Origin of the sequence: Polaromonas sp. (assembly GCF_031411155.1) — a bacterium.
GTDB lineage: Bacteria > Pseudomonadota > Gammaproteobacteria > Burkholderiales > Burkholderiaceae_C > Polaromonas.
Window position 1 is genome coordinate 1 of sequence record NZ_JANOAL010000292.1, and the last position, 41,791, is coordinate 41,791.

The following is a 41,791-nucleotide window of genomic DNA, read 5'->3' on the forward strand; positions in this document are numbered from 1 at the left end:
GCGCCCGGTCGGTGAACTGGCGCATACGCGCATCGCGGCGCGAGGCATCAAAAAACACCTCCAGCACCGACTTGGGGGCGGTTTTCAGGCGAACGCCCACGGCATGAAAGCCGAATAGAACTTTGGGGGAAGAAGACATGCAGGGTTATCGCTGCTGGACCCTTGGGTCAGACTGCAGCCTGTCGGTGGTTAAGGTTGCTTTGCCAAAACGACAGGATTCAGCCAGTTGCAGGCAGTGCGGAATGCTCAAAAGCCAACAGTCGCCTGCCGACCGGTGAACCCGCGAAAACTCCCGGCCAGGCTTGTAGTCCCGACGTCTAGCAGGGTCTGGCGGTCTAGCCGGTCGTTCCTGGAATCTTGGTCAAGTGCCCGTTTTGACATGGGTAGCTGCTAATATTGAATCGTTCATGTCGACAACTCATACAAGCCTTTTTCTCCAACGCCGCTTTGCCTGGCTGCTTGGGCTTGTCTTGCTCCTGCCCATCGCGCAGACAGTTGCGACCTGGCATCTGCTTTCACACGTTCATTCGGTTGAAGCCGATAAAACGAATGGCGATCAGGTACATATGCATGATCGCTGCGGCCTCTGTCAGGTTGCAGAGGCGCTGACGGGCGGCGCAGTTCCCGTTAGGTCAGTCGTCTCACCCCGAATCGCAGTGCCACGAGTGGCACCGGGGATCGATTCCAGCCACGTCCGGCTTGCTCTTACGCAGCGGGCCTACGAAAGCCGCGCCCCTCCTTTCGCTCCGAACTGATCCTTGTATCCTTGCTTCCAAAGCGCGGACAACGCGGCTGGAAGCCGTTCAATGTCATAGTCCGGAGTGATAACTCATGAATAAGTTCATGCCAGTGAGCATCGCGCTCGCCCTGGCCGCGCCATTTTGCGCCGTGGCCGACACCCCCTCAAACACACCATCCGACATACAGGGGCTTCGGCAAGAAGTCGATGCCATGCGCGCCGCCTATGAGGCGCGGTTGCAGGCCCTTGAGCAGCGCCTCATGGCTGCCGAAAGAGTCGCCGAGCAAGCGCAAGCTTCGAGGAGCGCGGCTGCTAGCGAACCTGGCAGTATTTCATCCACGGCGCCACCGCCTGCATCGCAAGTCACAGCTGCGGCATCGTCAGCTGCTGGTGGCGCCAACGCTTTCAATCCCGCAATATCTCTCATCCTCTCCGGCGGCTATACCGGCACATCCCAGGACCCTGCCACCTACCGCATCACGGGTGTTCAATTGCCAACGGACAGCGCTGCGGGGCCCGGGTCGCGCGGCTTCAGTCTCGCTGAATCGGAACTCGGTCTGACAGCGAATATCGATCCCTGGCTGCGTGGCGTGGCCAACATCTCGCTGCACGCCGATGACACGGTGTCGGTTGAAGAGGCATTCATACAAACCACCTCATTGGGTCATGGTTTGTCATTGAAGGCCGGCCGCTTTTTTTCCGGTGTCGGCTACCTCAACCCACAGCACGCCCACACCTGGGATTTTGCAGACAACCCCTTAGCTTACCAGGCTTTCCTTGGCACGCAATACGGCGACGACGGCGTGCAACTCAACTGGCTTGCGCCCACCGATCAGTACCTTGAACTGGGTTTGGAGCTTGGCCGTGGACGCGGCTTTCCCGGCAGCAATACTGGACGAAACGGCGCAGGCATGACGGCGTTGATCGCACATACGGGTGGCGATATTGGCGATAGCCAAAACTGGCGTGCAGGTATTTCACGCTTGGCCACCAAGGCCAACAACCAGAGCCTGACGTCCATCGACGTGATGGGCAATATGGTCACCAACGCATTTAGCGGGAACACGAGCGTCTGGGTAGTAGACGGGGTCTGGAAATGGGCGCCAAACGGAAACGCGACCCAGACCAATTTCAAGTTGCAAGGCGAATATCTGCGCAGCAACCGCAGTGGCAGCCTCAGCTATGACGTGGGCAATGCAAATGTTCCCGGCGCTTATCGCGCAGTCCAGTCCGGCTGGTATTTGCAAGGCATTTATCAATTTATGCCGAGCTGGCGAGTCGGACTGCGCACCGAACGCTTGAACCCTGGCAGGCCAGACTTCGGAACTAATGCCGCGTCACTCGCCAATAGCGGTTACCAGCCTAGCAAGAATTCGCTCATGCTCGACTACAACCCCAGTGAATTCTCACGCGTGCGCCTGCAGTTTGCCCAGGACCGCTCACGACAGGGTCTTGCTGATAACCAGGTCTTCCTCCAGTACCAAATGAGCCTGGGCGCACACGGCGCCCATAGGTACTAGGTATTTACCCAACAAGGAGCATCCCATGATGAATCGAAAAACAGTATTTGCCATGCTGGCCGCACCACTGGTGCTGCTGACTATTCCCGCGCATGCGGCGCTGCGTGTCTTTGCCTGCGAGCCCGAGTGGGGGGCGCTGGCCCAGGAGCTCGGTGGCGATCTCGTCGAGGTATCGGTGGCTACCAGTGCGTTGCAGGACCCGCACCAGATTCAGGCCAAGCCTAGCCTCATTGCGCGGGCGCGCAACGCTGACCTTGTCGTCTGTACAGGTGCTGAACTGGAGATTGGTTGGCTGCCGGTGTTGCTGCAGCAGTCGGGTAACGCAAAGGTTCAGCCCGGACAGCCCGGCAACTTCGCGGCGGCTGATTTTGTACGAAAGCTCGACGTTCCGGGTCAACTGGATCGCTCGCAAGGCGACGTGCACGCTGCGGGAAACCCTCACATTCAGACCGACCCGCGCAATATCAGCCAGGTGGCGTCTGCTTTGGGCGCCCGGCTTCAGCAAGTGGATGCCGCCCATGCGCCGCAGTATGCGCAACGCCTGAAGGATTTTTCCGGACGCTGGCAACAGGCCACTGGTCGCTGGACTCTGCAGGCTGCACCGCTCAAGGGAGTGGCCGTCGTTTCACAACACAAGGCCTTTGCTTACCTGTACGAATGGCTGGGACTCAAGGAAGTTGCGGTGCTGGAACCCAAGCCAGGCGTCGAACCCACCGCTTCGCATTTACAGGCCGTGCTCGCATCATTGAAGAACTCACCGGCCCGTATGACGCTGTACTCGGCCTACCAGGACCCGAAACCTGCCGAGTGGCTGAGCAAGAATGCTGGCGTGCCCGCCGTGAAAATACCTTTCACCGTCGGCGGCACCGATGGCGCGAAAGACCTGTTCGGTTTATTCGATGACACGCTGTCCCGGCTACTGGCAACAGCGGCCAAGCCATGAACTGGAGCGCACTTGACTGGGGCATCCTCGGCCCGGCCTTTATTGCTGGACTACTGGTGCTCGCAACGCATGTGCCGCTGGGCACCCAGGTGCTGGACCGAGGCATCGTCTTCATCGACCTTGCAATAGCGCAGATCGCTGGTCTCGGCGTCATTGCTGCAGACACGCTGGGCATGCCGGAGGGAGGCATTGCCGTGCAGGTTGCAGCGGTGAGTGCCGCTTTGCTCGGCGCATTGTTGCTGACCTGGACCGAGCGGCGTGCTCCCAAGCAACAGGAAGCGCTGATTGGGGTGATGTTCATTCTCGCTGCCTGTGCCAGCATCTTGATGCTGGCGGGCAACCCGCACGGTGGCGAGCACCTGAAAGATCTGCTGGTCGGGCAAATTCTTTGGGTCAACACAACCCAATTGATGTGGCTTGGGGGTGTATCTGCTCTGCTGTTACTCGCACTGCGCCTGGGATGGGTCAAGAGGCTGGGGCGCTTCGGCTTCTACGCCATGTTCGCGCTGGCCGTGACGGCCTCGGTGCAGGTGGTGGGGGTTTACCTGGTGTTCTCCAGCCTTATCATTCCGGCGCTTGGCACGGGGCAGCTTCGCGGTCCGCGCCGTTACGTTATCGCCTGGGGAATAGGCGCAGTGGCTTACGCCCTTGGACTGGCCTTGTCCGCGCTGTTTGACCTTCCCTCGGGCGCCGTGATTGTGTGGACTTTAGCGGCGTGTGCCTTGGTAGCAGCAATAGTCGTGAGACCTGTCCAAAAGAGCAGAGGATAAGTGGGCTGCTATGACGGTTTCAGTTGTCAACTATGCGCCGCGGGCGTTTTTCGGTGAACGAATCCGACCCATCCGCGTGACCGCGCCATGGGCCAGGAAGCCGACCTGGCGCGCAAGTCCTGCACCCCGGTTTTTCGCCGCCACATTGGTTGCTATATTATTAGTAGCGCACTATGACCTATATAGCTGGGCTAGAGGCCAATATGACCAGAAATATTACTGATTTGCCCGGCCTCAATCGTGATCCGCCGCTTGCAGCGCGCGGCAATCGCCGGGTCGTGCGTCACCAGCACCAGCGTGGTGCCCAGTTCCTGGTTCAGGTCAAACATCAGCTGCATCACGGTTTCGCCGGTGGCGAAGTCCAGGCTGCCGGTGGGTTCGTCGGCCAGCAGCACGGCGGGCTCGACCACAAAGGCGCGGGCCAGCGCCACGCGCTGCTGTTCGCCGCCCGACAGCACTTTGGGATAATGGCCTAGCCGCTCGCCCAGGCCGACCCGCTTGAGCATGTCGGTGGCCAACGCCCTGGCGTTGCGCTTGTCGGCCAGTTCCAGCGGCAGCATGACGTTTTCCAGCGCGCTGAGGTTGCCCATGAGCTGAAAGCTCTGAAAGACGAAACCGACTTTTTGCGCGCGCAGCGCGGCGCGGTCGTCTTCGTCGATGGCAAACAGGTCCTGGCCGGCCAGCCGCACCGTGCCCTGGGTGGGGGTGTCGAGCCCGGCGATGATGGACAGCAGCGTGCTTTTGCCCGAGCCCGATGCCCCCACAATGGCCACGGTTTCACGCGGGGCCAGCGCAAAGTCAATATCGCGCAAAATGCTCAGGGTGCCGGTCGAGTCGCTGACCGACTTGAAAACATGCTCAACGGAAATAATTGAAGAGGCCAAGCCGCCCGCGGAAGTTGCAGAAGCGTCGCCAGCGGCGCCAACAAGAGGTTCAAACATGTCAGCCTTATCAGATAACGTGAAATCCATGACTGCCGACTTTAACAAGCTTGCCGCCGGCGCAAGCCGCCGCTGGCTAAAACCTTGGGGCGCGCTGCTTCTGCTGTCCATGGCGGTCGTTCTGGGCGTGCTCGTTGTACCCGGGCCGGCGGCGGCGCAAAAGCCGCCGGCCACGATTCTGGTGGTGGGCGATTCGCTGAGCGCCGAATACGGCCTGAAACGCGGCAGCGGCTGGGTCGCGCTGCTGGAAAAGCAGCTGGCCAGCGACCGCAAGACGGCCAAAGTCGTCAATGCCAGCGTCAGCGGCGACACCACCTCGGGCGGGCGCTCGCGGCTGGCGCCGCTGCTGGCGCAGCACAAGCCGGCCACGGTGGTGATCGAGCTGGGCGGCAACGATGCGCTGCGCGGCCTGCCGCTGGACATGACCGAAAAAAACCTGCTGGCCATGACCCAGGCCGCCAAACAGGCCGGCGCCCGGGTGCTGCTGGTCGGCATGCAGGTGCCGCCCAACTACGGCGGCGCCTATGCCGCGAGCTTTTCGGGCCTGTTCAGCAAGGTCGCCAAGACCGAAAAAGTGGCGCTGGTGCCGTTCTTGCTCAAGGGCATTGCCGATAGCGACGACTCGGCCGCCAACTTTCAGGCCGACCGCATCCACCCCAACGAGCAATCGCAGGCCAGAATGCTGGCCAATGTATTGCCCGAACTGAAGAAACTCATCCCGTGAGCCTTGAACGCATTTCCGCCGGGCAGGTGCTTGGCAGCCTTTCCAGTTTTTCCGACATCATCGACGCGCGCAGCGAGGGCGAGTACGCCGAAGACCACCTGCCCGGCGCCATCAACTGGCCCAGCCTGCATGACGACGAGCGCAAGCTGGTGGGCACCGAGTACAAGCAGATCAGCGCGTTCGAGGCCAAAAAGCGCGGCGCCGCGCTGGTCGCCAAGAACATCGCGGCGCACATAGAGCGCGAGGTGCTGGGCAAGCCGCGTGAATGGCAGCCGCTGATTTACTGCTGGCGCGGCGGCAAGCGCAGCGGCTCGCTGGCGCTGATCCTGGACCAGATCGGCTTTCGGGTTACCTTGGTCGATGGCGGCTACAAGGCCTTTCGGGCCGCGCTGGTGGCCGACCTGCCGCAGCTGGCGGCGCGCTTGCACTACCAGGTGGTGTGCGGCACCACCGGCTCGGGCAAGACGCGCTTGCTGCAGGCCCTGGCCCAGCAAGGCGCGCAGGTGCTGGACCTGGAAGCACTGGCGAATCACCGCAGTTCGGTGCTGGGCATGATTCCGGGCGTGCCGCAGCCGAGCCAGAAGGCCTTTGACAGCCTGATCTGGGCCAGGCTGCGCGGCTTTGACGCGGCGCGGCCCGTTTACATCGAAAGCGAAAGCAAAAAGGTCGGCAACGTGGCGGTGCCCGAAGGCCTGATTGCCGCGATGCGCGCCAGCCCCTGCCTGCAGCTGGACCTGCCCGAGGACGAACGGGTGGCGCTGCTGCTGGAAGACTACGATTTTTTCGTGAAAGACAGCGAATTTTTCTGCGACCGGCTGGGCGCCCTGACCGAGGCGCGCGGCAAGGAAACCGTGCACGACTGGCAGGCGCGCGTGCGCGGCGGCGACATTGCCTCGGTGGTGCGCGAGTTGCTCGTCAAGCATTACGACCCGGTGTACCTGCAGTCGATGCGGCGCAACTTCAGCCACTATGAAGCGGCGCGCGTGCTGGCACCGCGCGACCACAGCGTGGCCGCCATGACGGCGCTGGCGCAAACCCTGCTGACGGACTGAGCCAGCGCCGCCCATAATCCGGTTCAGCAGGCCAGCCCATGGTCTGACCAACCAAAAGACGAGGGAACCGGCGCATGAAAAAAACCTTTACCGCGCTGGCCGCGCTGCTGTTGCTGGCGCTGGCCTATTTCTGTTTCTGGCCGGTGCCGGTTGAGCCCGTCGTCTGGACGCCCCCGGTTGCGACGGGTTATGTCGGGCCGTTTGCGGTGAACCAGAAGCTGGCCGGCTTGCAGATGATCTCGCTGGGCGCCGACGAAGGCCCGGAGCATGTCGCCATCGGCCCCGACGGCAAGCTCTATGTGGCGGTGGCCAGCGGCAACATTTTACGCATGGCACCCGACGGCAGCGCCCGGGAAGTGTTCGTCAACACCGGCGGGCGGGTGCTGGGCTTTGACTTTGATGCCGCCGGCAACCTGGTGGCGGCCGACGCCCTGCTGGGCTTGCTGTCAATCGCGCCCGACCGGCGCATCAGCCTGCTGACCAGCAACGTCGACGGCGATCCGATTCGCTATGCCGATGCGGTGGTGGTGGCCAAGAATCCGGCGGCGGGCGGCAAAATCTATTTCAGCGACGCCTCCACCCGCTTTGGCGCCAAGCAATGGGGCGGCACGTTTGAGGCCAGCGTGCTCGATATTCTGGAGCAGTCGTCCAGCGGCCGGGTGCTTGAATACGACCCCGCCAGGCAAAGCACCCGCGTGGTGGCCAGGGGCCTGGCGTTTGCCAACGGTGTGGCCCTGAGCGCCGATGGGCAGCACCTGTTCGTCAGTGAAACCGGCAAGTACCGGGTCTGGAAAATCGCTGTTGGTGCCAAGCAGGTCGATGTCAGCCGGGACGGTTTTGACCCGGCCCAGGCGCGCGTGCTGCTGGACAACCTGCCCGGCTACCCCGACAACCTGATGGCCGCCCCCGGCGGCGGAAAAATCTGGCTGGGCCTGGTCAAGCCGCGCAATCCGACCATCGACAAGCTGGCCGGCAAGCCCTTCATGCGCAAGGTCACCTTGCGGCTGCCGCGCATGCTGTGGCCGATTCCCAAGGACTACGGCCATGTGCTGGCGTTTGACGAAGACGGCAAAATCCTCACCAACCTGCAGGACCCGAGCGGCGCCTACCCCGAAACCACAGGCGTCACCGAGACCGCCGACCGCCTCTACCTCCAGAGCCTGCACGCCAGGGCGCTGGGCTGGATGCTCAAGCCGCAGCAACCCTGAAAACATTAAACCCTGCGTCACCAGCACCGTTTGGGGCGTTGGCTGCGGCAGGGTTTGGGGGTTTGGTGTTATGTGTTAGCTATAAAATTGATAGCTGTATGCGCACGTCCTATATGGGCTATAGGCCTATTTCATTGATTATTTGAGCTGCAGCGCCGGTTCAGGGCGCGGGCTCGGCCGGCGGCGTGTCGGCCGGACCGCCTTCGGGCAGCTCATCGGTATCGGGTTCGTCGGGCTTGCCTTCGGCCTTGCGTTTGAGTTTTTCTTCTTTTTTACGCTTTTTGGCGAGCTCTTTCTGGCGTTTTTCGTAGGAATAATTAGGAGTTGCCACAGACTGCTTTCATGAAATTTAGCCCTTACTGTACTGCATTGCCTTGAGGCTTTGCGCAATGTCCGCCTGCAGGTCGGCTACCCCCTCCAGACCGACCGAAAAGCGCACCAGCCCCCCTTCGTGCGGCCACGGCGTGGTGCGCACGGCGGGCACGTCATAGGGCGCGCACAGGCTCATGGGCCCGGCCCAGCTGTAGCCCAGCTTGAAGCGCTTGAGGCGGTCGCAAAAGCCGTCAATCTGCGCCTGGGGGATGTCGGGCTGAAACACCGCGCTGAGCAGGCAGGCCGCGCCCGTGCAGTCGCGCTTCCAGGTGTCATGCCCCGGCGAGCCGGCCAGCGCGGGGTGCAGCACCGCCGCGATCTGCGGCTGGGTCTGCAGCCAGCCGGCCAGTTGCCGCGCCGCCGCGTCCTGGGCGGCATAGCGCAGCGCCATGGTGTTCAGGCCACGCAGCACCAGTTCCGCATCGTTGCCGCTCACGCCAAAGCCCACCCGCATGTGGCAAAAGTGCACCAGGTGATGCAGGACTTCGTCGCGGGTCACCACCGAACCCATCAGCACGTCGGCGCCGCCGCTGGGGTATTTGGTCAGCGCCTGCACGGCAATGTCGGCGCCCAGCGCAAAAGCATTGAACGCCAGGCCCGCGCCCCAGGTGTTGTCGAGCGCGCTGACGATGCCTTCGGGGTGGCGGGTTTTGTGCGCCCGGATGACGGCGACCAGCGCCGGCAGGTCGGGAAACTCCAGCGTGATGGAGCCCGGCGCTTCGAGCCAGACCAGCCGGGTTTTGGCGCTGAGCCGGGCCGCCAGATCGGCCGGCTGCATAGGGTCGTAAAACTGGTGGCTGATGCCCCAGGCGGCAAGTTCGCCATGGGCGAAGGCCTTGTTCGGGCCATAGGCGTTGTCGGGAATCAGCACCTCGTCGCCCGACTTGAGCAAGGCCATGCCCACCAGCACCACCGCCGCCAGGCCGCTGGGCACCAGCGTGCAGAACTTGCCGCCCTCGAGCGTGGCGATGCGCTCTTCGAGCGTGAAGGTGGTGGGCGTGCCGTGCAGCCCGTAGGTGTAGCCGGTCTTGTGCTTCCAGTCGCGGCTGCGCAGCGCCGCGACGCTGGGAAAGATGATGGTGGAAGCCTTGTGCACCGCCGGCGAAACGGCCTGGAAACCGGCCGGCGGCGTGTAAGGGTGGTGAATCAGCTGGGTGGAGATGTTGCTCATTAAGCTATGTTAACGGCCCCCTCAAAACGCGTTGAGGACGAGGTGCCGCGAGCCCCGTCTGACTTAAACCAAGCAGGGGCCGCGGAACCGGCTTCGCCGGGCCGCAGGCGCAGCGCCCCCTCGGGGGGCAGAGAGCTACGCGCAGCGAGCGACCGTGGGGGCTATATCTTCCACTTCGCCATGAGTTGCGCGGGCGTCAGCGCGTCGTAGCTTTCAAACGGCTGGTGAATCCAGGGGTTGGTCGGCAGCGTTTCGACCGAGTAGTCGGCCTGAAAACTGGATACGCCCTTGGTCCAGATCACGGCGCTGCGCAGCTCGGTAATCGGCTGGTAGTTGGTGCGCAGCTGGTGAATCACGGCCTTGAGGGTCACGCCGGAATCAGCCAGGTCGTCGACCAGCAGCACCTTGCCGGCGATTTCGCCCTTGGGCGTGGTGATGAAGCGGGCAATGTCCAGGTTGCCCTGGGTCTTGCCGGAATCGGCCCGGTAGGAGCTGGTGGACATGATGGCCAGCGGCTTGTCAAAAATGCGCGACAAAATATCGCCAGGCCGCATGCCGCCCCGCGCCAGGCACAAGATGGTGTCGAACTGCCAGTCCGACTGGTGAATCCTGATCGCCAGTTTTTCAATCAGGCTGTGGTATTCGTCATAGCTGACATAGAGATGCTTGCCGTCTTCGGTCAACATGAAATTGCTCCTGATTTAATAGCTGCCTAAGCACGTAACGCCAGGGCTAAAGGCCTGTTTGATTGAAAAAACCGCTGCTTCAGGCGATGTAGGGGTTGTGCACAAGAATGGTGTGGTCGCGGTCGGGGCTGGTGGAAATCATGGCGATCGGCACGCCCGTCACCGCTTCAATCCGGCGCAGATAGACCTGGGCGGCCGGCGGCAGCTTGTCGTACTCGGTCACGCCGACCGTGCTCTGGCTCCAGCCGGGCAGGGTTTCGTAAATCGGCTGGCAGCGGGCAATGTCGTCGGCGCCCATGGGCAAAATGTCGGTGATGTGGCCGTCCAGTTCGTAGCCGGTGCACAGCTTGAGCTCCTCGATGCCGTCCAGCACGTCGAGCTTGGTGATGCACAGGCCCGACAGCCCGTTGACCTGGGCCGAGCGCTTGAGCAGGGCCGCGTCAAACCAGCCGCAGCGGCGGCTGCGCCCGGTGGTCACGCCTTTTTCAGCGCCCACGTTGCTGAGGTGGTAGCCGACGGTGCCGGGGGTTTCCCAGTCGAGTTCGGTCGGGAACGGCCCGCCGCCCACGCGCGTGCAGTAGGCCTTGGTAATGCCCAGGATGTAGTGCAGCATGCCGGGGCCGACACCGGCGCCGGCGGCCGCGTTGCCGGCGACGCAGTTGCTGGAGGTGACATACGGGTAGGTGCCGTGATCGACGTCGAGCAAGGTGCCCTGCGCGCCTTCGAACAGCAGGTTGGCGCCGTCCCGGTGCGCGTCGTTCAACTCGCGCGACACGTCGGCCATCATGGGCTTGAGCAGTTCGGCGTGGCGCATGGCTTCGTCGTAGACCGTGTCAAAGTCAACCGCCGGCGCATTGAGGAAGCCGGTCAGCACAAAGTTGTGCAAGTCGAGCAGCTCGCGCAGCTTGGTGGCAAAGCGCTCGGGGTATTTGAGGTCTTGCACGCGCAGCGCGCGGCGGGCGATCTTGTCTTCGTAGGCCGGGCCGATGCCGCGGCCGGTGGTGCCGATTTTGGCGGTGCCGCCCTGTTCGCGGAAGGTCTCGCGGGCAATGTCGAGCGCCGCGTGGAAAGGCAGAATCAGCGGGCAGGCTTCGCTGATGCGCAGGCGCGAGCGCACCTCGACGCCGGCCTTTTCCAGGCCCTCGATTTCCTCGAACAGCTTGGCCGCCGACAGCACGACGCCGTTGCCGATGTAGCACTTGACGCCGGGGCGCATGATGCCGCTGGGGATCAGGTGCAAGGCGGTCTTGACGCCATTGATGACCAGCGTGTGGCCGGCATTGTGGCCGCCCTGAAAACGCACCACGCCCTGCGACATTTCGGTGAGCCAGTCGACCAGCTTGCCCTTGCCTTCATCGCCCCACTGGGTGCCCACGACCACGACGTTGCGGCCCGCGGTTGCGGTTGGTTTGTTTGTCATCTTCTGGTTTCTCGTTAAGGATTCGTTGGAAAAGCGGGTTCAAGGCCGGATTAAAACCGGATGCGTGCCGGCAGCTTCAGGCCGCTTTTTTCAGGGGCTGGACCACCCATTGGCCGGCGCTGTGGGCCAGCTCGCGGTCGCAGTTGAATTCATTGACCTCATGCTCATGCCCCGGCAGCACGCAGGCCACGGTCTCGCCGCCGGCGCGCAGGCGGGCAATGGCGGCGCCCAGGCCGGCGTCTTCGCCCCAGGGCGCCCGTATGGCGGCCCTCAGCGGCCGGGGCGGCAGCACGCTGACCAGCTCTTTGAGATCCAGGCTGAAGCCGACGGCGGGTCGGTTGCGGCCAAACACGGCGCCGACCTCGTCGTAACGGCCACCGCGCGCCAGCTCGGCGCCCTGCCCGTAAATGGCAAAACGGGTGCCGCTGTAGTAGGCGTAGCCGCGCAGGTCGGCCAGGTCAAAGCTGACCTTGACCTCGTCTTTTTGACCTTGCGTGTGGGATGCCAGCCACTTCAAATTTTGTAGCGCCTCACGCACGCCGGGCGTGGCCTGCAGGGCTTTCTCGGCCTCGATCAGCACTTTTTCATCGCCGTAGAGTTGCAGCAATGCTTTGAGCCCTTCGCGCGCCGCAGCGGAAATGCCGTCTTTCAGGCTGGCGCACAGGCTGTCCAGTTCGCTCGCATCCTTGGCCGCCAGCGCGGCATGGATCAGCGCCAGGGTTTTGGCGCTGATGGTGGCGCCCGCCAGCAGGCTGCTGACGATGCGGACATCGGCCATGTCCACGGCGAGTTCGGTGACGCCGGCGGCCTTCAGGCCTTCGAGCGCCAGCAACTGGGCTTCCAGGTCAGCCTCCAGCCCGGCGTGGCCGTAGATTTCGGCGCCAAACTGCAGCGGTTCGCGGGTGGCCAGCGGCCGGTCGGCGCGGGTGTGCAGCACCGGTCCGCAATAGCAGAGCCGGGCCACGCCCTGGCGGTTCAGCAAATGGGCATCGATGCGGGCGACCTGCGGCGTGGTGTCGGCGCGCAGGCCCAGCGTGCGGCCCGAGAGCTGGTCGACCAGCTTGAAGGTCTGCAGGTCCAGCGCTTCGCCGGTGCCGGTGAGCAGCGACTCCAGGTGCTCCAGCAGCGGCGGCATGACCAGTTCATAGCCATAGCTGCGGGCGGTGTCCAGAAACAGACGGCGCAGCTCTTCGATGTGACGCGCCTCGGAGGGCAGGACATCGGCAATTTGATCGGGCAATTGCCATGATGACGACCAGGCGGGCATTGTGACTTTTCGTGGGCTGTTAAAAACGAGATTTTACCGGGCTTGAGGCCGCTTTTTGCCGCGCCAGTGTCGAGGCGGGCGGGCGGCGCGCAAATTGAAGCGCCGGCCGGGGCATTGGCGGCACATTGGCCGGCGTGCAATTCAGGCCAGAAACAGCAGCAACAGCAGGCCGGCGGCCATGCTGCACAGCCCGAAAAACCGGATCTGGCCGTTGCCGAGCCTGAGGATTTGCTCAAACATGCCGCGCCAGCGATTGGGCGCGACCAGCGGCAACAGTCCTTCGATCACCAGCATCAGGGCCAGTGCCTGCCAGAGCGTGTTGCCGTCCACGCCGGTTTATTTTTTGCCGGGTGCCGCCGCGCCGCTGCCGGACGTGCCGGAGCCCGAGCTGCGCATGGCCTTGAAGAAGTCAGAGGACGGGTCGAGCACCATCACATCGCCCTTCTTTGCAAAGCTGGCCTTGTAAGCGTCCAGGCTGCGGTAGAACTGGGCAAACTGCGGGTCGCGGCCAAAGGCTTCGTTGTACATGCCGGCGGCTTGGGCATCGCCCTCGCCCTTGACCTTCTGGGCATCGCGGTAGGCATTGGCCACTGTCACTTCGCGCTGACGGTCTGCGTCAGCGCGGATTTTCTCGCCTTCGGCCGCGCCGGTCGAGCGTAGCTCGTTGGCCACGCGCTGGCGCTCGGCCACCATGCGCTTGTAGACCGAGTCGGTGATGGATTCCACATAGTCGACGCGGGTGATGCGCACATCGACCACCTCGACGCCCCAGGGTTTGGCGCCCTGCACCACCTGCTGCACCTCGCGCTTGACATCGGCCATCAGGGCTTCGCGCTTGAGCGACAGCAAGTCCTTGACCGTGCGTTTGTTGATTTCTTCCTGGAACGCATTGCGAACGACCCGGCTCAACTGGTTGGCACCGGCTTTTTCGTCCAGCCCGACATTGCGGATGTACTCGGTCGGCTGGGTCACGCGCCAGCGCACATACCAGTCAATCACCACGCGCTGTTTTTCAGCCGTCAGCATCGGTTCGGCATCGATGCTGTCCAGCACCAGCAGGCGCTTGTCGATGTACGACACATTCTGAAATGGCGGCGGCAGTTTGGCGTGCAGCCCCGGCACGGTAATCACGTCCTTGATCTGCCCCAGGGCATAGACCACGCCAAACTGGCGCTGATCGACCACGAACAGGGTCGAGCTGAGCAGCGCCAGCAACACCAGCAAGGAAGAAACGATAAATCCAACTCTATTCACTTTTTTCTTCCTTAGCGGGTTTCACGTTCGCGGGTGCGGGCGGCATCACGCGTGCGGGCATCCAGCGGCGCGCCGCTGCTGGCGGGTGCCATGGGCGTTACCGTTGATGCTGCGGCACCCGGTGCCAGCGTGGCATCGGCAGCGGCTGCGGCACCGCCTTGAGCGCTCAGCTGCATGATCTTGTCGAGCGGCAGGTACAGCAGGTTGGAGCCCTGGCGCGAGTCCACCAGCACCTTGGTGACGTTGGTGTAGACCTGTTGCATGGCGTCGGTGTACATGCGGTCACGGGTGACCTGCGGCGCTTTCTGGTACTCGGTCAGGACCGAGCGAAAGCGCTGGGCGTCACCGTCGGCCTGCGCCACGATGCGCGCCTTGTAGGCCTCGGACTCTTCCTTCAGGCGCGATGCCGAGCCGACGGCCCGCGGAATCACGTCGTTGGCATAGGCCTGGGCTTCGTTCTTGGCGCGCTCGCGTTCCTGGCCGGCCTTGAGCACGTCGTCAAATGCGGCCTGGACCTGCTCCGGTGGCCGCACACCGCTTTGCTGCAAATTGATGCCGACCACTTCAACGCCGACCTTGTAGCGGTCCAGAATGGTCTGCATCAGCACCCGCACGCGCGGCCCGATCTGGTCGCGCTCCTCGGCCAGGGCCGAATCCATCTTCATTTTGCCGACCACTTCACGCACCGCCGTTTCAGCCGCCTGCACCACGGCCGCGGCCGGGTCCTTGCTTTCAAACAGATAGGCGCGCGCATCGCTCAGGCGGTATTGCACCGCGAACTTGATTTCAACAATGTTTTCGTCTTCGGTCAGCATGGCCGAATCGCGCAGGCCGGTGGCCTTGATGATGGTGTCGCGCCCGACATCGACCGAACGGATCTGCGTCACCACCACGATCTCGTGGCGCTGTATCGGGTACGGCAAACGCCAGTTGAAACCCGCACCAACGGTGGAGTTGTATTTGCCAAACTGGGTGATGACGGCCTGCTGGCCCTCCTGCACGATGAAAAAGCCGGTGCCCAGCCAGATCAGAACCACCACACCGGCAATCAGGCCCATGCCTATGCCGGCACTTTTCATGTCGGGCTGAAAACCGCCGCCACTGCCGCCGTTGTTGCCGCCACCAAAGCCGCCAGCGTTGCGGCCGGCGTTGCCGCCGCCCTTGGCACCGCCGAACAGGCCACCGAGCTTGCGGTTGAAGTCACGCCAGAGTTCGTCCAGATCTGGCGGGCCCTGGTTAGGGCCCTGCCCCTGCGGCCGGCTGGGCGGCCGCTGCGGCTGCTTGTCACCCTGCGGCGCCTCCGGCTTGGCATCATCGGACGAGGGCTTGTTGTCGTCGTCACGCCCCCAGCGCGGATCATTGAGGTTAAACATGCCTTGGGCGCGTTGTTTCAGCCGACCTGGCCAGGTCGTCAACGTCTGCAGCACGGGGTTCAGATTCATGGGATCAAACTCGCTTTATTCTGTTACACCGACATTGTGCCTAATGAAATAGCCCGATCAGGCAAGGATGTCGATGGTCAGCAGACTTTCCTGCGTTGACACATCGGCTGCGTGGCTGGCCAGCAACTCGCGCAGCACGGGCAGGCCTTCACCGGTCTGGGCGCTCACAAAAACGCGCTCAACACTGCGGCTGGCGCCATCGAATGCATCCTTGAGTTCAAACCTGTCACGCAGTTGCAGGGGCAAGTTGCCGTTTTCAATGGCATCGAGCTTGTTAAAGACCAGAATCTGCGGCACGTCGGCTGCGCCAATCTCGGCCAGCACGCGCTGCACCTGCTCGATCTGTTCCAGATAGTCGGGGTTGGAGCCGTCCACCACATGCAGCAGCAGGTCGGCATCGGCGGCCTCCTGCAAGGTGGCGGCAAACGCGTCAATCAGGCCGTGCGGCAGGTCGCGGATAAAGCCCACCGTGTCCGACAACGACGCCGAACGCGCCGCATCACCGAGATACAGCTGCCGGGTGGTGGTGTCCAGCGTGGCAAACAGCTGGTCGGCCGTGTAGGCACGCGCCTTGACCAGCGCATTGAACAGGGTGGACTTGCCGGCATTGGTGTAGCCCACCAGCGAGATGCTGAAGGCATTGCGGCGGTCGCGCTGCTTGCGCTGGGTTTGCCGCTGCTTCTTGACCTTGACCAGCCGCTCCTTGGTCCGCTTGATGGCGTCGCCAATCATGCGCTTGTCGAGTTCGATCTGCTTTTCTCCGGGGCCGCCGCGCAGACCCGCACCGCCGGTTTGCCGCTCCAGGTGCGACCAGCGCCGCACCAGGCGGGTCGAGGTGTACTGCAGGCGCGCCAGTTCAACCTGCAGCTTGCCTTCGTGGCTGCGGGCGCGCTGGGCAAAAATCTCCAGAATCAGCAGCGTGCGGTCGTTGACCGGCATGTCCAGATGCCGCTCAAGGTTGCGTTGCTGCGCCGGACTCAGCGACTGGTCGAACAAAACCTCGGTGGCGCCGGTGTCCAGCGCCAGCATCTTGATTTCGTCGGCCTTGCCGCTGCCGATAAAAAGCGCGGCATCGGGCGCCTTGCGCCGGCAAGTGATGCGCGCGACCGGCTGCAGGCCCGCGGTTTGCGCAAGCAAACCCAGTTCCTGCAAATCCGCATCAAAATTTGGCAAACCCAGATCCACCCCGACAAGCAGGGTGAGCACTTGTCTGGTCACCGGAGCATCATAGGAACTCAGCTTGCCGGGCTTTCTTCAGAGTCGCTGGTGGCGAAATTCACAGCGCGGCCGGGAACGATGGTGGAAATCGCATGCTTGTAGACCATCTGGGTCACCGTATTGCGAAGCAGAACCACATATTGATCGAAAGACTCGATCTGGCCCTGCAATTTGATCCCGTTGACGAGATAAATGGAAACAGGCACATGCTCGCGACGCAAGGTGTTGAGAAATGGGTCCTGCAAGAGCTGACCTTTGTTATTGCTCACGATATTTTCCGTGTTCAAAAGTTAATGGAACCTGACCTTACCACAGCCTTTTCGCCCCGCCTGTAGTCTTAAGCCGATTCCTTGTCCGTGAAGGGGTTGTGGGAGCTTTTCAGCTGGATGCGCATGGGCGTGCCAACCAGGTCGAAGGCCTTGCGAAAGCGCCCTTCCAGGTAGCGCTTATAGGCCTCGGTGACATGCTCCAGCGAATTGCCGTGAATGATGATGATGGGCGGGTTCATGCCGCCCTGGTGGGCGTAGCGCATCTTGGGGCGGAACATGCCGGAACGCTGGGGCTGCTGAAACTGCACCGCTTCGAGCAGCAGGCGCGTCAGCACCGGGGTCGACATCTTGCGGTTGGCCGAGGCGTGGGCCTGCACAATCGACTTCCAGACCGGGGCCAGGCCCTGGCGCTTGATGGCCGATATCTGGTGGATGGAGGCAAACTTGAGGAACGGCAGGCGGGTTTCAATCGAGCGCTCGACCATTTCGCGCTGGTAGGCATCCACCGCATCCCACTTGTTGACGGCCAGCACCACGGCACGGCCGCTTTCCAGAATGTAGCCCGCAATGTGCGCATCCTGATCGGTCACGCCCTGCGTCGCATCGAGCAGCAGCAGCACGACGTTGGCGTTTTCTATGGCCTGCAGGGTCTTGACGACAGAGAACTTCTCGATGGCCTCGAAAACCTTGCCCTTGCGGCGCAAGCCGGCGGTGTCGATCAGCTCAAACTTCTGGCCGGCCCGCTCAAACGGCACCGAAATCGCGTCGCGCGTGGTGCCAGGCAGGTCAAACGCCACCAACCGCTCTTCGCCCAGCCAGGTATTGATCAGCGTCGATTTGCCCACATTGGGGCGACCCGCCACCGCCAGCCGGATGATGGAGGGGTCTTGCGGCTCGACCTCTTCGTCGGGGTCCGGCAGATTGAGCGGCTCCAGCGCCATATCGACCAGCAGGCGCATGCCCTGGCCATGCGCGGCCGCCACCGGCAGCACTTCACCCAGACCGAGTTCAAAAAACTCGGAGAACTGGACGCCCTCGGTCATGCCCTCGGCCTTGTTGGCGGTCAGCACGGTGGGTTTGCCCAGCTTGCGCAGGTATTTGGCGATGTCGTGGTCCTGGGCGCTGATGCCGGCCCGCGCATCGACCACAAAAATCACCACATCGGCTTCCGCGACCGCCTGCCGGGTCTGCTTGGCCATTTCCTTGTAAATGCCGCTGATGGCATCGGGCTCGAAACCGCCGGTGTCAATCACGATGTAGTCGTGGCTGCCCAGCGAACCGTTGCCGTAATGACGATCGCGCGTCAGGCCGGCAAAGTCGGCCACGATCGCGTCCCGCGTCTTGGTCAGGCGGTTAAAAATGGTTGACTTGCCCACGTTCGGGCGGCCAACCAGGGCAATGACAGGTTTCATTAATCAGTTTCTGGCAAGAGGCGGCTATTCGGGCTTGAAGCCAAAAATGCCGCCGTTGTGGGTCACCGCAACCAGCGTGTTGCCGGCCAGCACCGGGGCGGCGGCGATGGCGGAGCCGTCGGTCGGCAGGCGGTTGAGCAGGGAGCCGTCGTCACGCGACAACAGGTGGACAAAACCGGCGAAATCGCCAATCACGACGGACCGCCCGGCCACCAGCGGCGCGGTCAGGCTGCGGTAGCGCAGCCGGTCTGTGGTCCAGACGCGTTCGCCATCGCTGCGGCGCCACGCCAGTACCGTTCCGTCGGCTTCGCTGCCCAGCAGCAGGTTGTCATCCCCGTCTATGCCCTGCACGCCGTTGGCGGGTTTGGTCCAGAGCAGGCTGCCGCGCGCGGCATTGACGCAGCCAATGCTGGCCTGAAAAGCCCGGGCGCAGACGACGTCGCCCTGGCGGCTGACGCGCCCGACCAGATCGACCAGGCGCTCTATATCGTTGACGCCGCGCGGCGACGCCAGCGGCGCCTCCCAGCGAATGCTGCCGGTGCTCGGGTCAAGACCCGCAAGCCGGCCCGCCAGGCCCACCACCAGGGTGTCGCCAACGGCCAGCATCACGCCGGACTGGCGCAGCACCAGAGGCTCACTGGGGCGTTGCTGGACCCACAGTTTGCGGCCAGTCTGGCCGTCAAAGGCGTTGACAGACCGGTCGCCGGCCAACACGAATACCCGCCCGCCCGCCACAAACGGCGCGGTGAAGGTCTGGGCATTGACTTTTTGCCGCCAGAGCTCGCGGCCATCCTGCAGCGCAACAACTTCATTGGCCTTGGTGACAATGGCCGCCACCTTGCCGTCGCTGCCGACGCCGGCCGCGACCGGGGTGTTGAGGGCGACACGCCACACATCCCGGCCGGTCTGCGCATCGAGCAGGGCCACGGTGCCGTCGCCACTGGCCACGGCCACGCTGTTGCCCGAAACACTGACTTGCAGCGGGAAGTTCACCTCGCCAACGCGGGCGCTCCAGCTTTGGCGAGCCGATACCAGCGCGGTCACCGCCTGCAGTTCCGCGGGCTGCGGCCTGGTCGCACCGCCGCCAAAGCAACCGGACAGGGTTGCTATCAAAACAATAGCTACACCTGCACGCTTTACCTGGGCTAGAGGCTTAAATGATGGGTATTTCATTTATTTTTCACCTCACCGGCGGCTGCATCGCCGGCCGGCTTGCCCGGCGCGGCGACCGGGTCCACGCCCAGCGCATTGAGCTTGACCTCGACCAGGCGGCGGTAGTCAGCGCGTTCGTCGAGCCCCTGATAGGCCTTTTCGTATTCCGCTTTGGCTTCGGTCTTCTTGCCCTGGGCCGCCAGAATGTCGCCGCGCCGGTCAGCCGCCAGCGCCCCGAAATCCTTGGGGAAATCGCCCGCGAGTTGCTTCAGCGCTTCGTCATAGGATTTTTTCTCCAGCAACAGGCCGGCCATGCGGAGCCGGGCAATCGCCTTGTAGCCCTCATCGGAGGCCTTGTCGGCCACCCCGTTCAGCGCCGCGAGCGAGGCATCGACATTGCCTTTGTCGTAATAGGCACGGGCGGCCAGCAAACCGGCCTGCTGGGCGTAGGTGGTGCCGCCAAAACGCTCTTTCATGTCGGCCAGCGAGCGCTCGATCTTGGCCGCATCGCCCGACTGCACGGCACGCGTGATTTCGTCATACATGACGGAGGCCTGCGCCGCCTGGCTGCGCTGCCAGTACTGGTAGCCGTTCCAGGCCGCGATGGCGCCGAAAACGGCAATCAGGACCCAGGTGATCAGGTCGCCGTACTGCTGCCAGAAGTGCTTGAGCTCAGCAAGCTGTTCCTGTTCTTCCAGATCGAGGTGTTTTGCCATAAAAATTCTGTGGGTTCTGCCCGGTACCAGGGCGATTGCGGGGGGCGATTGACGTGGGGTGATTGTAGAGGGCGCAAAGCCCGCGCCGCGGGCTCAGCCGCGCAGCAGCTGCGCCCAGGCCGGCACGTCGTCCAGCCGCTGCAGGCTTTGGGCCGGCGCGGCTTCATCCTTGACGCCGCGCAGCGCTTTGACGGCGACGCAACCCTCGGCCAGCTCGGCTGCGCCGAAGATCAACGCAAAGCGGGCGCCACTGGCGTCGGCCTTTTTGAACTGCGACTTCATGCTGCCCATGCCGTCGGCGCTGGCGCTGGCATGCATCTGCACGCTCACGCCGGCCGCGCGCAGGGCCTGCAGCGCGCGCAGCACCAGCGGCAGCGCAGAAGCGTCGGGAACGACCGCGTAAGCGTCGGGCACGGGAGCGGCTATCACGTCGCCCTGCTCTTTCAGGAGTTCGAGCACCCGCTCCACCCCCAGCGCCCAGCCCACCGCCGGCGCTGGCTTGCCGCCAATCTGTTCAACCAGGTAGTCGTAGCGGCCGCCGGCGCAAATCGTGCCCTGGGCGCCGAGACGGTCGGTGACGAACTCGAACACCGTGAGGTTGTAGTAGTCGAGCCCGCGCACCAGGCGGGGGTTGAGCGACCAGGCAATGCCGTTGGCATCAAGAATCGCCTTCAGCCCGTCAAAATGCGCGAGCGACTGCGCGCCCAGAAAATCGATCAGCCGGGGCGCACTGTCAACCACGGCCTTCATGGCCGGGTTCTTGGTGTCCAGAATCCGCAGCGGGTTACTGTGCAGGCGTCGGCGCGCCTCATCGTCGAGCGCGTCGGCATGCTGCTCGAAATGGGCGATCAGCTGGGCCCGGTGCAGCGCGCGTTCGTCGGGCTGGCCCAGGCTGTTGATTTCGAGCCGCCAATCGCTCAGCCCAAGTTCTTTCCAGAGCGCGGCGGCCAGCAGAATCAGCTCGGCGTCGACCTCGGGGCCGGCAAAGCCGAGGGCTTCGGCACCGATCTGGTGAAACTGCCGGTAACGGCCACGCTGCGGCCGCTCGCGCCGGAACATTGGGCCCATGTAGTAAAGCCGCTTGCCGCCTTCGTACAGCAGGTTGTGCTCGGTCACCGCGCGCACCACGCTGGCGGTGTTCTCCGGCCGCATGGTCAGGTGGTCGTGGTCACCATGTTTGTCGGAGCGGTCTTCAAAGGAATACATTTCCTTTTCGACAATGTCGGTGACTTCGCCAATGCCGCGCACAAAGAGCTGGGTGTGCTCAAGAATCGGCGTGCGGATGTTGCGGTAGGCGTAGCGCAGCATCAGCGAGCGCACCTTCTCCTCCAGCCATTCCCAGCGCGCCGAATCGGGCGGCAAGATGTCGTTCATGCCTTTGACGGCAACAAGCTTTTCGGGTTTGGCCAAGGGCGATTTCTCCGCCCGGCCGGCAGTCGTTTTTTCAGACATGGGAGTCAGGCGGCCTCGTCGGCGGCTTGCGCGACGGTCTGGCTGCCAAAGCGTTTTTCAATGTAGTTTTCAACGATGACCTGGAACTCGCGCGCAATGTTTTCGCCGCGCAGGGTCAGCCTCTTCTCGCCATCAATAAACACCGGGGCGGCCGGCGCTTCGCCCGAGCCCGGCAGGCTGATGCCGATGTCGGCATGTTTGCTTTCACCCGGCCCATTGACGATGCAGCCCATGACGGCGACCTTGAGCTCTTCAACACCGGGGTACTGCTCGCGCCAGACCGGCATCTGGGCGCGCAGGAAATCATCGATCTGCTTGGCCAGTTCCTGAAAGGTGGTGCTGGTGGTGCGGCCGCAGCCGGGGCAGGCCGTGACGCTGGGCACGAAGTGGCGCAGGCCCAGTGCCTGCAAAATCTCGGAGGCAATCACGACTTCCTGGGTGCGCGCCTCGCCCGGCTGAGGTGTCAGCGAGACACGAATCGTGTCGCCAATGCCTTCCTGCAGCAGGATCGACAACGCGGTCGCCGAGGCCACCGTGCCCTTGGTGCCCATGCCGGCTTCGGTCAGCCCAAGGTGCAGCGCGTAATCGCTGCGTTTAGCCAGTTCACGGTAGACCGAGATCAGGTCCTGCACACCGCTGACCTTGCATGACAGGATGATCTGGTTGCGCCGCATGCCCATGCCCTCGGCAAGCCGGGCGGAATCGAGGGCCGAGGTAATCAGGGCCTCGTACATGACCTGCCTGGCATCCCAGGGCTCGCTGCGCGCACTGTTGTCGTCCATCAGGCTGGCCAGCAACTCCTGGTCCAGGCTGCCCCAGTTCACGCCAATGCGCACCGCCTTGTTCCAGCGCATGGCGGCGTCTATCATCTGGCCAAACTGCCGGTCGTGCTTGTCGCCCTTGCCGACATTGCCGGGGTTGATGCGGTACTTGGACAGTGCCTGGGCGCAGGCCGGGTAGTCCGTCAGCAGGCGGTGACCGTTGTAATGAAAGTCGCCAATCAGCGGCACGTCGATGCCCATGCGGTCCAGCTGGTCGCGCACATGCGGCACGGCCTCGGCCGCCTCGGGCGTGTTGACGGTGATGCGCACCATCTCGGAGCCGGCCAGCGCCAGTTCCTTGACCTGAATCGCGGTGCCGATGGCATCCACCGTGTCGGTGTTGGTCATGGACTGAATCCGCACCGGCGCGTCGCCGCCCACGGTCACGATGCGCGAGCCCCAAGCCACCTCGGCCTGGGCGGAATGCCGGGCTTTGGGAAAGGCCGACGGGATGGGAAGACAGGGCTGCACTATTTCACCTCGAATCGGGCTACGTTGTCGCGGGTCATGGCGCTCAGGTTCAGTACCTGCCCCCGCACCAGGACCTGTGTGGTGTCGGCCCGGCCGACAATGACGGTCAGGGGCAAGGCGCCGGTTGCAGCCGCGCGTTCGCCCGGCGCCAGGGTGCGGCGCAGCACCACCGCGCCCTTGGCATCGGTGACCTTGACCCAGGACTCGCTGGTGGCGCTGAAGGTGACGATGCCGCCCGCCTCCGCTGGCGCACCCGGGTTGGCCAGCGAGGCAGCCGCGCTAAGGGTGGCGCTTGCGGTGGCCACTGGAGCGGCGGCGGGCATGGGCGCCGCGCCCGAATTGGCCGCAGGCGTCAGCGACGACAACGACCCGGTTGAAATCAGGCCGCCGGCCAGAGGCTCGCCGGCCTGCGCTGCGGGCTGACCGGCGGTGTCTGGCCCGGCTACCCCGGCTGCCGGACTGCTGCCCATGCTTGACTGAAGTTGCACCGGGAGCTTGATGTCCGGCAAAAAAATCAGCACCAAGGCACCCAGCAGCAGCGCCAGACCGGCCAGCACCACAGGCCGTGAAAGCTGCCCGAACATGGACGGTCCCGGCCCATCCCTGGGCGAGCGAAACGGCGCATTGATGCTGGCGCTCCGGGTCGCCAGCTGCGGCGCCGCCGTCTGGGGCAGGCGTTCAAGCACCGGCCCCGCATCCACCTTCAGGGTGCGGCAGACGCTGGAGGCCAGGGCGCGCGCAAACACCAGGTCGGGCAGCAAGTCATACCGGTCCTGCTCCAGCGCTTCGAGTTTTTTGACCGGTACCTTGAGTGAAACCGCCAGCGCGGCAATGTGCAAACCGGCCGCTTCGCGGGCGCGGCGCAACAAGGTGCCGGCCGAGGGGCCCTGCTGGACCGGCTCGGGGTTGTGGCCAAAGCCCGCTGCATCCGCATGGCCAAAGGAATGTCCGGCCAGCGCCGGTGCCACATCACTCATTGAACGCACCTTTTTCGTAAGCGGCGGCCTGGACCGACTGCGCAAATCGTTTCTTCAGCTGATCGCCGAGTTGCTGAACCGCTTCACGGTTGTTCAGCTTTCGCTCGGTCTTGATGCCCAGCCAGAGCGTTTCGGCGTTGGCCAGATCGCTGTTGTTGAGGCGCCGAATGTAAAACTGCGCGCGCGTCAGGTCACCGCGCTCGTACAAGAGACTGGCCAGGTTGTAGCCCGTCACCGGGTTGCCCGCATCGAGCTCGTAGGACTGCATCAGGCTTTGTTCGGCCTCGGCCCGCATCCCGGCGCGCACCTGGCACACACCCTGGGTCATCAGGGTCTTGGCCTTGCCGCCGTAGGTGGGGTTGGCGCTTGCCTGCGCAAACAGCCGGAAAGATTCGCCGTAGCGCGCCTGCTGGCAAAGCAGCCAGCCGTAGTTGTGCGCCACGTCGGCGTCGCGCGAATTGAGCGTCAGCGCTCGGCGAAAACTGTCTTCGGCCAGCGGGATGTCGTTAAGCCGCATGTAAACCAGCCCGCGCATGTTGTAGGCATCGCCAAACGTCGGATCGATCACCAGCGCCTGCTTGATTTCATCGAGCGCGACATTGGTCTGCCCCTGTTCGTAATAGCCGGCCGCCAGTTCAAGGCGCAGCCGGGCACGCCGGCGCTGGTCGGGCTCGTCCGATTCGGTGACGATGTCGCTTCGATTGCTGGATGCGGGCAACGCGCCCGGCTGTCCGGCACAGCCCGACAGCAACACGGCGGCCCAGCAAACAGACATACCGATAGCATTGACAACAAGCCTCATATATCCATCTCCTTGGCCACCACCACCTTGATTCCGGCAAGCATACCCTGACGCTGCGCCGCCATGCGCTGGTCCACGCCAGTGCGGTCCTGCACATCGCCGGCCAGTTGCCCGCAGGCCGCGTCGATGTCGTCGCCACGGGTTTTGCGCACCGTGGTGACGATGCCGGCATCGAGCAGTATTTTGGCGAACGCCATCACCTGCGGCATGCTGGAGCGCTTCAAACCGGAGGCCGGAAATGGATTGAACGGGATCAGGTTGAATTTGCACGAAAGTCCTTGGGCTGCGTGTGTTTTCATCAGCGCCACCAGTTCGCGCGCATGCTCGGGCTGGTCATTGACGCCGTCCAGCATGCAGTATTCAAACGTGATGAAGTCACGCGGCGCCGCCGCCTGGTAACGGGTGCAGGCCTGCAGCAATTCGGCAATCGGGTATTTTTTGTTGAGCGGCACCAGGTTGTCGCGCAGCGCATCCTGCGGCGCATGCAGCGACACCGCCAGTGCCACTGGACAGTCTTTTGCCAGCCGGTCAATCATGGGTACCACGCCAGAGGTCGACACCGTAACCCGGCGGCGCGACAAGCCATAGCCATGGTCGTCCAGCATCACCCTCAGCGCCGGCAGCAGCTGCGAATAATTCTGCAGCGGCTCGCCCATGCCCATCATCACCACATTGGAAATGACGCGTTCCTGCTGGTTTTGCCGGCCCAGATGCTGGCGCAGAAAGTGTTCGGCAAACCACAGCTGGGAAATGATCTCGCCGGTGGTGAGGTTGCGGCTGAAGCCCTGGTGCCCGGTCGAGCAAAAGCGGCAGCCCACGGCACAGCCGGCCTGCGACGAAATGCACAGGGTTCCGCGATCGGTTTCGGGGATAAAAACGGTTTCGATGACATCGCCGGCGCCCACGTCAAACAGCCACTTGATGGTGCCGTCGGCAGACTCGTGGCGAGAGACCAGCTTGAGCCCGTGGACATGGGCCGCGCCGGCAAGTTTTTCGCGCAGCGACTTGGCCAGATCGGTCATCTGTTCAAAATCGGAAGCGCCTTTTTGGTGAATCCAGCGAAAAAGCTGGGTCGCACGAAAGCGCTTTTGGCCTAGCTGCTCGCAAAAGGCGGCAAGGCCTTCCAGATCGTAATCAAGAAGGTTGACCGTCATCGCGGCGAGCGACACGCCGGGCCGCCCCAGGCAAGCGACGACCCCGGCTGGGGGTAGCAAGACATGGGGCCAGGCATGGTTAGCGCGAGTAAACGTTCATTCCGGCAAAGAAGAACGCGATTTCCGCCTGGGCGGTTTCGGCGGCATCAGAACCGTGAACGGCGTTGGCATCAATGCTGTCCGCGAAGTCGGCACGAATGGTGCCTGCGGCAGCCTTCTTGGGATCGGTCGCGCCCATCAGGTCGCGGTTTTTCAGAATGGCGCCTTCGCCTTCCAGCGCCTGAATCATGACCGGGCCGGAAACCATGAAGGACACCAGGTCCTTGAAGAATGGACGCTCTTTGTGCACGGCGTAAAACGCTTCGGCTTCGCCTTGCGACAGGTGTGCCATTTTGGCGGCGATCACTTTCAGGCCGGCGGCTTCAAAGCGTGCATAAATCTGGCCGACCACATTTTTGGCCACTGCGTCGGGTTTGATGATGGAGAGGGTGCGTTCGATCGCCATGAGTTTTCCTTGACCTTGAATCTTTAACGTGGATTTTAAAAATTATTCAGCTACTGAATAAAGCCCATAATTTTAACCTGCGGGCCCCAGTGTTCTGTTCAATCCCGCAAAATGAAATACTTCGAGTAGGTTTAACGATTTCCACCGCGATTTCCACCGCCGCCGCCGCGATTGCCGCCGCCCCGGTTTCCACCGCCGCCGCTATTGCCCCCGCTGCGGCGCTGACCGCCACCGCCGCCCATACCCGAGCCTCCACCGCCCGAACGGCGCTGCCCCGGCCCTTGGGCCTGGCGCTGTCGGGTGAAGGTATCGGCGCCAATGTAGCCAAAAGAAGTTTTCATCGGGTCCGGCTGGCCGCCGGTGCCCTTGTCACCGCGGTCATTGCGGTCCCCGCGGTCATCGCGCCGCCGCTGGCCCGGCACGCCATTGCCAGGCGGCGGACCGTTGCGCGGACCGGCGCCAAAGTTGCCGCCCGGGTTGCGCCCGGCGCCGCCACGACGCCGGTTGCCACCGGGCGCGGCGTTCGTGCGGTTGAGCGGCGGCTGCAGCTCGTGCGGCTCCTGCTCGTCATCGGCTGGTGGCTGGCCCTCGGCCGGCCGGCCCATGTTGGCCGGCGGCCGGTTGCGGTTGCCGCGTGAGCGCTCATTGCGGCGCGGACCCTGGCGCTGCTCGCCACCGGTTTCACCTGCCGGGCCGGCCTGGCCGCCGGGCACGGCACGCGAATCAGCGCGGGATTCGGAGCGGCTCACCGCGTTGGTCAAGGCCCAGATATCACGCTCGTCGAGCTCGACAAAAGCGCCCCGCTTGAGTCCGCGCGGCAGCACCATGGCGCCGTAGCGAATGCGGATGAGCCGGCTCACCGCATGACCGACCGCCTCGAACATGCGCCTGACTTCGCGATTGCGCCCCTCGGAAATGGTGACCCGGTACCAGCAGTTGGCCCCTTCGCCGCCGCCGGCCTCGATGGAGCCGAACTGGGCCACGCCATCATCCAGCTGCACGCCCTCGAGAAGCCGTTTTTTTTCTTCATTGTTCAGCGCACCGAGCACCCGCACCGCGTATTCACGCTCAAGCCCAAAGCGTGGGTGCATTAACTTGTTGGCCAACTCGCCCGAGCTCGTCAGCAGCAACAAACCTTCGGTATTCAGGTCAAGCCGCCCCACCGACTGCCATTTGCCCTGAAACAACTTGGGCAGGCGGCGGAACACCGTTGGCCGGTTCTGCGGGTCATCATGGGTGACGACCTCGCCGACCGGCTTGTGGTACGCAATCACGCGCGGCGGCGGCGGGTCGATGCGCAGCCGGATCGGCTTGCCATTGACCTTGACGGTATCGCCAAACTGGATGCGCTGGCCAATGTGGGCGGGGTCGGCATTGACCGAAATACGTCCCTCCAGAATCAGCTGCTCCATTTCGAGCCGCGAACCGAGGCCGGCCTGCGCCAGCACCTTGTGCAGCTTGGGGGTTTCGGGCTGCGGCAGCAGCACCCGCTTGGACAATTCCACGCCGGCGTCCGCCTCATCGGCGTCGAACTGGCCGGTCACCACGTCTTCAAACCGGATGGTGGTCGCCGCAGGCGCGCGCGCAGCACGTCCGCCGGCCGGAAGGGGTTCGCCCTGAGAAGCCTCTTTCGCTATCAAATCAGGAGCATCCTGAGCGTGTTGCTCCCGGGCTGGAGCCTTGTTTGACTCATTTTCTGGCTCAATCGGGGTTCCGGAAACCGGATGATCATGTTGATTCATGTTTTTACATTCAAATGTGTGGAACCGCTGGCATCCGGTTCCAGGGAATCGGACGCGGCCATTTCACCTTCTTGCGACGCGGGATCATGCACGGCTTCATGCGGGTCCAGCGCCATTTCTGACTCCCCGGTCTCGGCATCGACCGTCCGCAAACCCTCGGCAGAGTCCGCCTCGGGTAGTAGCAGGGGCTCGGCACTGGCCAGCTCGATCTGTTCAACCATGGCGGCCTGGGCCGACGGGCTTTCCATGGCCGGTAGCTGATCCAGCGATTCGACGCCAAGGTCATCGAGAAACTGCCGGGTCGTGGCGAAAAGCGCGGGGCGGCCCACGGTTTCCTTGTGCCCGATCACCTCCACCCAGCCGCGATCCTCCAGTTGCTTGAGGATCATGCTGTTGATCGTGACGCCGCGTATGTCTTCCATGTCGCCGCGCGTGACCGGCTGGCGATAGGCAATGATGGCCAGCGTCTCCAGCGTGGCGCGGCTGTAGCGGGGCGGCTTTTCGGGATGAAGCCGGTCCAGGTATTCGCGCATCTGCGGCCGGCTCTGAAAGCGCCAGCCGGTCGCCACATGGACGAGTTCCACACCGCGTCCTGACCAGTCGTTTTGCAGGTCTTCCAGTACCAGCTTGAGGCTGTCGGCGGTCAATGCCCCGTTAAACAAAACGCCCATTTCGCGCAAAGGCAGCGGCTGCTGTGCGCAAATGAGTGCTGTTTCGAGGACGCGCTTCGCATCCGTCGTATTCATGGTTGGTCTTTTCGAAAAAAGGCGGGAAAAAGCAAAGGCGGGTAAAGCTCTTCAACGCAGCTTGTTACGCGGCTAGTACGCGTCATGCATCCATGCGCTGCCGCCTTGTCAAGGGGCGCCATGTTGCGGGTAGCTGAAAACTACGAACTTTGATTGTATATCAGGCCAAAACCCGCCAAAGCCGCCTGCAAATCCGGCGGTGGCAAGGTCCTGAATTCCATGGCTGCGCCGGTCACCGGGTGCGCAAACGCCAGCCTGCACGCATGCAAGGCCTGGCGCTGCAATCCCCCCGCCGCCGCGCCGCCATACAACGCATCGGACACCAGCGGATGCCCGAGCAGCGCCATGTGGACCCGGATCTGGTGCGTGCGCCCGGTATGCAGCCTGCACCTGACCAGGCAATGCTGCGCGGCGCTTTGCAACAGCGAGACCACCGTCAGGGCCTGCTTGCCGGAGTTTTTTTCGAGGTCAACCACCGCCATGCGCAGCCGGTTGCGGGGGTCGCGGCCAATCGCCGCATGGACTTCCCGATTCTTGGGACCCTGCCAGGCACCATGCGCCAGCGCAATGTATTCCCGGCTGACATGGCGCGCGGCAATCATCGCGACCAACTGGTCCATGGTTTGGCGCTGCCTCGCCACCACCATCAGCCCGCTGGTGTCCTTGTCGAGACGGTGCACGATGCCGGCGCGCGGCAAAAACGCGGCCTGCGGGTCATGCGCCAGCAGCCCATTGAGCAGAGTGCCGCTCCAGTTGCCGGGCGCTGGATGCACCACCAGCCCGGCCGGCTTGTTGATCACCATCAGCCAGGCGTCTTCAAACACGATGTCCAGCACCAGGGTCTCGGGCTTGAACGCCTGGCTTTGTGGCGTCGGCCGCAGCTCGATAACGAGTTCATCCCCCGCCTTGACTTTGGCGGAGGTTTTGGTCACGGCGCGGCCATTGAGCTGCACCAGCCCGGCTTCGATCAACTGCTGCAGGTAGCTGCGCGAGAACTCGGGCACGATGCCGGCCAATGCGCGGTCCAGGCGGCTGGCGTGGCATTCAACCGGCACGGCGACGCAACGCAGCTCCACCTCCGCGTTGGCCTCTCCCTCCTCCAGCGCATCGTCGGCAGGGGTATTGGCCGCAGTGGCGCCCGATATAATCAGTGGGTCAGTTTCAGAGTCAGTCATCAAGAAGGTTGAGTGCAATGTTTTCCACCAAATTATCGGTTGTTCCCAATGCATCGCCGCTTGCCGCAGCCATTTGCGCCCTGTCTTTGTTGATTGCGGGCTGCTCCAGCACCCCCACGGTAGATCGCACCGCAACATGGAGCCCCAACAAGATCTACGCGGAAGCCAAGGATGAGGCGAACTCCGGCGCCTACGACAAGGCTATTCCGCTGTTTGAAAAGCTTGAAGGCCGCGCTGCTGGCACACCGCTGGCGCAACAGGCCCAGATTGAAAAGGCTTATGCCCAGTACAAGGGTGGCGAGCAGGCCCAGGCGATTGCCACGCTGGACCGCTTCATCAAGCTGCACCCGGCCAGCCCGGCCATGGACTATGCGCTTTACCTCAAGGGCCTGGTCAACTTCAACGACAACCTGGGTCTGTTCGGCTTCATCTCGCGCCAGGACCTGGCCGAGCGCGACCAGAAGTCCGCCAAGGAATCGTTTGAGTCGTTCAAGGAGCTGGTGGCCCGTTTTCCGGAATCGCGTTACACGCCCGATGCACGCCTGCGCATGAACTACATCGTGAATTCGCTGGCCCAGTCGGAAGTGCATGTGGCCCGTTACTACTATTCACGCGGCGCCTACATCGCCGCCATCAATCGTGCGCAAAGCGCCATTGCCGACTACCGCGATGTGCCGGCGCTCGAGGAAGCCATCTACATTCTGTACAAGTCCTACGACGCGCTGGGCATGGCGGAATTGCGTGATGACACGCGCCGCATCATGGAAAAATCCTACCCCAACAGCGACTACCTGGCCAAGGGCTTCAAGTCTGTGGACAGCCCGTGGTACAAGTTCTGGTAAGTCCTGCGAGCCTGTCCATCAATTCCTGCTCTGAGTTCAAGCGCTGCATGGCAGGCAAGGCCCTGAGCAGCCTGCGGCCATAGCCCATGGACACCAGGCGGCTGTCGCACACCACCAGAACACCCTGGTCGGTTTCCCGGCGTATCAAGCGCCCCGCCCCCTGCTTCAGCGCGACCGCAGCCTCGGGCAGAAAATAGTCGTTGAACGCACTGCGCCCCTGCGATTCGATCATTTTTGACCGGGCCTCGGCCAGCGGGTCGTTCGGCGGCGGAAAAGGCAGCTTGTCGATGATGACCAGTTGCAGCGCGTCGCCAGGCACGTCAATGCCTTCCCAGAACGATGCGGAAGCCACCAGCACACAGCCCCTGCCGCCCTGGGTGTTGCCTTGCCTGAAGCGCTCAATCAACACCCGCTTGGGCATGGCGCCCTGCACCAGAACCTCGATGTCGCCTGCGTCCTCGAAACTCGCCCGCAACAGCTCGCCTATCAACCGCAAGGCCTTTAGCGTGGTGGTCAGCACCATGGTTCGCCCGCCCAGTTGCCGCGACCAGACGGCCGCAGACTCGGCCACGCGGGTCGTGTGCATCGGGTCGCCGGGCTTGGGGAAACTGGGCGGCACGTACAGCGCGGCCTGCCGCGCATAGTCGAACGGGCTGCCGACCCGCAACACCGTCGCGCTCTCCAGGCCGCAGGGCTGGGTAAACCAGCTCAGCTTGTCGTCGTCGCCCAGCGTGGCGGAGGTAAATATCCAGGTCTTTTTGGTCTCCGCGTTTTCCTCGCCTTGCCCGCCCTTCCCGCTGGCGCCGAGCATCTTGCTCTTGACCGCCTTGGCAATGTCCAGCGGCGACTCGACCAGCCGCAACTGTGCCCCCACATCGACCCAGCGCACGCAACCGGGCTCGCCAGACTGGCAAAAGCCGTCCGCCCGCGCCGCAAGTTCGGTCGCGCGTTCATGTAGCCGGGAAAAGTCGGGGGCAATTTCGGTGACCGTATCAAGTGCCGCGCAGGCCTGCTGGCAGGCTGCGTTAACGCCTTCCAGCGCCTGCCGCCACTCGTCGGGGTTCAGGCCTTCAGGCGCTTCTTCGGTCCAGCGCAGCTTGGTGCCCGGGTATTGCTTGCCCGCGCACAGGCGCAACTCCCGGGCCGCCAGTTCGGTCGCGCCGACCACCTCTTGCCAGTCCACCAGGCCGCGCGCCAGCTGCAGCCCGGCGGCCAGCATGTCGCGCGAAAAGTCGAGCAGCTGGCCAGTGGTCAGGTTTTTGCCCAGAAACTGCACGCCGGTTTCGTTGAGCTGGTGTGCTTCATCAAAAATCGCAATGCGCACGGATGGCAGCAGTTCCGCCACGCCCGACTCGCGAACCGCCAGATCGGCGAAGAAGAGGTGATGATTGACCACAACTACGTCGGCCGCCATCGCCTCCCGGCGGGCCAGGTTGACATGGCAGGCGCGAAACCGCGGGCATTGCGCGCCCAGGCAGTTCTCGCGGGTCGACGTCACCCAGGGGATCAGCGGTGAGCGCTCATCCAGCCCCGCAAGCTCGGCCAGATCGCCGGTACGCGTCGCCTGCGACCACTCTTCGACGCGACCCAGCGCGCGGGCCGAAACGCCATCGGGCAAATGCGTCTCCTGGCGCGCCATCTCCATGCGGTGCAGGCACAGGTAGCTGGCGCGTCCCTTGAGCAGCGCGGTGCGCACCGGCAAGCCAAGCGCCTCGACCAGCTTGGGCAAATCGCGGCCAAACAACTGGTCCTGCAGGGCTTTCGTCGCTGTCGACAGCAACACCCGTTCGCCACTGAGCAGCGCCGGAACGAGGTAGGAAAATGTCTTGCCAACGCCGGTGCTGGCTTCGACGACCAGCGGGTAGGCTCCCTCAATGGCGCGCGCCACCGCCAGCGCCATCTCGGTCTGGCCACTGCGCGGCACGAAATGCTCGGCCGCCCGCGACAGCACGCCACTTGGGGCAAACGCCTCTTCAACTTCAAGCGCAAGCGTCATCAGGCGGGCTCGGGCGGGTCCAGCGACTCTGCAAGCAATGAGATTTGATCGCGTAGCTGCAGGCGACGCTTTTTAAGCCGCCTGAGCCGCAACTCGTCCAGCGGCAAGGCGTGCGCAGCCAGATCAACCAGGGCGTTCAGATCCGCGTGCTCAATTTTGAGTTCGATCAGCCGCCGTTCCGGGGAATGTAAATTGAGGTCCAAGGTTTTTTTGTCCGTACGCGCTGCTTCATCTCATAATACGTCGATTGCGACCACAAATCGAGTCCTCGAGGCTTGAGAGACTACACAATGTCCAAAGGCTATCGAATCACCGCATCCACCGGCATCCACAAAGGTGACCGGGACTACCAGCAAGACCAGGTCAACCTGTTCGCCCATTCGCGCATTCCAGGCTGCATGCTGGGCATCGTCGCCGACGGCATGGGCGGGCGCAGCGGCGGCCGCAAGGCCTCGGACCAGGTCATGCTGACGGCCAAACAGCTTTTTGATCGCTACGCACCGGAAACCGATGACGCACCGTCAATGCTCAAACAGATCATTGAAGAAGCCCACATTGTCATCAAGCTGACCGCAATTTCTGCGGAACAGGAGCCGCACAGCACCATGGCGGCGTTTTTGATCAACCCGGGCGGTGAATGCCACTGGGTGCATACCGGCGACTCGCGGATTTACCATTACCAGGGCGGCAAGCTGATTCACCGCACGACGGACCACTCGTATGTGCAAACGCTGGTCGACAAGGGCGAGATTACCGAGGACGAGGCCAATGTTCACCCCCAGTCCAATATTTTGATGGGTTGCCTGGGCACCGAAGACTCGCCGCCCATGACGCAGCACTTCATTCCGCAACTGCGTCCAGACGATGTGCTGCTGGCTTGCAGCGATGGCGTCTGGCATTACTTCAGTGCCAGCGAAATGGGCTCTGCGCTGACCATGCTGTCCCCGCGCGAGGCGACCGAGTTCCTGATTCAAAAAGCCAGATCGCGGGCCCGAGGCGCCGGAGACAACCTGTCGCTGGTCGTCGTCAAGCTCGAACCTCTGGGCTAGCGCTTATTCCGGCAAGGGCAACGACTTGGCGGGCGGCTTCATCCGTTTGAGCCGCTCACTCTCGTGCTGGGCACGCCGTTGCTGGGCTTCTTTCTGGCGCGCGTTGAATTTTCTAGCCTCTTCGGCGTCACCCACCTGTGCGGCCTGCCGTGCCTGGGTTTTGGCCTGATGGCTTTTCAGTCGATCGGCGCTGGCCTGGCTGTTGGCCTTTTCGCGGGACTGCGCGGCTGCGCGATCTTCTTGTGCCTTCTTTTCCCGGTCCAGCCGCGTCTGGCTGTCCTGCAGGGCCTGCGACCGGCTGGCCGCCGCTTCCTGCTGCCGTTCGGGCAACGATTTTTCTTCGATTTTCCGGATTTGCTCCGCACCCTTGATTTTTCGCTCCTCATCATTGAGCGAAATCTCCTGCCGCCTGAGGTCTGCCATCGTCTCACGCCGCCGGACATTGACCTCGGCCAGGCAGTTGTTGACGAAAAAGCGCTTGTAGCAGGCGGCATCTTCGGCCAGAAAACCGGCTTCCAGCCTGGCCCGATCGGCACTGATCCGGTTACGCTCGGCCTCCATCGTGGCGGTTTGTGCTGCCGGGGCTACGGACTGGGCTCCGGCAAGCAGGCTCAGCGTGGTCAAAAAGAAAGCGGTGGTGATCTGTTTCATGTCAGCGTCGTGTCCACGTCCCTGCGTTCAAGGGCCAAAAATTCCATGGACTGCATTTCGTTCAGTCGCGAAACGGTGCGGACAAACTCATGCGCCAGCGGCCCCTCCGTGTACAACGCCTCGGGCGCGACGGCTGCCGACATGATGAGCTTGACGCGCCGGTCATACAGCACGTCAACCAGCCAGGTAAAGCGCCTGGCCTCCGAAGCCATGCGCACCGGCATGTGCGGCACCTCGCTCAGCAACACGGTATGGAACTGGGTGGCAATTTCCAGGTAATCGTTTTGCGAGCGCGGCCCGCCGCACAGCGTCTTGAAGTCAAACCACACCACGCTCCCGGCTTTTCGCCGGGCCTGGATCTGCCTGGACTCGATATGCAGCACCGGGTCTTCGTCTTGGGACTCGGCCAGCGACTCAAAAGTTTCCCTCATGTCGGCATCGGCCTGGGCACCCAGCGGCGTGAGGTAAAGCCTGGCATGCTCCAGGGTACGGCGCCGGTAGTCGGTGCCATTGTCGACACTGATCACTTCCAGATGGGCCTTGAGCAGCGCCATGGCCGGGAAAATCCGGTCGCGATGCAGGCCGTTGGGGTACAAATCGTCCGGATGAAAATTCGAGGTCGTGACAAAACCGACCCCGTTGTCAAACAGTGCCGCCAGTAGCCGGTGAAGAATCATGGCATCGGTGATGTCCGACACATGAAACTCGTCAAAGCAGATCAGCCGGTAGCGTTTGGCGATGCGCCGGCCCAGTTCATCGAGTGGATTCACGGTGCCCTGCAGGTCCTGCAGCTCCCGGTGCACCTCACGCATGAACTCGTGAAAATGCAGCCGGGTCTTGCGCCGCAGCGGCACGGCGTTGTAAAAGCAGTCCATCAAAAAACTCTTGCCACGCCCCACCCCACCGTGCATGTATACACCACGCGGAATGTCGGGCCGGTTGATCAGCTTCTTGAGGGCGTTGGAGCGCTGCTCCTTGAACGCCGCCCACTCGGTGGCGCAGCGTTCCAGCGCCTCCACGGCACGCAGCTGGGCCGGGTCACTGACGTAAGCCCGCGATGCAAGTTCTGCCTCGTAGGCAGCGCGCACTGACTGGGTCACCAACTGCGCCGGGCTCGTCAGAAGTTCAGGGTGCGCTTGTCCACTGCCAGCGCCGCCTCTTTGGTGGCTTCACTGAGCGACGGATGCGCATGGCAGATGCGCGCGATGTCTTCACTGCTGGCGCGGAACTCCATCGCCACCACGCATTCGGCAATCAGCTCACTGGCCATGGGCCCCACGATGTGGACGCCCAGAATCTCATCGGTGGCGGCATCGGCCAGCATTTTCACCATGCCGGTGGTGTCGCCCAGCGCCCGGGCGCGGCCATTGGCCATGAAGGGGAAGGTGCCGGCCTTGTAGGCGCGTCCAGCGGCCTTGAGCTGTTCCTCGGTCTGGCCAACCCAGGCGATCTCGGGGTTGGTGTAAATCACCCACGGAATGGTGTTGAAGTTGACATGGCCGTGTTGCCCCGCAATGCGTTCTGCCACCGCAACGCCCTCTTCCTCGGCCTTGTGCGCCAGCATCGGGCCGCGCACCACATCTCCCACCGCCCAGACATTCGGCAAATTGGTTTTGCAATCACCGTCCACCACAATCGCGCCGCGCTCGTCCAGCGCCAGGCCGACCGCCTCGGGCGCCAGCCCAATGGTGTTGGCGACGCGGCCGATCGAGACAATCAGCTTGTCAACCTCCAGTGCCTGCGCCGCGCCCTTGGCATCCACATAAGCGATGGACACGCCTTTTTTGCCGGACTTGATCTCTCCCACCGTCACGCCAAGTTCGATCTTCAACCCCTGTTTGACGAACGCTTTATGGGCTTCCTTGGCAATCTGCTGGTCCACCGCGCCCAGAAAGGTGGGCAGGCCTTCCAGCACCGTGACGTCCGCCCCAAGGCGGCGCCAGACCGAGCCCATCTCCAGGCCGATCACGCCCGAGCCAATCAGGCCCAGCTTTTTCGGCACCGCGCCAATGCGCAGCGCGCCATCGTTGGACAGGATGTTTTCCTCGTCAAACGGCGTGCCTGGCAGGGCGCGGGCGTTCGAGCCGGTGGCCACAATGATGTGCTTGCCCGATATGACTTCCTCGGCGGCACCGGCAACCTTGATCTCGTAGGCACCGTCCTTGGCCGCTGCAAAAGAGCCGCGCCCGTGGAAGAAAGTCACCTTGTTCTTCTTGAACAGGTAGACGATGCCGTCGTTGTTCTGCTTGACGACGCTGTCCTTGCGGGCCACCATTTTCGCCAGATCCAGACCCAGGCCCTTGACCTCGATGCCGTGCTCGGCAAAGTGGTGGCCGGCATGGTCAAAATATTCGGACGACTGCAGCAGCGCCTTGGAGGGAATGCAGCCGACGTTGGTGCAGGTGCCGCCCAGCGCCGGGCCGCCCTTGGCATTTTTCCACTCGTCGATGCAGGCGACGTTAAAACCCAGCTGGGCTGCGCGAATGGCCGCAATGTAGCCGCCAGGACCGCCACCGATGACGATCACGTCAAATTGTTTGGACATGCTCGGCTCCTTAGATGTCAAACAGCAGACGGGCCGGATCTTCCAGCGCTTCCTTCATGGCCACCAGGCCCAGCACGGCTTCGCGGCCGTCGATGATGCGGTGGTCGTAGCTCATGGCGAAGTAGTTCATGGGGCGAACCACCACGACACCGTTCTCAACCACGGCGCGGTCCTTGGTGGCGTGCACGCCCAAAATGGCCGACTGCGGCGGGTTGATGATGGGGGTGGACAGCATGGAGCCAAAAGTGCCGCCATTGCTGATCGAAAAGGTGCCGCCGGTCATCTCTTCAATGCCCAGCTTGCCGTCGCGGGCCTTGGCACCGTACTCGCCAATCTTCTTCTCGATGTCGGCAAAGCTCATCTGGTCGGCATTGCGCAAGATCGGCACCACCAGGCCGCGCGGTGAACCCACGGCGATACCGATGTCAAAGTAGCCGTGGTAAACAATGTCGTTGCCATCGACCGAGGCATTGAGCAGCGGAAATTTTTTCAGCGCATGCACGGCCGCCTTGACGAAAAAGCTCATGAAGCCCAGCTTGACGCCGTGCTCCTTTTCAAACTTCTCCTGCAGCCGCTTGCGCATGTCCATGACGGGCGCCATGTTGACTTCATTGAAGGTGGTCAAAATGGCATTGGTTGATTGCGACTGCAGCAGGCGCTCGGCAATACGGGCGCGCAGGCGGCTCATGGGCACGCGCTGCTCGGGGCGCTCACCGAGGTCCGCCGGCTTGGCGGAAGCCGCCACCTGAGGCAAGGATGCGGCCGGAGCCCCCGTCGGAATTGCAGCAGCTGCTACTGATTTGCTAGCACCTGCGGTGCCGGCGGCCAGCACATCGCCCTTGGTGACGCGGCCATCCTTGCCGGTGCCGGGCACCGAGCCGGCGGCCAGGTTGCCGTCGGCCATCAGCTTGGCGGCGGCGGGCATGGGCACGCCGGCCATGGCGCCACCTGCAGCCGGCGCGGGCGCCGGGGCGGTTGCCACTGCGGCCGGTGCCGGGGCGGCGGCCGCAGCCGCAGCCGGAGCCGATGCAGCACCGGCCTTGCCCTCGGTATCAATCCGGGCGATGACCTGGTCGGACACCACCGTGCCGCCGTCGGCCACGAGCAGTTCGGTCAGCACGCCGGCTGAGGGCGCGGGCACCTCCAGCACCACCTTGTCGGTTTCGATTTCGATCAGGATTTCGTCAACGGCGATGGCCTCACCGACCTTCTTTTTCCACTGCAGCATGGTGGCCTCGGCCACGGACTCGGACAACTGGGGGACTTTGACTTCTACGATAGCCATGTGATTCTTTCGTGTATGTTTTTGTGTTTATTGGCTTGGCCCGGACCTTACTTGGTCAGCACAAAACCCTTGAGCTTGGCAAACGCGCCATCGACCAGTGTTTTTTGCTGTTCCTGGTGCAGGTATGAATACCCCGCGGCCGGCGAAGCCGAGGCTGCACGGCCCGAGTAGCCGAGCTTCTGGCCTTCAAGCATGTTCTCGTGGATGTAATGCTGCACAAAGAACCAGGCGCCCTGGTTTTGCGGCTCGTCCTGGCACCACACGATGTCGGTGACATTCGGGTACTTTTTCAGTTCCGCCGAAAATGCCTTGTGCGGGAAGGGATAGAGCTGCTCGACACGCAAAATCACCACATCGTCAGCGCCTTTTTCTTCGCGCTTCTTGACCAGGTCGTAGTACACCTTGCCCGAGCAGGCAATGATGCGCTTGACCTTGTCGGCTTTTTTAGTGATCTCTTCCTTGGTCTCGGGAATGATGGTCTGGAAGCTGCCTTTGGTGAACTCGGACAGCGGCGAGGTCGCGTCCTTGTTGCGCAGCAGCGACTTGGGCGTCATGATGATCAGCGGCTTGCGCAGGTTGCGCACCATCTGACGGCGCAAAATGTGGAAGATCTGGCTGGCCGTGGTGGGCTGCACCACCTGCATGTTGGTGTCGGCCGACAGCTGCATGAAGCGCTCCAGGCGCGCCGAGCTGTGCTCGGGGCCCTGGCCTTCATAGCCGTGAGGCAGCATCAGGGTGATGCCATTGACACGGCCCCACTTCACTTCGCCGGAGGCAATGAACTGGTCGATCACGACCTGCGCGCCGTTGACAAAGTCGCCGAACTGGGCTTCCCAGATCACCAGCGTGTTGGGATCGTTGGAGGCATAGCCGTATTCGAAAGCCAGCACGGCTTCCTCGGACAGGATGGAATCGATCACCACAAACGGGGCCTGCTTTTCGGCCACGTTTTCCAGCGGCACGTAGGTTCCGGTATCCCATTTCTCACGGCTCTGGTCGTGAATCACGGCATGGCGGTGGGTGAAGGTACCGCGTCCGCAGTCTTCACCCGACAAACGTACCGGGTAGCCGCTGGCCACCAGCGAGGCAAACGCCATGTGCTCACCCATGCCCCAGTCCACGGGAATGTCACCCCGGCCCATGGCCGCACGGTCGTCATAGACTTTTTTCACCAGGTTGTGAGGCGTCACGCTGGCAGGAATCGAGGTGATTTTTTCAGCCAGACGCTTCCACTCGGCCATCGGGATGGCCGTGTCGCCCGCATCGGTCCATTTCCTGCCAAGGTAAGGGCTCCAGTCAACCGCATAGTTGCTTTTGAAGTTGGTCAGCACCGGGTCAAAGGTGCTCTTGCCGGCATCGAGTGCGGCGCGCGTGGCCTTGACCATGTCGTCGCCCAGCGTCTCGCCCATGCCCTGAGCCGACAGCTTGTCGGCGTAGAGTTTGCGGGTGCCGGGGTGCTGCGCAATCTTTTTGTACATCAGCGGCTGGGTCAGCGCAGGCGTGTCCTGCTCGTTGTGGCCCAGTTTGCGGAAGCAGATGATGTCAACCACGACATCCTTCTGGAACTCCATGCGGAACTCCAGCGCCAGCTGGGTCGCCAGCACCACGGCTTCCGGGTCGTCACCGTTGACGTGCAGCACAGGCGCTTCAATCATCTTGACGACGTCGGAGCAATACAGCGTGGAACGGCTGTCGCGCGGGTCGCTGGTGGTAAAGCCGATCTGGTTGTTGATCACGATGTGCACCGTGCCGCCCGTGGAATAACCGCGGGTTTGGGCCAGCGCCAGCGTTTCCATCACCACGCCCTGCCCTGCGAACGCGGCGTCACCGTGCACCAGCACCGGCAGCACCTGCTTGCCAAGCGGGTCATCGCGACGATCCATGCGGGCACGCACCGAGCCTTCCACCACCGGATTGACGATTTCAAGGTGCGACGGGTTGAAGGCCAGGCTCAGGTGCACCGGGCCACCGGGGGTGGTCACGTCGGAGCTGAAACCCTGGTGGTATTTCACGTCGCCGCTGGGCAGGTCTTCGGGGGCGGTGTGGTCAAACTCGGCAAACAGGTCGGCCGGCACCTTGCCCAGGGAGTTGACCAGCACGTTGAGGCGGCCACGGTGCGCCATGCCGATGACGATTTCCTGCACGCCCTTGATGCCTCCCTGCTGGATCAGCTCGTCCATGCTGGCGATAAAGCTTTCGCCGCCTTCCAGCGAGAAGCGCTTCTGGCCGACAAACTTGGTGTGCAAAAAGCGCTCAAGGCCTTCGGCCGCGCTCAGGCGGTCGAGGATGTGAAGTTTTTTCTCTTTGGTGAAATTGGGCTGGCTGCGAATCGATTCGAGCTTTTGCTGCCACCAGCGTTTCTGGATCTGGTCGGTGGCGTACATGTACTCGGCGCCAATCGTGCCGCAATAGGTCTCGCGCAGCGCGTTCATCAGCTCGCGCAGGCTCATGGTGTCTTTGCCGAAGAAGGTGTTGCTGGTGTTGAACACGGTTTCCTGGTCGGCATCGGTGAAGCCGTAGAACGACGGCTCCAGCTCGGGAATCTTGTCGCGTTCGGCGCGCTTGAGCGGGTCCAGGTCGGCCCAGCGGGCGCCGACGTTGCGGTAAGCGGCAATCAGCTGCTGGACGGCGGTGCGCTTGCGCCCCATTTCGGAGTCGGCGCCACTGGCCAGCACGACCCGGGTCTGGCCCTGTTTGGCGCGCTCGGCGAAGGCGTTGACGACCGGCAGGTGCGCCACGTCCCTCGCGTTGCTGCCATCCACGGCGGGCACATGCTGCAGCGCGTCGAAATAATCGCGCCAGGTGTCGGGCACGCTACCGGGGTTGGCAAGGTAGTTTTCGTACATCTCTTCGACATAGGGCGCATTGCCGCCGAAAAGATAGGTGTTGCCCTGGTAGGCTGCGTAGATTGACGCGGGTGTGTACGCTGCAGATGCAGGCGACTGTGCATTGGAACTCATATTCCGCTGACCTCCGTTTCCCTTGAGGAAACATTAGCTGGTTAAAGCTGGTTGATTAACCTTCCGCAACACGGCTGGACCGATTAGCGGATGCGACTGTGGCAGGAAGGGCCTTCAGAGACACAGTGGATTGTGCCACCGAACGGGCGAATCAGGAAATTGGCCGGCCATTCCCATTGCGAACGACCGTTCTTTTGATCTCCTGAAAGCGCGCCTCAGGCCAGCCCCGGATTGCCGGCCATGCCAACCAGCGCGGGCGTGTTGGGCTTGACCGGTTTGACCACTTTTTGCGCCCGCAGATAGCTTTCAACCACCTCCCAGACCGGCGGCCCGGCGTTCTTG

General features: G+C 63.1%; 38 protein-coding genes and 1 pseudogene. 8 read left to right on the forward strand and 31 right to left on the reverse strand.

The genetic code is table 11. The features are described from left to right. A pseudogene (locus tag RMO23_RS17100) lies at nucleotides 1-139 on the reverse strand (23S rRNA (guanosine(2251)-2'-O)-methyltransferase RlmB); the annotation flags it as partial. 692 nt (nucleotides 140-831) lie between these two features. On the opposite strand from RMO23_RS17100, the gene RMO23_RS17105 reads away from it, so the two are divergent. Genes RMO23_RS17105 through RMO23_RS17115 form a run of 3 tightly spaced genes read left to right on the forward strand, consistent with a single transcriptional unit; the run spans nucleotide 832 to nucleotide 3,972 of the window. Beyond that, entirely contained in the window at nucleotides 832-2,259 is a 1,428-nt protein-coding gene (locus RMO23_RS17105) for a hypothetical protein (protein ID WP_309683939.1), read from the forward strand. Nucleotides 2,260-2,284: 25 nt separating this feature from the next. Beyond that, entirely contained in the window at nucleotides 2,285-3,202 is a 918-nt protein-coding gene (locus tag RMO23_RS17110; RefSeq protein ID WP_309683940.1) for a metal ABC transporter solute-binding protein, Zn/Mn family, read from the forward strand. Further along, nucleotides 3,199-3,972, forward strand: a complete 774-nt coding sequence (locus tag RMO23_RS17115; RefSeq protein ID WP_309683941.1) for a metal ABC transporter permease — start codon at nucleotides 3,199-3,201, stop codon at nucleotides 3,970-3,972. The genes RMO23_RS17110 and RMO23_RS17115 overlap by 4 nt, the downstream gene beginning before the upstream one ends. A gap of 191 nt (nucleotides 3,973-4,163) precedes the next feature. Here the strand turns inward: RMO23_RS17115 and RMO23_RS17120 are convergent, their stop codons facing one another. Further along, nucleotides 4,164-4,913: an ABC transporter ATP-binding protein gene (locus RMO23_RS17120; RefSeq protein ID WP_309683942.1), complete on the reverse strand. Its 750-nt coding sequence runs from the start codon at nucleotides 4,911-4,913 to the stop codon at nucleotides 4,164-4,166. Between the two features lie 109 nt (nucleotides 4,914-5,022). Between RMO23_RS17120 and RMO23_RS17125 the strand changes: the two genes are divergently transcribed. From RMO23_RS17125 to RMO23_RS17135, 3 genes are all read left to right on the forward strand, one after another. After that, nucleotides 5,023-5,637 carry an arylesterase gene (locus tag RMO23_RS17125; protein WP_405041626.1) on the forward strand — a complete coding sequence of 205 codons (615 nt, stop codon included), beginning with the start codon at nucleotides 5,023-5,025 and terminating at the stop codon, nucleotides 5,635-5,637. Then, nucleotides 5,634-6,689, forward strand: coding sequence for a tRNA 2-selenouridine(34) synthase MnmH (gene mnmH / locus RMO23_RS17130; RefSeq protein ID WP_309683944.1), 1,056 nt, complete (start codon nucleotides 5,634-5,636; stop codon nucleotides 6,687-6,689). Before RMO23_RS17125 ends, mnmH begins: the two co-directional genes overlap by 4 nt. Before the next feature lie 74 nt (nucleotides 6,690-6,763). Next, nucleotides 6,764-7,897, forward strand: a complete 1,134-nt coding sequence (locus RMO23_RS17135) for an SMP-30/gluconolactonase/LRE family protein (protein ID WP_309683945.1) — start codon at nucleotides 6,764-6,766, stop codon at nucleotides 7,895-7,897. Nucleotides 7,898-8,057: 160 nt separating this feature from the next. Here RMO23_RS17135 and RMO23_RS17140 read toward each other — a convergent pair whose 3' ends face one another. From RMO23_RS17140 to RMO23_RS17245, 22 genes are all read right to left on the reverse strand, one after another. After that, complete coding sequence (locus tag RMO23_RS17140; RefSeq protein ID WP_309683946.1) at nucleotides 8,058-8,228, reverse strand: hypothetical protein; 171 nt, start codon at nucleotides 8,226-8,228, stop codon at nucleotides 8,058-8,060. A gap of 18 nt (nucleotides 8,229-8,246) precedes the next feature. Beyond that, on the reverse strand, nucleotides 8,247-9,440 hold the full coding sequence (locus RMO23_RS17145) for a PLP-dependent transferase (RefSeq protein ID WP_309683947.1): 1,194 nt from the start codon (nucleotides 9,438-9,440) through the stop codon (nucleotides 8,247-8,249). Between the two features lie 161 nt (nucleotides 9,441-9,601). Next, on the reverse strand, nucleotides 9,602-10,126 hold the full coding sequence (locus tag RMO23_RS17150) for a phosphoribosyltransferase family protein (protein ID WP_309683948.1): 525 nt from the start codon (nucleotides 10,124-10,126) through the stop codon (nucleotides 9,602-9,604). 79 nt (nucleotides 10,127-10,205) lie between these two features. Next, nucleotides 10,206-11,546: an adenylosuccinate synthase gene (locus RMO23_RS17155; protein ID WP_309683949.1), complete on the reverse strand. Its 1,341-nt coding sequence runs from the start codon at nucleotides 11,544-11,546 to the stop codon at nucleotides 10,206-10,208. A 76-nt stretch (nucleotides 11,547-11,622) separates the two neighbouring features. Beyond that, the gene (locus RMO23_RS17160) at nucleotides 11,623-12,813 is read right to left on the reverse strand and encodes an ATP phosphoribosyltransferase regulatory subunit (RefSeq protein ID WP_309683950.1); all 1,191 of its coding nucleotides are present in this window, start codon (nucleotides 12,811-12,813) and stop codon (nucleotides 11,623-11,625) included. 141 nt (nucleotides 12,814-12,954) lie between these two features. Then, on the reverse strand, nucleotides 12,955-13,143 hold the full coding sequence (locus RMO23_RS17165) for a DUF2065 domain-containing protein (protein WP_309683952.1): 189 nt from the start codon (nucleotides 13,141-13,143) through the stop codon (nucleotides 12,955-12,957). Between the two features lie 6 nt (nucleotides 13,144-13,149). After that, nucleotides 13,150-14,067, reverse strand: coding sequence for a protease modulator HflC (gene hflC, locus RMO23_RS17170; protein WP_309683953.1), 918 nt, complete (start codon nucleotides 14,065-14,067; stop codon nucleotides 13,150-13,152). An 11-nt stretch (nucleotides 14,068-14,078) separates the two neighbouring features. Continuing rightward, nucleotides 14,079-15,509, reverse strand: coding sequence for an FtsH protease activity modulator HflK (gene hflK / locus RMO23_RS17175; RefSeq protein WP_309683954.1), 1,431 nt, complete (start codon nucleotides 15,507-15,509; stop codon nucleotides 14,079-14,081). 57 nt (nucleotides 15,510-15,566) lie between these two features. Then, on the reverse strand, nucleotides 15,567-16,748 hold the full coding sequence (gene hflX / locus RMO23_RS17180; protein ID WP_405041627.1) for a GTPase HflX: 1,182 nt from the start codon (nucleotides 16,746-16,748) through the stop codon (nucleotides 15,567-15,569). Continuing rightward, on the reverse strand, nucleotides 16,745-17,014 hold the full coding sequence (gene hfq / locus RMO23_RS17185) for an RNA chaperone Hfq (protein ID WP_309683960.1): 270 nt from the start codon (nucleotides 17,012-17,014) through the stop codon (nucleotides 16,745-16,747). The genes hflX and hfq overlap by 4 nt, the downstream gene beginning before the upstream one ends. Before the next feature lie 50 nt (nucleotides 17,015-17,064). Beyond that, complete coding sequence (gene der / locus RMO23_RS17190; RefSeq protein WP_309683961.1) at nucleotides 17,065-18,408, reverse strand: ribosome biogenesis GTPase Der; 1,344 nt, start codon at nucleotides 18,406-18,408, stop codon at nucleotides 17,065-17,067. 24 nt (nucleotides 18,409-18,432) lie between these two features. Next, entirely contained in the window at nucleotides 18,433-19,581 is a 1,149-nt protein-coding gene (bamB, locus tag RMO23_RS17195; RefSeq protein ID WP_309683962.1) for an outer membrane protein assembly factor BamB, read from the reverse strand. Next, complete coding sequence (locus tag RMO23_RS17200; RefSeq protein WP_309683963.1) at nucleotides 19,578-20,276, reverse strand: tetratricopeptide repeat protein; 699 nt, start codon at nucleotides 20,274-20,276, stop codon at nucleotides 19,578-19,580. The genes bamB and RMO23_RS17200 overlap by 4 nt, the downstream gene beginning before the upstream one ends. 93 nt (nucleotides 20,277-20,369) lie before the next feature. Beyond that, nucleotides 20,370-21,737, reverse strand: coding sequence for a histidine--tRNA ligase (gene hisS / locus RMO23_RS17205; protein WP_405041628.1), 1,368 nt, complete (start codon nucleotides 21,735-21,737; stop codon nucleotides 20,370-20,372). Continuing rightward, nucleotides 21,734-23,020 (reverse strand): flavodoxin-dependent (E)-4-hydroxy-3-methylbut-2-enyl-diphosphate synthase, encoded by a 1,287-nt coding sequence (gene ispG / locus RMO23_RS17210; RefSeq protein ID WP_405041625.1) that lies wholly within the window; start codon nucleotides 23,018-23,020, stop codon nucleotides 21,734-21,736. The genes hisS and ispG overlap by 4 nt, the downstream gene beginning before the upstream one ends. Continuing rightward, nucleotides 23,020-23,997 carry a helix-turn-helix domain-containing protein gene (locus RMO23_RS17215; protein ID WP_309683967.1) on the reverse strand — a complete coding sequence of 326 codons (978 nt, stop codon included), beginning with the start codon at nucleotides 23,995-23,997 and terminating at the stop codon, nucleotides 23,020-23,022. Before RMO23_RS17215 ends, ispG begins: the two co-directional genes overlap by 1 nt. Next, complete coding sequence (gene pilW / locus RMO23_RS17220; RefSeq protein ID WP_309683969.1) at nucleotides 23,990-24,799, reverse strand: type IV pilus biogenesis/stability protein PilW; 810 nt, start codon at nucleotides 24,797-24,799, stop codon at nucleotides 23,990-23,992. Before pilW ends, RMO23_RS17215 begins: the two co-directional genes overlap by 8 nt. Next, nucleotides 24,796-25,953: a 23S rRNA (adenine(2503)-C(2))-methyltransferase RlmN gene (gene rlmN, locus RMO23_RS17225; protein WP_309683971.1), complete on the reverse strand. Its 1,158-nt coding sequence runs from the start codon at nucleotides 25,951-25,953 to the stop codon at nucleotides 24,796-24,798. Before rlmN ends, pilW begins: the two co-directional genes overlap by 4 nt. Nucleotides 25,954-26,032: 79 nt before the next feature. After that, the gene (gene ndk / locus RMO23_RS17230) at nucleotides 26,033-26,458 is read right to left on the reverse strand and encodes a nucleoside-diphosphate kinase (RefSeq protein ID WP_309683973.1); all 426 of its coding nucleotides are present in this window, start codon (nucleotides 26,456-26,458) and stop codon (nucleotides 26,033-26,035) included. Nucleotides 26,459-26,589: 131 nt separating this feature from the next. Next, entirely contained in the window at nucleotides 26,590-28,200 is a 1,611-nt protein-coding gene (locus RMO23_RS17235) for a pseudouridine synthase (protein ID WP_309683975.1), read from the reverse strand. Beyond that, complete coding sequence (gene scpB, locus RMO23_RS17240; RefSeq protein ID WP_309683977.1) at nucleotides 28,197-28,946, reverse strand: SMC-Scp complex subunit ScpB; 750 nt, start codon at nucleotides 28,944-28,946, stop codon at nucleotides 28,197-28,199. Before scpB ends, RMO23_RS17235 begins: the two co-directional genes overlap by 4 nt. 140 nt (nucleotides 28,947-29,086) lie before the next feature. Then, on the reverse strand, nucleotides 29,087-30,121 hold the full coding sequence (locus tag RMO23_RS17245; protein ID WP_309683979.1) for an RluA family pseudouridine synthase: 1,035 nt from the start codon (nucleotides 30,119-30,121) through the stop codon (nucleotides 29,087-29,089). Between the two features lie 17 nt (nucleotides 30,122-30,138). On the opposite strand from RMO23_RS17245, the gene RMO23_RS17250 reads away from it, so the two are divergent. Beyond that, nucleotides 30,139-30,963: an outer membrane protein assembly factor BamD gene (locus RMO23_RS17250; RefSeq protein ID WP_309683980.1), complete on the forward strand. Its 825-nt coding sequence runs from the start codon at nucleotides 30,139-30,141 to the stop codon at nucleotides 30,961-30,963. Here the strand turns inward: RMO23_RS17250 and RMO23_RS17255 are convergent. Continuing rightward, the gene (locus RMO23_RS17255) at nucleotides 30,926-32,959 is read right to left on the reverse strand and encodes an ATP-dependent DNA helicase (protein ID WP_309683982.1); all 2,034 of its coding nucleotides are present in this window, start codon (nucleotides 32,957-32,959) and stop codon (nucleotides 30,926-30,928) included. The two genes, RMO23_RS17250 and RMO23_RS17255, sit on opposite strands and share 38 nt — an antisense overlap. Further along, on the reverse strand, nucleotides 32,959-33,162 hold the full coding sequence (locus RMO23_RS17260; protein WP_309683984.1) for a DUF465 domain-containing protein: 204 nt from the start codon (nucleotides 33,160-33,162) through the stop codon (nucleotides 32,959-32,961). The genes RMO23_RS17255 and RMO23_RS17260 overlap by 1 nt, the downstream gene beginning before the upstream one ends. An 87-nt stretch (nucleotides 33,163-33,249) precedes the next feature. On the opposite strand from RMO23_RS17260, the gene RMO23_RS17265 reads away from it, so the two are divergent. Next, nucleotides 33,250-34,008: a protein phosphatase 2C domain-containing protein gene (locus RMO23_RS17265; protein ID WP_309683986.1), complete on the forward strand. Its 759-nt coding sequence runs from the start codon at nucleotides 33,250-33,252 to the stop codon at nucleotides 34,006-34,008. 3 nt (nucleotides 34,009-34,011) lie between these two features. Here RMO23_RS17265 and RMO23_RS17270 read toward each other — a convergent pair whose 3' ends face one another. From RMO23_RS17270 to RMO23_RS17290, 5 genes are read right to left on the reverse strand one after another with little or no spacing between them, the layout of a single operon-like run. Further along, nucleotides 34,012-34,659 (reverse strand): hypothetical protein, encoded by a 648-nt coding sequence (locus RMO23_RS17270; RefSeq protein WP_309683987.1) that lies wholly within the window; start codon nucleotides 34,657-34,659, stop codon nucleotides 34,012-34,014. Further along, complete coding sequence (zapE, locus tag RMO23_RS17275) at nucleotides 34,656-35,759, reverse strand: cell division protein ZapE (protein WP_309683989.1); 1,104 nt, start codon at nucleotides 35,757-35,759, stop codon at nucleotides 34,656-34,658. The genes RMO23_RS17270 and zapE overlap by 4 nt, the downstream gene beginning before the upstream one ends. Nucleotides 35,760-35,776: 17 nt before the next feature. Next, nucleotides 35,777-37,204 carry a dihydrolipoyl dehydrogenase gene (lpdA, locus tag RMO23_RS17280; RefSeq protein WP_309683991.1) on the reverse strand — a complete coding sequence of 476 codons (1,428 nt, stop codon included), beginning with the start codon at nucleotides 37,202-37,204 and terminating at the stop codon, nucleotides 35,777-35,779. 10 nt (nucleotides 37,205-37,214) lie between these two features. After that, nucleotides 37,215-38,489 (reverse strand): 2-oxoglutarate dehydrogenase complex dihydrolipoyllysine-residue succinyltransferase, encoded by a 1,275-nt coding sequence (odhB, locus tag RMO23_RS17285; RefSeq protein WP_309683992.1) that lies wholly within the window; start codon nucleotides 38,487-38,489, stop codon nucleotides 37,215-37,217. Between the two features lie 47 nt (nucleotides 38,490-38,536). Next, nucleotides 38,537-41,449 carry a 2-oxoglutarate dehydrogenase E1 component gene (locus RMO23_RS17290; protein ID WP_309683994.1) on the reverse strand — a complete coding sequence of 971 codons (2,913 nt, stop codon included), beginning with the start codon at nucleotides 41,447-41,449 and terminating at the stop codon, nucleotides 38,537-38,539. Nucleotides 41,450-41,791 lie beyond the last annotated feature (342 nt).

Bases quoted from the DNA above. Each gene is read 5' to 3' on its own strand.
- RMO23_RS17270 (WP_309683987.1), bottom strand. From the start codon at position 34,659: ATGAAACAGATCACCACCGCTTTCTTTTTGACCACGCTGAGCCTGCTT.
- RMO23_RS17255 (WP_309683982.1), bottom strand. From the start codon at position 32,959: ATGACGCTTGCGCTTGAAGTTGAAGAGGCGTTTGCCCCAAGTGGCGTG.
- RMO23_RS17160 (WP_309683950.1), bottom strand. From the start codon at position 12,813: ATGCCCGCCTGGTCGTCATCATGGCAATTGCCCGATCAAATTGCCGAT.
- bamB (WP_309683962.1), bottom strand. From the start codon at position 19,581: ATGAAATACCCATCATTTAAGCCTCTAGCCCAGGTAAAGCGTGCAGGT.
- RMO23_RS17120 (WP_309683942.1), bottom strand. From the start codon at position 4,913: ATGTTTGAACCTCTTGTTGGCGCCGCTGGCGACGCTTCTGCAACTTCC.
- scpB (WP_309683977.1), bottom strand. From the start codon at position 28,946: ATGAATACGACGGATGCGAAGCGCGTCCTCGAAACAGCACTCATTTGC.
- RMO23_RS17265 (WP_309683986.1), top strand. From the start codon at position 33,250: ATGTCCAAAGGCTATCGAATCACCGCATCCACCGGCATCCACAAAGGT.
- RMO23_RS17110 (WP_309683940.1), top strand. From the start codon at position 2,285: ATGATGAATCGAAAAACAGTATTTGCCATGCTGGCCGCACCACTGGTG.
- RMO23_RS17135 (WP_309683945.1), top strand. From the start codon at position 6,764: ATGAAAAAAACCTTTACCGCGCTGGCCGCGCTGCTGTTGCTGGCGCTG.
- RMO23_RS17105 (WP_309683939.1), top strand. From the start codon at position 832: ATGAATAAGTTCATGCCAGTGAGCATCGCGCTCGCCCTGGCCGCGCCA.
- der (WP_309683961.1), bottom strand. From the start codon at position 18,408: ATGAAACCTGTCATTGCCCTGGTTGGCCGCCCGAACGTGGGCAAGTCA.
- pilW (WP_309683969.1), bottom strand. From the start codon at position 24,799: ATGAGGCTTGTTGTCAATGCTATCGGTATGTCTGTTTGCTGGGCCGCC.
- odhB (WP_309683992.1), bottom strand. From the start codon at position 38,489: ATGGCTATCGTAGAAGTCAAAGTCCCCCAGTTGTCCGAGTCCGTGGCC.
- RMO23_RS17215 (WP_309683967.1), bottom strand. From the start codon at position 23,997: ATGAGTGATGTGGCACCGGCGCTGGCCGGACATTCCTTTGGCCATGCG.
- RMO23_RS17125 (WP_405041626.1), top strand. From the start codon at position 5,023: ATGGCGGTCGTTCTGGGCGTGCTCGTTGTACCCGGGCCGGCGGCGGCG.
- RMO23_RS17200 (WP_309683963.1), bottom strand. From the start codon at position 20,276: ATGGCAAAACACCTCGATCTGGAAGAACAGGAACAGCTTGCTGAGCTC.
- RMO23_RS17150 (WP_309683948.1), bottom strand. From the start codon at position 10,126: ATGTTGACCGAAGACGGCAAGCATCTCTATGTCAGCTATGACGAATAC.
- RMO23_RS17245 (WP_309683979.1), bottom strand. From the start codon at position 30,121: ATGACTGACTCTGAAACTGACCCACTGATTATATCGGGCGCCACTGCG.
- RMO23_RS17290 (WP_309683994.1), bottom strand. From the start codon at position 41,449: ATGAGTTCCAATGCACAGTCGCCTGCATCTGCAGCGTACACACCCGCG.
- ndk (WP_309683973.1), bottom strand. From the start codon at position 26,458: ATGGCGATCGAACGCACCCTCTCCATCATCAAACCCGACGCAGTGGCC.
- RMO23_RS17115 (WP_309683941.1), top strand. From the start codon at position 3,199: ATGAACTGGAGCGCACTTGACTGGGGCATCCTCGGCCCGGCCTTTATT.
- RMO23_RS17155 (WP_309683949.1), bottom strand. From the start codon at position 11,546: ATGACAAACAAACCAACCGCAACCGCGGGCCGCAACGTCGTGGTCGTG.
- RMO23_RS17145 (WP_309683947.1), bottom strand. From the start codon at position 9,440: ATGAGCAACATCTCCACCCAGCTGATTCACCACCCTTACACGCCGCCG.
- RMO23_RS17235 (WP_309683975.1), bottom strand. From the start codon at position 28,200: ATGAATCAACATGATCATCCGGTTTCCGGAACCCCGATTGAGCCAGAA.
- lpdA (WP_309683991.1), bottom strand. From the start codon at position 37,204: ATGTCCAAACAATTTGACGTGATCGTCATCGGTGGCGGTCCTGGCGGC.
- rlmN (WP_309683971.1), bottom strand. From the start codon at position 25,953: ATGACGGTCAACCTTCTTGATTACGATCTGGAAGGCCTTGCCGCCTTT.
- RMO23_RS17250 (WP_309683980.1), top strand. From the start codon at position 30,139: ATGTTTTCCACCAAATTATCGGTTGTTCCCAATGCATCGCCGCTTGCC.
- hflK (WP_309683954.1), bottom strand. From the start codon at position 15,509: ATGAATCTGAACCCCGTGCTGCAGACGTTGACGACCTGGCCAGGTCGG.